Source organism: Frondihabitans sp. Leaf304, assembly GCF_001423105.1.
GTDB lineage: Bacteria > Actinomycetota > Actinomycetes > Actinomycetales > Microbacteriaceae > Frondihabitans.
This window is the reverse complement of the sequence record NZ_LMNV01000002.1, coordinates 1,740,424-1,795,295: the sequence shown is the minus strand read 5'-3', so window position 1 is coordinate 1,795,295 and position 54,872 is coordinate 1,740,424. Positions and strand designations below refer to the sequence as shown.

General features: G+C 67.4%; 61 protein-coding genes (1 of these 61 running past the window's edge). 38 read left to right on the top strand and 23 right to left on the bottom strand.

The window, feature by feature from the left end:
• The 4 genes from ASF54_RS08055 to ASF54_RS08040 form a co-directional block, all read left to right on the top strand.
• A protein-coding gene (locus ASF54_RS08055; RefSeq protein ID WP_200919580.1) for a MarR family winged helix-turn-helix transcriptional regulator crosses the window boundary here: on the top strand, nt 1–487 show its 3' portion. The gene continues 68 nt to the left of window position 1, outside the view; only the last 487 of its 555 coding nucleotides appear in the window; its start codon lies off the left edge, out of view; its stop codon occupies nt 485–487.
• 123 nt (nt 488–610) lie between these two features.
• A complete protein-coding gene (locus ASF54_RS08050) occupies nt 611–1,195 on the top strand; it encodes a TetR/AcrR family transcriptional regulator (protein WP_055960724.1) in 585 nt (194 codons plus the stop codon).
• A 292-nt stretch (nt 1,196–1,487) separates the two neighbouring features.
• Nucleotides 1,488–1,784 carry a DUF1801 domain-containing protein gene (locus ASF54_RS08045; protein ID WP_233572973.1) on the top strand — a complete coding sequence of 99 codons (297 nt, stop codon included), beginning with the start codon at nt 1,488–1,490 and terminating at the stop codon, nt 1,782–1,784.
• 54 nt (nt 1,785–1,838) lie between these two features.
• Nucleotides 1,839–2,222, top strand: coding sequence for a cupin domain-containing protein (locus ASF54_RS08040; RefSeq protein WP_055960720.1), 384 nt, complete (start codon nt 1,839–1,841; stop codon nt 2,220–2,222).
• Nucleotides 2,223–2,313: 91 nt separating this feature from the next.
• Here the strand turns inward: ASF54_RS08040 and ASF54_RS08035 are convergent, their stop codons facing one another.
• A complete protein-coding gene (locus tag ASF54_RS08035; protein ID WP_055960718.1) occupies nt 2,314–2,745 on the bottom strand; it encodes a hypothetical protein in 432 nt (143 codons plus the stop codon).
• Nucleotides 2,746–2,845: 100 nt separating this feature from the next.
• On the opposite strand from ASF54_RS08035, the gene ASF54_RS08030 reads away from it, so the two are divergent.
• Both ASF54_RS08030 and ASF54_RS08025 read left to right on the top strand, forming a co-directional pair.
• Nucleotides 2,846–3,094 carry a type II toxin-antitoxin system Phd/YefM family antitoxin gene (locus ASF54_RS08030; RefSeq protein ID WP_055962313.1) on the top strand — a complete coding sequence of 83 codons (249 nt, stop codon included), beginning with the start codon at nt 2,846–2,848 and terminating at the stop codon, nt 3,092–3,094.
• Nucleotides 3,091–3,354, top strand: a complete 264-nt coding sequence (locus tag ASF54_RS08025; protein ID WP_055960716.1) for a type II toxin-antitoxin system RelE family toxin — start codon at nt 3,091–3,093, stop codon at nt 3,352–3,354. Before ASF54_RS08030 ends, ASF54_RS08025 begins: the two co-directional genes overlap by 4 nt.
• 142 nt (nt 3,355–3,496) lie before the next feature.
• Here the strand turns inward: ASF54_RS08025 and ASF54_RS16775 are convergent, their stop codons facing one another.
• Nucleotides 3,497–3,835, bottom strand: a complete 339-nt coding sequence (locus ASF54_RS16775) for a cupin domain-containing protein (RefSeq protein WP_055960714.1) — start codon at nt 3,833–3,835, stop codon at nt 3,497–3,499.
• Nucleotides 3,836–3,895: 60 nt separating this feature from the next.
• Between ASF54_RS16775 and ASF54_RS16770 the strand changes: the two genes are divergently transcribed.
• From ASF54_RS16770 to sigK, 9 genes are all read left to right on the top strand, one after another.
• Entirely contained in the window at nt 3,896–4,177 is a 282-nt protein-coding gene (locus ASF54_RS16770; protein WP_055960713.1) for a hypothetical protein, read from the top strand.
• Between the two features lie 52 nt (nt 4,178–4,229).
• Complete coding sequence (locus ASF54_RS08010; RefSeq protein WP_055960711.1) at nt 4,230–4,838, top strand: DUF1349 domain-containing protein; 609 nt, start codon at nt 4,230–4,232, stop codon at nt 4,836–4,838.
• Between the two features lie 226 nt (nt 4,839–5,064).
• Complete coding sequence (locus ASF54_RS08005; RefSeq protein ID WP_055962311.1) at nt 5,065–6,642, top strand: ABC transporter substrate-binding protein; 1,578 nt, start codon at nt 5,065–5,067, stop codon at nt 6,640–6,642.
• Nucleotides 6,639–7,724: an ABC transporter permease gene (locus ASF54_RS08000; protein WP_084816038.1), complete on the top strand. Its 1,086-nt coding sequence runs from the start codon at nt 6,639–6,641 to the stop codon at nt 7,722–7,724. Before ASF54_RS08005 ends, ASF54_RS08000 begins: the two co-directional genes overlap by 4 nt.
• Nucleotides 7,721–8,614, top strand: a complete 894-nt coding sequence (locus ASF54_RS07995; protein ID WP_055960709.1) for an ABC transporter permease — start codon at nt 7,721–7,723, stop codon at nt 8,612–8,614. The genes ASF54_RS08000 and ASF54_RS07995 overlap by 4 nt, the downstream gene beginning before the upstream one ends.
• Nucleotides 8,611–10,371, top strand: a complete 1,761-nt coding sequence (locus ASF54_RS07990) for a dipeptide ABC transporter ATP-binding protein (protein ID WP_055960708.1) — start codon at nt 8,611–8,613, stop codon at nt 10,369–10,371. Before ASF54_RS07995 ends, ASF54_RS07990 begins: the two co-directional genes overlap by 4 nt.
• A complete protein-coding gene (locus tag ASF54_RS07985) occupies nt 10,368–12,437 on the top strand; it encodes a CocE/NonD family hydrolase (protein ID WP_055960706.1) in 2,070 nt (689 codons plus the stop codon). The genes ASF54_RS07990 and ASF54_RS07985 overlap by 4 nt, the downstream gene beginning before the upstream one ends.
• A gap of 2 nt (nt 12,438–12,439) precedes the next feature.
• A complete protein-coding gene (locus ASF54_RS07980) occupies nt 12,440–13,051 on the top strand; it encodes a TetR/AcrR family transcriptional regulator (protein ID WP_235480973.1) in 612 nt (203 codons plus the stop codon).
• A gap of 332 nt (nt 13,052–13,383) precedes the next feature.
• Entirely contained in the window at nt 13,384–13,965 is a 582-nt protein-coding gene (sigK, locus tag ASF54_RS07975; protein ID WP_200919578.1) for an ECF RNA polymerase sigma factor SigK, read from the top strand.
• Nucleotides 13,966–14,010: 45 nt separating this feature from the next.
• Here the strand turns inward: sigK and ASF54_RS07970 are convergent, their stop codons facing one another.
• The gene (locus tag ASF54_RS07970; RefSeq protein WP_055960702.1) at nt 14,011–14,484 is read right to left on the bottom strand and encodes a DUF1772 domain-containing protein; all 474 of its coding nucleotides are present in this window, start codon (nt 14,482–14,484) and stop codon (nt 14,011–14,013) included.
• Complete coding sequence (locus ASF54_RS16765; protein WP_200919577.1) at nt 14,481–14,723, bottom strand: ester cyclase; 243 nt, start codon at nt 14,721–14,723, stop codon at nt 14,481–14,483. The genes ASF54_RS07970 and ASF54_RS16765 overlap by 4 nt, the downstream gene beginning before the upstream one ends.
• On the opposite strand from ASF54_RS16765, the gene ASF54_RS16760 reads away from it, so the two are divergent.
• Nucleotides 14,710–15,348, top strand: coding sequence for a TetR/AcrR family transcriptional regulator (locus ASF54_RS16760; protein WP_055962306.1), 639 nt, complete (start codon nt 14,710–14,712; stop codon nt 15,346–15,348). The genes ASF54_RS16765 and ASF54_RS16760 overlap by 14 nt on opposite strands.
• A 56-nt stretch (nt 15,349–15,404) precedes the next feature.
• On the opposite strand, the gene ASF54_RS07960 is transcribed toward ASF54_RS16760, so the two are convergent.
• A complete protein-coding gene (locus tag ASF54_RS07960) occupies nt 15,405–15,896 on the bottom strand; it encodes a MarR family winged helix-turn-helix transcriptional regulator (RefSeq protein WP_055960700.1) in 492 nt (163 codons plus the stop codon).
• Nucleotides 15,897–15,987: 91 nt separating this feature from the next.
• On the opposite strand from ASF54_RS07960, the gene ASF54_RS07955 reads away from it, so the two are divergent.
• A complete protein-coding gene (locus tag ASF54_RS07955; protein ID WP_055960698.1) occupies nt 15,988–16,917 on the top strand; it encodes an NADP-dependent oxidoreductase in 930 nt (309 codons plus the stop codon).
• A 140-nt stretch (nt 16,918–17,057) separates the two neighbouring features.
• On the opposite strand, the gene ASF54_RS07950 is transcribed toward ASF54_RS07955, so the two are convergent.
• Nucleotides 17,058–17,681 carry a TetR/AcrR family transcriptional regulator gene (locus ASF54_RS07950; RefSeq protein ID WP_055960696.1) on the bottom strand — a complete coding sequence of 208 codons (624 nt, stop codon included), beginning with the start codon at nt 17,679–17,681 and terminating at the stop codon, nt 17,058–17,060.
• 94 nt (nt 17,682–17,775) lie between these two features.
• Between ASF54_RS07950 and ASF54_RS07945 the strand changes: the two genes are divergently transcribed.
• The gene (locus tag ASF54_RS07945) at nt 17,776–18,498 is read left to right on the top strand and encodes an SDR family NAD(P)-dependent oxidoreductase (RefSeq protein ID WP_055962304.1); all 723 of its coding nucleotides are present in this window, start codon (nt 17,776–17,778) and stop codon (nt 18,496–18,498) included.
• Nucleotides 18,499–18,585: 87 nt separating this feature from the next.
• On the opposite strand, the gene ASF54_RS07940 is transcribed toward ASF54_RS07945, so the two are convergent.
• A complete protein-coding gene (locus ASF54_RS07940; RefSeq protein ID WP_055960694.1) occupies nt 18,586–19,152 on the bottom strand; it encodes a helix-turn-helix domain-containing protein in 567 nt (188 codons plus the stop codon).
• A gap of 45 nt (nt 19,153–19,197) precedes the next feature.
• On the opposite strand from ASF54_RS07940, the gene ASF54_RS07935 reads away from it, so the two are divergent.
• Nucleotides 19,198–19,737: a GNAT family N-acetyltransferase gene (locus ASF54_RS07935; protein WP_055962301.1), complete on the top strand. Its 540-nt coding sequence runs from the start codon at nt 19,198–19,200 to the stop codon at nt 19,735–19,737.
• A gap of 69 nt (nt 19,738–19,806) precedes the next feature.
• Here the strand turns inward: ASF54_RS07935 and ASF54_RS07930 are convergent, their stop codons facing one another.
• Both ASF54_RS07930 and ASF54_RS07925 read right to left on the bottom strand, forming a co-directional pair.
• Nucleotides 19,807–20,469 (bottom strand): NUDIX domain-containing protein, encoded by a 663-nt coding sequence (locus ASF54_RS07930; RefSeq protein WP_055960692.1) that lies wholly within the window; start codon nt 20,467–20,469, stop codon nt 19,807–19,809.
• Nucleotides 20,470–20,548: 79 nt separating this feature from the next.
• A complete protein-coding gene (locus ASF54_RS07925; protein ID WP_055960689.1) occupies nt 20,549–21,526 on the bottom strand; it encodes a GAF domain-containing protein in 978 nt (325 codons plus the stop codon).
• A 257-nt stretch (nt 21,527–21,783) separates the two neighbouring features.
• Here ASF54_RS07925 and ASF54_RS16385 point away from each other — a divergent pair, with 257 nt between their 5' ends.
• Nucleotides 21,784–22,206, top strand: a complete 423-nt coding sequence (locus tag ASF54_RS16385; protein ID WP_055960688.1) for a hypothetical protein — start codon at nt 21,784–21,786, stop codon at nt 22,204–22,206.
• 255 nt (nt 22,207–22,461) lie between these two features.
• On the opposite strand, the gene ASF54_RS07915 is transcribed toward ASF54_RS16385, so the two are convergent.
• The 6 genes from ASF54_RS07915 to ASF54_RS07890 all read right to left on the bottom strand — a co-directional run bounded on the left by ASF54_RS07915 (nt 22,462) and on the right by ASF54_RS07890 (nt 29,801).
• Nucleotides 22,462–23,517 carry a LacI family DNA-binding transcriptional regulator gene (locus ASF54_RS07915; RefSeq protein WP_055960686.1) on the bottom strand — a complete coding sequence of 352 codons (1,056 nt, stop codon included), beginning with the start codon at nt 23,515–23,517 and terminating at the stop codon, nt 22,462–22,464.
• 65 nt (nt 23,518–23,582) lie between these two features.
• Nucleotides 23,583–25,409: a glycoside hydrolase family 2 protein gene (locus ASF54_RS07910; protein WP_235480972.1), complete on the bottom strand. Its 1,827-nt coding sequence runs from the start codon at nt 25,407–25,409 to the stop codon at nt 23,583–23,585.
• Nucleotides 25,399–26,724: a family 1 glycosylhydrolase gene (locus tag ASF54_RS07905; protein WP_055960682.1), complete on the bottom strand. Its 1,326-nt coding sequence runs from the start codon at nt 26,722–26,724 to the stop codon at nt 25,399–25,401. Before ASF54_RS07905 ends, ASF54_RS07910 begins: the two co-directional genes overlap by 11 nt.
• A gap of 5 nt (nt 26,725–26,729) precedes the next feature.
• Nucleotides 26,730–27,623, bottom strand: coding sequence for a carbohydrate ABC transporter permease (locus tag ASF54_RS07900; protein WP_055960679.1), 894 nt, complete (start codon nt 27,621–27,623; stop codon nt 26,730–26,732).
• Nucleotides 27,613–28,545 (bottom strand): carbohydrate ABC transporter permease, encoded by a 933-nt coding sequence (locus tag ASF54_RS07895; protein WP_084816036.1) that lies wholly within the window; start codon nt 28,543–28,545, stop codon nt 27,613–27,615. The genes ASF54_RS07900 and ASF54_RS07895 overlap by 11 nt, the downstream gene beginning before the upstream one ends.
• Nucleotides 28,545–29,801 carry an ABC transporter substrate-binding protein gene (locus ASF54_RS07890; protein WP_055960677.1) on the bottom strand — a complete coding sequence of 419 codons (1,257 nt, stop codon included), beginning with the start codon at nt 29,799–29,801 and terminating at the stop codon, nt 28,545–28,547. The genes ASF54_RS07895 and ASF54_RS07890 overlap by 1 nt, the downstream gene beginning before the upstream one ends.
• Nucleotides 29,802–30,046: 245 nt before the next feature.
• Between ASF54_RS07890 and ASF54_RS07885 the strand changes: the two genes are divergently transcribed.
• From ASF54_RS07885 to ASF54_RS07875, 3 genes are all read left to right on the top strand, one after another.
• The gene (locus ASF54_RS07885) at nt 30,047–31,234 is read left to right on the top strand and encodes an inorganic phosphate transporter (RefSeq protein ID WP_055960675.1); all 1,188 of its coding nucleotides are present in this window, start codon (nt 30,047–30,049) and stop codon (nt 31,232–31,234) included.
• A 4-nt stretch (nt 31,235–31,238) separates the two neighbouring features.
• Nucleotides 31,239–31,547, top strand: a complete 309-nt coding sequence (locus ASF54_RS07880; RefSeq protein WP_055960673.1) for a hypothetical protein — start codon at nt 31,239–31,241, stop codon at nt 31,545–31,547.
• A 135-nt stretch (nt 31,548–31,682) separates the two neighbouring features.
• A complete protein-coding gene (locus tag ASF54_RS07875; protein ID WP_055960671.1) occupies nt 31,683–32,009 on the top strand; it encodes a hypothetical protein in 327 nt (108 codons plus the stop codon).
• An 89-nt stretch (nt 32,010–32,098) separates the two neighbouring features.
• Here ASF54_RS07875 and ASF54_RS07870 read toward each other — a convergent pair whose 3' ends face one another.
• The 6 genes from ASF54_RS07870 to ASF54_RS07845 form a co-directional block, all read right to left on the bottom strand.
• The gene (locus tag ASF54_RS07870) at nt 32,099–32,554 is read right to left on the bottom strand and encodes a hypothetical protein (RefSeq protein WP_055960669.1); all 456 of its coding nucleotides are present in this window, start codon (nt 32,552–32,554) and stop codon (nt 32,099–32,101) included.
• Nucleotides 32,555–32,672: 118 nt separating this feature from the next.
• A complete protein-coding gene (locus tag ASF54_RS07865) occupies nt 32,673–33,020 on the bottom strand; it encodes a hypothetical protein (protein ID WP_157510069.1) in 348 nt (115 codons plus the stop codon).
• Nucleotides 33,021–33,300: 280 nt separating this feature from the next.
• On the bottom strand, nt 33,301–33,519 hold the full coding sequence (locus tag ASF54_RS07860; RefSeq protein ID WP_055960665.1) for a hypothetical protein: 219 nt from the start codon (nt 33,517–33,519) through the stop codon (nt 33,301–33,303).
• Entirely contained in the window at nt 33,516–33,728 is a 213-nt protein-coding gene (locus ASF54_RS07855; RefSeq protein ID WP_055960662.1) for a hypothetical protein, read from the bottom strand. The genes ASF54_RS07860 and ASF54_RS07855 overlap by 4 nt, the downstream gene beginning before the upstream one ends.
• 22 nt (nt 33,729–33,750) lie before the next feature.
• Entirely contained in the window at nt 33,751–34,320 is a 570-nt protein-coding gene (locus ASF54_RS07850; RefSeq protein ID WP_055960660.1) for a hypothetical protein, read from the bottom strand.
• 134 nt (nt 34,321–34,454) lie between these two features.
• Nucleotides 34,455–35,105 carry an NAD(P)-dependent oxidoreductase gene (locus tag ASF54_RS07845; RefSeq protein ID WP_055960658.1) on the bottom strand — a complete coding sequence of 217 codons (651 nt, stop codon included), beginning with the start codon at nt 35,103–35,105 and terminating at the stop codon, nt 34,455–34,457.
• 62 nt (nt 35,106–35,167) lie between these two features.
• On the opposite strand from ASF54_RS07845, the gene ASF54_RS07840 reads away from it, so the two are divergent.
• Nucleotides 35,168–35,767, top strand: coding sequence for a TetR/AcrR family transcriptional regulator (locus ASF54_RS07840; protein WP_055960656.1), 600 nt, complete (start codon nt 35,168–35,170; stop codon nt 35,765–35,767).
• 48 nt (nt 35,768–35,815) lie between these two features.
• Here the strand turns inward: ASF54_RS07840 and ASF54_RS07835 are convergent, their stop codons facing one another.
• On the bottom strand, nt 35,816–36,619 hold the full coding sequence (locus ASF54_RS07835; protein WP_162237110.1) for a phosphatase PAP2 family protein: 804 nt from the start codon (nt 36,617–36,619) through the stop codon (nt 35,816–35,818).
• A 244-nt stretch (nt 36,620–36,863) separates the two neighbouring features.
• Here ASF54_RS07835 and ASF54_RS07830 point away from each other — a divergent pair, with 244 nt between their 5' ends.
• From ASF54_RS07830 to ASF54_RS07785, 10 genes are all read left to right on the top strand, one after another.
• Nucleotides 36,864–37,340: a DUF805 domain-containing protein gene (locus ASF54_RS07830; protein WP_055960652.1), complete on the top strand. Its 477-nt coding sequence runs from the start codon at nt 36,864–36,866 to the stop codon at nt 37,338–37,340.
• Between the two features lie 140 nt (nt 37,341–37,480).
• Nucleotides 37,481–38,110, top strand: coding sequence for a helix-turn-helix domain-containing protein (locus ASF54_RS07825; protein WP_055960650.1), 630 nt, complete (start codon nt 37,481–37,483; stop codon nt 38,108–38,110).
• Nucleotides 38,111–38,230: 120 nt separating this feature from the next.
• Nucleotides 38,231–39,088, top strand: a complete 858-nt coding sequence (locus tag ASF54_RS07820) for an urea amidolyase associated protein UAAP1 (RefSeq protein ID WP_055960648.1) — start codon at nt 38,231–38,233, stop codon at nt 39,086–39,088.
• Nucleotides 39,085–39,714, top strand: a complete 630-nt coding sequence (locus ASF54_RS07815) for an urea amidolyase associated protein UAAP2 (RefSeq protein WP_055960646.1) — start codon at nt 39,085–39,087, stop codon at nt 39,712–39,714. Before ASF54_RS07820 ends, ASF54_RS07815 begins: the two co-directional genes overlap by 4 nt.
• A complete protein-coding gene (gene uca, locus ASF54_RS07810; protein WP_055962295.1) occupies nt 39,707–43,354 on the top strand; it encodes an urea carboxylase in 3,648 nt (1,215 codons plus the stop codon). The genes ASF54_RS07815 and uca overlap by 8 nt, the downstream gene beginning before the upstream one ends.
• Nucleotides 43,351–45,072 (top strand): allophanate hydrolase, encoded by a 1,722-nt coding sequence (gene atzF, locus ASF54_RS07805; RefSeq protein ID WP_055960643.1) that lies wholly within the window; start codon nt 43,351–43,353, stop codon nt 45,070–45,072. The genes uca and atzF overlap by 4 nt, the downstream gene beginning before the upstream one ends.
• A 112-nt stretch (nt 45,073–45,184) precedes the next feature.
• Nucleotides 45,185–46,852, top strand: a complete 1,668-nt coding sequence (locus ASF54_RS07800) for an amino acid permease (protein ID WP_084816035.1) — start codon at nt 45,185–45,187, stop codon at nt 46,850–46,852.
• A 174-nt stretch (nt 46,853–47,026) separates the two neighbouring features.
• Nucleotides 47,027–48,271, top strand: a complete 1,245-nt coding sequence (locus ASF54_RS07795) for a sensor histidine kinase (protein WP_055960642.1) — start codon at nt 47,027–47,029, stop codon at nt 48,269–48,271.
• A 250-nt stretch (nt 48,272–48,521) separates the two neighbouring features.
• Nucleotides 48,522–49,121, top strand: a complete 600-nt coding sequence (locus ASF54_RS07790) for a hypothetical protein (RefSeq protein ID WP_055960640.1) — start codon at nt 48,522–48,524, stop codon at nt 49,119–49,121.
• 25 nt (nt 49,122–49,146) lie between these two features.
• Complete coding sequence (locus ASF54_RS07785) at nt 49,147–50,301, top strand: signal peptidase I (protein ID WP_157510067.1); 1,155 nt, start codon at nt 49,147–49,149, stop codon at nt 50,299–50,301.
• A 24-nt stretch (nt 50,302–50,325) separates the two neighbouring features.
• Here ASF54_RS07785 and ald read toward each other — a convergent pair whose 3' ends face one another.
• Nucleotides 50,326–51,426 carry an alanine dehydrogenase gene (gene ald, locus ASF54_RS07780; protein WP_055960636.1) on the bottom strand — a complete coding sequence of 367 codons (1,101 nt, stop codon included), beginning with the start codon at nt 51,424–51,426 and terminating at the stop codon, nt 50,326–50,328.
• A gap of 137 nt (nt 51,427–51,563) precedes the next feature.
• Between ald and ASF54_RS07775 the strand changes: the two genes are divergently transcribed.
• The 4 genes from ASF54_RS07775 to hxlA all read left to right on the top strand — a co-directional run bounded on the left by ASF54_RS07775 (nt 51,564) and on the right by hxlA (nt 54,863).
• Entirely contained in the window at nt 51,564–52,061 is a 498-nt protein-coding gene (locus ASF54_RS07775; RefSeq protein ID WP_055960634.1) for an Lrp/AsnC family transcriptional regulator, read from the top strand.
• A gap of 21 nt (nt 52,062–52,082) precedes the next feature.
• Nucleotides 52,083–53,549, top strand: a complete 1,467-nt coding sequence (locus tag ASF54_RS07770; RefSeq protein WP_055960632.1) for an LCP family protein — start codon at nt 52,083–52,085, stop codon at nt 53,547–53,549.
• Between the two features lie 91 nt (nt 53,550–53,640).
• Nucleotides 53,641–54,210: a 6-phospho-3-hexuloisomerase gene (gene hxlB, locus ASF54_RS07765; protein ID WP_055960629.1), complete on the top strand. Its 570-nt coding sequence runs from the start codon at nt 53,641–53,643 to the stop codon at nt 54,208–54,210.
• 29 nt (nt 54,211–54,239) lie between these two features.
• Complete coding sequence (gene hxlA / locus ASF54_RS07760; RefSeq protein WP_055960627.1) at nt 54,240–54,863, top strand: 3-hexulose-6-phosphate synthase; 624 nt, start codon at nt 54,240–54,242, stop codon at nt 54,861–54,863.
• Nucleotides 54,864–54,872: the final 9 nt, after the last annotated feature.

Below are 54,872 nucleotides of genomic sequence, written 5' to 3'. Positions count from 1 at the left end.
GACGGGCCTGAGCGCGATTGCGCGGAGCCTCAGCGACGAGATCGGTCCTTTCCGCCGAACGCTTCTGAACAGCTCCCGGGCCCGCGCCGGCCTGCCCTTGATTCCTGACGCCCAGATCGAGGTGCTCCGCCGGCTCTTCCCCGACAAGTGGGTGAGCCCCACAGTGCTCGGGCGGCAATTGGGACTCGCGCGCCCGACAGTCAGCAACCTCGTCGTTGCCATGGAAAGGAGCGGTCTGGTCTCGCGACGCGCAGACGAAGCGGATGCCCGCAGCACCAAAGTCGGCCTGACGGATCTTGCCCGGGAGCAACTCCACGTCTACGACTCGGCGGCCGAAGGTCTTCTCACCAGCATTTTGCGCGACCTGACTCCGGCGGAACAGGGCACGCTCCGAGATGCCCTTCCCCTGCTCGGCCACATCCGCACGGCGCTGGAGCGGGGCGAAGACGCGACTGTAAACGCACCGTCCGGCCCGGGGAACGCTTAGGAGGGCCCTGCCCACCCTCCAACTGGGTGGGCGGTCGACCTTGTCGTCGCGTCGGGAGGGTTCTAGCGTTGGGTGCCGTCGGGCTCATGCGAGCGCGGCGGCGCAGGGGGAGGGTCGATCGACATGGGTACTTCTGCCGAGCCTTCTGGGGCGATCGACCTTGCGATCCGTTCCGCCGTTCTCGACGCGGCAATCGTGGTGGTCGAGCGTGAGGGGACTCCCGCGGTTACTACGAGAGAGATTGCCGCCGCTGCCGGTGTCGATGATGCGACTGTCGTCGACGCCTTCGCCTCGACCGACGAACTTCTCGTGGAGGCCGCTCTCGACGCGTGCTCCCGCGACCTCTCGACGTTCGAGATCGAGGCCTCCGACACGCCCCCTCTCAGTGCCTTCGCTCACCATTACGCGAAGCGGCGTCTGTTCTATCGGGCTCTGCGCATCGGCGCGATGGCCCAAAAGATCGATGCCCGCATGGGGCCGTTCATCGTCTCCCGGGTGGAGTCGAGGATCCGGTTCTTCTTCGGCACCCGACTCGGCGAGGCTCAGATCACCCGTGAAGCCCGCCGGATCACCACCGAGGCGACTCACATCACCAACTCCTGGATCGTCGACGAGACCTGGGACGGCAATCCCGACGACCTCTACCGTGCCCTCAACGCTCTCCTGATGGAGAACGTGACGAGCATTCGGCCGTCGTCCCTTTCGTAATCGTAGATTGGCCCATCGGTTGGGTTCGAAGAATTCGGCACGAGAGGTGCCGGGAGGGCAACCCGGACCTGGCGGGTGTCAATGTGCAGAGAATTCGCCTCTCCTCGAGGCATGCTGGACTGACGCCAAGGGAGGGTCTCTCGTGAACGGATCAGGGTCAGAAAGCTTTTCGGCCGAAGAGAAAGCCGCCATCACACAGCGGGCCGCCGAGAACAGGGCAGACGCTCGTCGGCTCAGCGCCGAAGCACGAGCCGCTGCTGACTCCACTGCGGTGGCGGAGAAGATAGCGGCGATGAGCGATCCTGACCGGTCCCTCGCCGAGAGGCTGGGTGTCATTGTCGGTGAAGTCGCCCCGGATCTGGTGCCCAAGCTGTACTACGGCCAACCCGGATGGGCAAAGGCCGGCAAGGTGGTCGTGTTCTTTCGAAGTGGGATCGACGACAAGGCCCGATACTCGACGCTGGGTTTCAGCGGGATGGCTGCGCTCGACGACGAGTCCGGTCTGTGGCCGACGTCGTACGCAGTGACAAAGATCACCGATGCGTCGGCGGTGCTGATCGCCGAGTGGGTAGCGCGCGCGGCCCGGTAGTCGTCGGCACAGGTCCGTCTCGCCGTCTGAGCGCCCATGGCCCACGATGGATCTATGACCACTCCCCATGAGACCGACGTCGCCCGCGAACTCCAGCAGGTCGACGCGCACTGGACCCCGCGCGTCGTGGGCAAGGTGAACGATCAATACGTCAAGGTCGCGAAACTCCTCGGCGAGTTGGTCTGGCATGCCCATGACGCCGAAGACGAGATGTTCCTCGTCGTGTCAGGCACCCTCCGCATTCAGTTTCCCGACGACCAGGAGGTCGTGCTCACCCCGGGCCAGTTCTACGTCGTGCCCCGAGGCGTGCAGCACAACCCCGTCGCCGACGAGGAGGTCGAGATCGTGCTCATCGAAACCGTCACCACCGCACACACGGGCGATGTCATCGTCGAGGGCACGGTGCCCATCGAGCGTCAGCTCGGTGAGGCCCTGTGACTTAGCCGCGTTTCTAGAGACACAAGGATCCCGGCACCCGAGCTCCGGCCCGCCGGGCGCTCATTTCCGACCTCGCTCGTCTCCGGCCGCTTTACTCGGCGTCGGCCAGGCAGGTCCCGAGTGCTGCGATCCCTGCGCACTCGTTCTCGCTCCACCCGCCCTGGCCGAAGCTGTCGTATGCCGAGGTCGACACGACAGTCAGGCCCGACTCCTCGGTCTTGGCGAAGTAGGGAACCGGGTCACCCTCCGTCGTCCGTTCGATCCACGCGAGACGAGCCTCGTGGCCCGCGCCTCGCGCATCGGAAAGGCACTTGAGGGCTTTGTCGGGAAGGCTGCGATCGGCCGTCAGATCAACGTCACCGCAGTCCGTGCCGGTCGGCGCGCTGACCCAGCCGGGGGCATCCGCGAGAGTGCGGGCCGCCGCGATGGGGTCGGCGGGGGTGTTGCTGCATGCCGAGAGGAGAGGCGGGAAAGCTAGCGCGAGCCCTGCAGCAGCGATCAGTCGCGTTTGTCGTTTCGGCACAGCACCATCGTCACCTATCGGCGCTCTCGCGCGAGTCACGATCCCGCATCAAGGATTTCGCTACTTGTACAATGCTGCCCTCATTTTGTACAGTGGGGACATGTCGACGATCAGCGTGAGTGATGCCCGGGGGAAGCTGCCCGAGGTGATAGAAACCGCCCACACGGAGGCGGTGTTTTTGGAACGGCATGGCAAACCGGCGGCGGTGATGATCAGCCCGGCGCAGTACGACCGGTTGATGGATGCCCTCGAAGACGTCGAGGATGTGCACGCGTTCGATGAGGCCATGGCTGATGAGGGGCCGAACATACCCTGGGATCAGGTCAAGGCCGACCTCGGTTGGCAATGAGCACGTACCGGATCGAATTGCGGCCGGCCGCCGTCAAAGCGCTTCGCAAGATCGACCCTCAAGACGCCCGTCGAGTTCAGGGCGCCATCGCGCTCCTGGGGCAAAACCCGAGACCCCCCGGGGCGAAAGCGTTGCAGGGTCGGGTGGGGCTGCGGGTGCGGGTGGGTAACTACCGGATCATCTACACAATCGAGGACGACGTCCTGTTAGTTGTCGTGGTTACCGTCGGTCACCGCCGTGACGTCTATGACACCCACTGACGCCGGTATAGACCAAACACAGATCGTTGCTTGCGCGGGGGACTAGCTACCTTGCGTGATCGATGCGGATGGCGGACTGAAAATCGACGCTAGGCAACTAATTCCCACCGTGGGCAACCCAGATTTGTAGGGCCTGTGGCACTTACTGGCAGAAGGTGATCTCGGGCGCTGCGCCTTCGCCGAGAAGGAAGTAGCCGAGGAAGACCACAGCCTCGTCGGCGGTGTCGAACTTGGAGATGACGACGTCGGCGGGTTCGTAGAAGACGTCGCCGGCCCGCAGGATCGTCTCGTCTCCCTGGCCGATCTGGAAAGTGGCGGAACCGCTTTCGATCACTCCGAACACGGGGCCATTGTGCGTGTGCGCACCGCCAACCGTGAAGGGCGAGATCGAGATTCGGCGCACTTCCACGTGAGACACGTCGGTGGCCGAGCCGAGGTGTTGATCCAAGAGGGTCGATCGGGAGATGGGAGAGTCGTTCATGGTCGCAGCTTGCCATGCCCCTGGCGCGTCACGGCAACTTGACGGAGCTACGGTGGTGGCATGACCCGACCTCAGCTCTCGAATCGATGGCTGGTCGCCCTCGGTATCGTCTTTGCCGCGACTGTCGTGGTCTGCGCGATCGCTACAGCTCGGGCCGCCCCGTTCGCGCCCGTGTTCGTGTCGTTCCTTCCTGAAGGAACCGACATCGTGGTGACGAAGGAGCAGTATGACTCGGCTGTCACAGCCCAGGTTGTCGGGCGGATCAGCGCCGTCGTAGCCTTCGTGGCGGCCGCGGCCCTGGTTATGACGGCAGTGCGCCGTCGCTCTCGCCCAGCAGCCTGAGGCAGAGCGCCTCAGCGTTGTGGCCACGGGCTGCTCGCCGTTAGCGTGCAGCATGACCCTTTCGATTCCCGGACTCCCTCCCCTCCACTGGACCGGCACAGAAGGCCGGGCTGAGGTCGACGAGGCTGCCGGCACGCTGACTCTCCATGCGGAGGCGGGGGTCGACTGGACGAACGACGCCGCGGGCGGACCTCAGCAGCATGCTGCGACGGCGCTGGCGTTTATAGCGCCCGACGGCGACTTCATCGTGTCTGCGCGCGTGGTGGTCGAAGGCGAGCGTTCGACCTTCGACGCGGGTGCCATTGCTCTTTGGCGCGACCGGGATCACTGGGCGAAGGTGTGCAACGAGTTCTCTCCCCAGGGCGAATCGATGGTGGTGAGCGTCGTCACCGACCGGTACTCAGACGACTGCAACAGTGCGGTCTTTGACGAATCGGGGGTGTTTCTGCGTGCCGCACGCATCGGATCCTCGGTGGCGTTCCACTCGTCGGACGATGGGGAGCGGTGGGACTTCGTCCGGGTGTTCCGGTTTGCCCCTGCGGCAGAGCCCCTGTCGATCGGTTTTCTCGCTCAAGCCCCGCTGGGCGACGGATGCTGGGCTAGTTTCAGCGACATCGTCTATGCGGAAACCACGCTGACCGACCTTCGCGACGGCCGGTGATCGCGACCCGGTGTAACGCTTTCGTAAACACTCAGGACGTGCCGATCTCAGCGCTCCAGCACGCCTGGATCGGTGCAGTGGCGGGGCACTGAGCGCACCGGAGGCGCCCTCTGTGGCACGCGCACGCCTCAACGTCGGCTGGTGACGGGTGCTCATGTCATCTATCGTTCACAAGAACGATTGACAGGAGGGGTTCTCCCCAATGCCACCCATCGTCCCTTCCCCGATGAACGACCACGAGCGCGGCCCGAGTCGCCGAACCCTGCTGACCGGTGCCGCAGGTCTTGCCGGTCTCGGTCTTCTCACTCTTACCGGCTGCACCAGCGGCGCCCGGTCCACCACCATCCCCGAGGGTGCCGCGACCGGTATCGCTGCCCGTGGCGGTCGCCTCCGCATCGCGCGCCCCGCCGCGTCTGCTGCCGAGACTCTCGACTCCGCGAGCAGCCTCTCCGCTTACGAGTACCTCGGCGCGCTCTACAACCGCCTCGTGAAGCAGAACCAGGCGGGTGAAACGGTCGCCGACCTCGCCGAGGAGTGGAACGCGACCCCCGACGGGACGACCTGGACGTTCCGGCTCCGCAAGGGCGTCCGCTTCCACAACGGCAAAACCTTCACGGCTGCCGACGCGATCGCCTCGATCGAGCACATCCTCGACCCGAAGACCGCGTCGCCGCAGGGTGGCGTGCTCGGCGACATGCTCGACAAGAACAGCATGTCGGCGCCCGATCCGTACACGCTCCGGTTCGACCTGACCAAGCCGAACGCGGAGTTCCCGTCGCTCCTCACGGCCTACCAGTGCTACATCGTGCCGGCTGGTGAGATCGCGACGATCGGTACGACCGGCATCGGCACGGGGCCGTTCAAGCTCTCGTCGTTCGCGCCAGCCGGCTCCGGCAGTGTTGAGGCGTTCGACGACCACTTCGCCGGCCGCCCGGCGCTCGACGGCATCGACTTCTCGTCGATCCAAGACACCACCGCCCGGGTGAACGCCCTCCTCGCCGGGCAGATCGACCTGATCTCGCAGACTAACCTCGACTTCGCCACGGCCCGGGTCGTCTCCGCGTCGAGCCGGGCGACAGTCGCCCGAGTCAAGAACGCCCAGTGGTACACGATCCCGATGCTCGCGACGAGCACCGAATTCAAGGATCCGATGGTCCGGCAGGCGATGAAATTCGCCTACGACCCGAAGGTGATCGTCGCGACGGCACTCCAGGGCACCGGCTCACCTGGGTGGGACAACCCGGTGCCGCCCACCCTCGCGGCGTTCGACGATGACCGGCGCGTCTACGACCCGGACAAAGCGCGGGCGCTGCTCAAGAAGGCCGGGCGCTCCGGCATGAAGACGTCGATCTACACGTCGAGCTACGAGTCGGTGTTCACGCCGATGGCCGTCGCGTACCGCGACCAGGTGAAGGCGGCGGGTATCGACCTGACCGTGCGGAACGCCTCGTCGGATTCGTACTACACCGAGATCTGGATGCAGAAGCCGCTCATGGTGAGCTACTGGTTCACAGGCCGGCCGATCGACCAGCTGCTCAACCAGATCTTCCGCACGGGCTCCAGCTACAACGAGTCGGCGTGGTCGAACACGACGTTCGACGGTCTGCTCGACGACGCCCGCGCCACCATGAACGACGATCGTCGACGGATGCTCTACCAAGACGCCCAGCGACTGATCATCGAAGACGGGGCCGACATGACCCCGATGTTCGGTGACCGACTGGTCGGGATATCTAGGGACGTCGTCAACTACCGGGAGTTCGGCTTCGAGTTCGACTACCTCCGGATCGGACTGCGCAAATGACCGTACTGACAACCGTCCTCCGTCGAATCGGCACCGCGATCCTCACGATCGTTCTCGCCTCGCTGTTCGTCTTCCTCGCGATCCAGTTGCTCCCCGGCGACGTCGCGCAGCAGCTCCTCGGCCAGAACGCCACGCCGGACGCGGTCAAGGCGCTCCGCGAGTCGCTCGGGCTCGACCAGAACGTCTGGCTCCGCTACGGCAACTGGCTGATCGGCGCCGCGCACGGCGACTTCGGCACGTCGCTCGTGAGCGGCGACCCCGTCGGGCCCTCCCTCTTCGTCGCGTTCCGCAACAGCATGCTCATCGCCGTTCCCGCGATGCTCATCGGCGTCACCGTGTCGTTGACCCTCGGAGTCGTCGCGGGGGTCCGTCGGGGACGAGCGAGCGACCACGTGATCTCGCTCATCAGCCTCGTGGTCATGAGCGTGCCGGAGTTCATGGTCGCCACCGTCCTCGTGCTGGTGTTCGCGATCGCAATCCCGGTGTTCCCCGCGGTGGTCCTGCGGGGGAGTGACGCGACCGTGCTGCAGCTCCTGCCGTCCGTGTGGCTCCCGATGATCGTTCTGACACTGGCGATGGCGGCGTACATCGTGCGCACCGCCCGGAGCTCGACCATCGACGTGATGGCGTCGGAGTTCATCACGACAGCCGAGCTCAAGGGGCTGTCGACGCGGCAGATCGTCTGGCGGCACGCGGTCCCGAGCGCGCTCCTGCCGACGCTCAACGTCGTCGCGCTGAACGTCGCCTGGCTGCTCGGCGGCGTGGTCGTCGTCGAGAACGTCTTCAACTACCCGGGCATGGGCAAGCTCATGCTCGAGTCGGTCTTCAACCGAGACCTCCCGACGATCCAGGCGATCGCGCTGCTGAGCGCCCTGATCTACGTCGTCTGCAACCTGGCAGCGGACCTCGTCGCGCTCGCCCTCGATCCTCGGCTTCGCACCAGGCAGCGGGGGCGCCGTGCGCGACCCCGCGGTACCGCACGACGCCCGGCCGCCCTCGCCGCAGCCAGTGCCGGCCCCGCTACCGCAGACACCGCCACCGCCACCGCGGGCACCTCCAGCGCAAGGAAGGATCGCGCATGACCGCCGCACTTCAGTCATCACCGCTGACCCGCTTCCGCGGTCGTCTGCGCGGATGGACGACCCCGCTTCGAGCCTCGACCGCGCTGTCGATCGGCCTCGGCCTTATCGCCCTGCACGTCGTCCTCGCGCTCCTCGCGCCGGTGATCGCCGGGCACGATCCCGTCGTGACCGACTCCACGAACGTGCTCTCGGGCACGACGTGGTCGCACTGGCTCGGCACCGACCAGTACGGCCGCGACATCCTGTCGCGCGTGCTGAACGGCGGACGGTACGCGTTGCTCGTCACGTTCCTCGCCACGACCATCGCGGTCGCCATCGGAACGGTGCTCGGTGCCGTCACCGCCTACGCGGACAACTGGTTCGACGAAGTCGTCATGCGCGTCGTCGACGCCCTGTTGAGCGTGCCGTCGATCCTCGCCCTCCTCGTCGTCGTGACCGTGTTCGACTCCGGACTCTGGGTCATCGTGCTCGCGGTGACGGTCGTCTACGCGCCCGCCGTGACCCGGGTGGTCCGTGGGGCGGCCCGCACCGTGATCACGCAGGACTACGTCACCGCCGCCAGGGCGCGCGGCGAGAAACCGCTGAGCATCGTGTTCCGCGAGATCCTCCCCAACGTCCTCGACGTCGTGCTCGTGGAGTACGCCATGCGGGCGTCGTGGATCGTGCTCCTCATCTCCACGCTCTCGTTCCTCGGCTTCGGGGCGAACCCGCCGACGCCGGACTGGGGTCTCATGGTGCAGGAGAACCGCACCGCGCTCACCGTGGTTCCGATGGGCACGCTGGCACCGATCGTCGCTCTGGCGACTCTCGTCATCGGCCTGAACCTCAGCGCCGACGGCCTCAGCAAGGCCCTCGGCATCGACCGCGCACAGCAGGGGGCCACATCATGACGACGACCGTCGACGACGTACCGACCACGACGGGCTTCGTCGTGCGGGTGAACGACCTCGCGATCTCGTACACAGCCGGACGCACCGACGTGCCAGTGGTGCGCGGGGTGAGCTTCGACATCCGTCCGGGCCGGGCCCTCGGCCTCGTAGGAGAGTCGGGCAGCGGCAAATCGACCGTCGCCCGGGCACTGCTCGCGCACCTCCGTCGCGGCTCGCGGATCGTCGCCGGCAGCGTGGAGGTCGCCGGAGACGACGTCTTCGCGCTCTCCCCCGTCGATACCAGGGCACTCCGGGGCGGCACGGCTGCTCTCGTCGCCCAGAACGCCGGGCAAGCGCTGACGCCGTCCATGCGCGTGGGCCGACAGCTCCGTGAAGCGCTCGAAAGCCACGGGCTGCCGAGCGGCGACGACCGGGTGCAGGAGCTCGTGCGACGAGTGCGGCTCCCGGATCCTGAATCCATCGTCCTGCGGTACCCGCACCAGCTCTCGGGCGGCCAGCAGCAGCGCATCGCGATCGCCATGGCCATCGCCGCGCGGCCGCAGGTGCTCGTCCTCGACGAGCCGACGACCGCGCTCGACGTCGTAACGCAGGCCGCGGTGCTCGAGCTCATCAGAGACCTCGCGGTGGAGCTCGAGATGGCGATCCTGCTGGTGAGCCACGACCTGGGCGTCGTGTCGAGCATGGCCGACGAGATCGCCGTGATGCGCGACGGTGTCGTCGTCGAGCACCGCCCCACGGCCGACCTCTTCGCCACGCCGGAGCACGCCTATACCCGGGAACTCTTGGCGGCCATCCCCGGGGCGGCCCTCGCGCCGGCTCCTGCCGACGGCTTCGCCGAGAGCGCAGGATCCGCGGAACCCGATCCGGCAGCCGTTGCGCCCGCTCCACCAGTCGTCCAGGCCGACGGCCTCGTCATCAGATACGCCCGGCATCTGCCCGCGGCGGTGCAGGATGTGTCGTTCACCATCGCGCCGCGCGAGACGCTCGCCGTCGTCGGCGAATCGGGCAGCGGCAAGTCGACTCTCGCGACCGCGCTGGCGGGTCTCATCCCGACAGAGTCCGGCACCTTCCGATTCGCCGGCGACGGGGTGTCCGGAGATCTGGCCGAACCGGTGTCTGGGCGGTCTCTCGACCTCCGCCGCGCCGTGCAGCTCGTGTTCCAGAATGCTGACACCTCCTTGAACCCGCGCCGGACGGTCGGAGCGGCCATCGCCAGGCCGCTGAAGCTCTTCACCGGCACGGCGTCTGCCGAGCGTGTGGGCGAGATCCTCACCGAGGTCGGGCTCTCTCCGTCGTTCGCCGCTCGGCTCCCCGCGCAGCTGTCGGGTGGGCAACGCCAGCGCGTCGGTATCGCCCGCGCGCTCGCCGCCGGGCCGCAGCTCGTGATCGCCGACGAGATCACGACCGCACTCGACGTCCGGGTGCAGGCCGAGATCCTGCAACTGCTCGCCGACCTGCAGCGCGACAAGGGCCTCAGCTGCCTGTTCATCAGCCACGACCTGGCCGTCGTGCGCGGCGTCGCCGATCGTGTGGCCGTGATGACCGGCGGTCGCATCGTCGAGATCGGGCCGACCGGTCGTGTCTTCGCCGGACCGAACCACCCCTACACTCGGCAGCTGCTCGACGCGACGCTCGAACCCGGCACGACCGAGCTGCCGGACGTGCAGGACGCCGTGGCGACCTGGCGCGACGCGGCCGGCGGAGGTTGGCGGGATCTCGGTGACGGGCACAGCATCAGGAACTGGGAGGACGCATGACCGACGCGACCTCGTCGCCGACGGTGACGGAGCGCGACGTCTGGATTCCGATGCCGGACGGAGTGCGCCTCCATGCCAGAATTTGGGCTCTCTCGTCGGGGGCGCCCGTCCCCGCGCTCCTCGAATACCTGCCGTACCGGCTCGACGACTGGACGGCCCCGCGCGACAGCGAACGGCACCCGTGGTACGCCGAGCACGGGTACGCGTCGATTCGCGTCGACATCCGCGGATCCGGCTCGTCGGACGGTCTCTTCGATGACGAGTACTCCGTGCAAGAACTCGACGACGGGGTCGCGGTCATCGAGTGGATCGCCGCCCAGGAGTGGTGCACCGGCGCAGTCGGGGTCTTCGGGATCTCGTGGGGCGGGTTCAACGGGCTGCAGCTCGCGGCCCGGGCCCCCTCGGCGCTCAAGGCGATCGTGACGGTGTGCTCGACCGACGACCGCTACGACAACGACGTGCACTACATGGGTGGCGCAGTGCTCGGTATCGACATGGCCGCCTGGGGCGGCACGATGTTCGCGTTCAACTCGCGGCCGCCGCGACCCGAGGTCGTCGGCGACGACTGGGTCGACCGGTGGCGCGAGCGGCTCGAGTCCAACCGGCCCATGACGCCGACGTGGCTCGCGCACCAGGAACGCGACGACTACTGGCGCCACGGGAGCGTCGCCGAGGACTACTCCGCGATCTCTGCCGCCGTGCTCACCGTCGGGGGATGGGCCGACCCCTACCGTGACGCCGTGCTGCGGCTCGTCGCCAACCTGTCCGCGCCCGTCAAGGGCATCATCGGGCCCTGGTCGCACCAGTACCCCGACCGCGGCTTCGCCCCCGGGCCGTCAATCGGTTTTCTGCAGGAGACACTCCGCTGGTGGGACCAGTGGCTCAAAGGTATCGATACCGGCGTCACGCGCGAGCCAGCGCTCCGAGCATGGATCAACAACTCCGAGCCGCCGTCGACGTACTACGCAGAGCGGACCGGGCGCTGGGTCGGTTCCCCCTCGTGGCCGGCACCGGCGTCGTGCGCGTCACCTCGAATCGTCGGGCTGTCGTCGTTTGCCGGCCCCGCGCCCGTGCGTCTTGACGCAGGAGCTCGCCCCACCTCGGGTGTCGTGGTGCGTTCGCCGCAGCAGACCGGTGCCGACGCCGGACGCTTCTTCCCGTTCGGCAACACGACCGATCTGCCACCGGATCAGCGGGCCGAGGACGGCCGTTCGGTGTGCTTCGACCTGCCCGTCGACGGCCGGCTCGACATCCTGGGAAACGTGCTCGTCGACCTCGCCGTATCGAGCGACGTGCCCGACGCCAACATCGTCGTGCGGCTCTGTGATGTGGCCCCCGACGGCAGCTCGACCCTCGTCACACGCGGGGCGCTGAACCTCAACAAGCGAAGCGGCCGAGCAGGGAACACCCTGATGGTTCCCGGGGTCGAGGAGGTCGTGCGAGTGTCGCTCGTCTCGACAGGGCACTCCTTCCCCGCGGCGCACCGGCTGCGCATCGCGGTGTCGAGCGCCTACTGGCCGTGGATCTGGCCGCACGCCGAGGAGGCGACACTGATCGTGTCGCCGGAGCGGAGCAGCGTGACGATCCCCGAGTGGACTCGTACCGACGACGACGGAGTGGAGTTCGAGCCCGCGACCCGCTCCACGCCGATGGCGATCCGGGCCGTGCCGCCGACTGAGGACGAAGCTGCTGCTCCGCCCCTGTCGCAGCGAAGCGTCACGCACGACGTCGAGACGGGAGAGTGGGTGCTCGATGTCGACCCGGGCTACGGCGGCTCCCGCCTCTATCCCGACGGTCTCGTCTTCACCGAGAGCAGCCGAGAGACCTACCGGATCACCGAGGGCGACCCGACATCCGCGGTGGCCGAGTCGCGGTGGGCGATCGGCCTCGAGAAGCCGTCGTGGCGGGCCCGCCTCGAGACGACCTCGCGAGTGACGGCAGATGCCGATGCCTATCGCGTCGTCAACACCGTGCGGGCCTGGGCGCGCGACGGTGGCCCCGAAGCGGCGGAGGTGCTCGTCGCAGATCGCTCGTTCGACGAGGTCGTTCCCCGGACGTCCGCGTGAGCGTGGCACGGCGGGAAAAGCCTGCCGTTCGCCGCGCGATGATCGTCGAGGCGGCCCGGGAGGTCATCCTCCAGAAGAGCCTCGGAGCGACCACGCTCCGTGACATCGCCGCCGAGGCGCAGGTCTCGGTCGGCACCGTCACGTATCACTTCGGAAGCGTCGCCGAGATTCTCAACGAGGTCGTCGTGCTCGAGACGGATCGGTTCTACGCGTCGATCATCAAGGCGGTCGACGCCGAGCCGGACCCCGTGCGCGGTGTGCGGATGCTGGTCGAGCCGCTCTTCGAAGACAGTGACGAGGCCGAGGCGCACTGGCGGCTCTGGTCGGACTACTGGACGGCGGTGGCTCGGAAGCCGGCCGTCGCTGAGGAGTACTCCGAGCGCATCCGTATCTGGGAGGCATGTCTCGTGCGGGCCGTCCGGCGCGGTATCGACCTCGGGGTGTTTGCGAACGAGGACGCCTCGGAGGTCGCCCTCAAGCTCGCCGCGTACAGCGACGGGGTCGCGACGCAGCTCGCGCAGAAGGCCCCCGGGCTGACCCGGGCGCGGGCGCTCGGCTGGATGTGGACCTTCCTGGACCACGAGCTCGCACCTGCTGCTGCCCTCTTCAGCTAGTTCCAGTCCTCTGGAAGCTCTCGCCGCACCCTGGCAGCAGCGTATTTGGGGTACATGCCTGTACCCCGCCGGGCCGAGATGTCGACTAAGAAGGTTCATGGGGGTCTTCATGACGCCCAGATACGACTATGAGGCATCATTTTGCCGGTCACATTTCGGTCTCGCAGGACGGAGATCCCTATAAAACCGGGGTAGTTCGTCGCCTCGCCCCCTCTTCTGGGGTCAACCAGGTCGGCACGCGTGTTTCTAGGCTGATCGTTATGGGGATCTTCCCCAGTGCGATGTCCTCTCGTGGCCCTAACCATCCTGCGGAGGACGAATGGCGGGGACCAATGACTTCCTTAGCAGCCTCGATCGATTCGCTTGGATCCAGCGATGATGATCTTCTTGTCCGGATAGCCGGTGGGGATCGCCGTGCTTTCGCGGATCTCTATGACCGGACGGCGCCTCGGATCCTCGGTCTCGTCACTCAGTGCCTTCGCGACCCGGCACAGTCGGAGGAGGTGACGCAGGAGGTCTATCTCGAGCTGTGGCAGAACGCCGCAAAGTTCGAGGCCTCGAAGGGCAACGCGCGGTCGTGGATGATGACGATCGCCCGCCGACGAGCGATCGATCGTGTGCGCGCATCCCAGTCGTCGCGGGACAGAGACATGCGCGTCGGCATCAGGGACCAGGAGGCGGCTTACGACGTCGTCTCGGAAACCGTCGACATTCGCTTCGCGAACGACGAGGTCCGCGCTGCGATGTGTCATCTTTCGGCCGTCCAGCGCGAGGCGATCGAACTCGCCTACTTCGACACTCTGACCCAGGCCCAGATCGCGGACCGGCTCGGCGTGAAGATCGCCACGATCAAGACGCGCCTCCGAAACGGGCTCATCGCCCTCCGCACGGAGCTGGCTGTCGCAGCAGCCTGATGACTCCTTATGGCTAACCGGGCGGAGGGCTTAGTCGTCGGGCGTTCACAGGACGATGAGGGTGAGGCCGAGTGCGAGCAGTGCCACGCCCTGTAGAGCGGCGCGGAGCACGATGATCCGATCCCAGCCCGCCTGCAGCGCGCGAGCGTTGGCGAGTGTCTCGCCTCGGTCTGCCGCCTCGGTCAACGTGCGGTTGATCGGCGCGCTGATGCGCGCGTAGAGCACGAGCCAAACGACGAGCAGCACGAGTGCCGTGCCTGCCAACGCCGCAGCTGCGGCATGTCCCGTGAGCGCTGCGAGCACAGCTGCAGCCAAGGATCCGACGAGGCCCACGACCCCGGGGACGGGCATCCGCTGGTCGCCAAAACGGTGCACATTGCCCATCACGGTGGTGAGTGCTGCGTCGTCGACGCGGGCGAGTGCGGGGCGCTGAACCAGGGCGCAGAACGCGTCCGTGCCCCAGACGAGCCCGACGCCGAGGACGGCCAGGAGTGCCGCAACCTGCGCGAGGGCGATCATGCTGTCGCCGCCTCAGAGCCGCCGAGCTGGGGGAGAACGCCGACCTGTTGAAAGACCTCCATGAGGTTGAGTTCGTCCCAGTGTTCGACGAGGAGGCCGTTCTCGACGCGCCAGATGTCGATGCTCCGCATCTCGACGGCGGCGCCGGTGGACGGAATGCCCAGCAGGTCGCCGGTGTGAGTACCTCGATAGATGAAGCGACCGACGACACGGTCGCCCGAGACGATGACGCCTTCCATCGAAGAGCGTCGAGCCCGCGACCGATCGGCGCGACGTCGCCTGATCACGACGACGGCCCGCTCGATCGCCGAAAGCGAAGGCTGGGAGGCCGTCACGACGAGGCGCCTGTCGACCGAGATCGAATACAGCCAGCCGGTCATCTACAAGCACTTCGCCTCGCTCGACGACATCGCCGATGCCGTCGCCCTCGAAGGCTTCGAGGAGCTCGCCGAGGCCCTTCATGAGGCGCGCGTCACCGCCGCCTCGGGCGATGCGCTGTCAGCCGTGGCCCATCGCTACGCCGCCTTTGCGACCGATGCGCCCGCCGTCTACGACGCGATGTTCAGCCGAACCACCCGCCTGCGCTTCGGAAGCGGTTCGGCCTCGTCGCTGTCGTCGCCGCCGGCGCCATCGTCTGCCTTCGCCGAGTTGAGGGCGGCGGTGGAACCTCACGCCGGCGATGCCGACGTCGAAATGCTGACCGAGGTGCTCTGGGCGAGCCTGCACGGCCTCGCGGAGCTACAGCGAGGCGCCCGATTACGGCCGGATCACCAGGAGGCCCGGATCCTTCTGTTGGTGAACAGGATCATTCCGAATCGGCTTCTCGCGGAGCCTGGGTCGGTGAGCGGCTCTCTAGAAAGCTGATTGACTCTGGGGTCAAGCGTGACTCTCGGGCGCTAGTTCATGTGCTGGTTCTGGTGCTATTTCGAGCTCCGCCGAGCCGCCGAGCGGGGCGGGTTCGTGCGGAGTCGCTCGCTGATGCGACCGAGGATGCGGGCGAGATCTCTCGCGTCGTCGTCGGTGATCGGAGCGAACAGTAGGTCGTGCACGGTGCCGATGTGCCCAGGGAACACCGCTGCGAGCACGCTTCGTCCCGCCGCGGTGATCGCGACGACGGTGCTGCGCTCGTCGTCTGGCGAGGGTGATCGCGTCACGAGCCCGCGCTGCTCGAGGAGCTGCGCCTGGTAGGTCAGCCCGCTTCGGCTGTACACGACCCCGTCGGCGAGATCGGTCATGCGCTGACGGCCGTCGGCGGTGTCGCCGAGCCTCGCCAGGAGCTGGAACTGCACATAGCTCAGCTCGCCGACGTCACGGAGCTGCTTCTCGACGGTCGGTCGCAGCAGTGCGCCCACCTCGGTGAATGCCAGATAGGCGCTGAGCTGAGTCGGGGTGAGGGTGGGCGAATCCGGCATGTGTCCATCGTAGCTGTTGCTTCGAGTTCGAAGCAGTGGTAGCTTTCCGGTATTCGCTTCGAATTCGAAGCAATTGACGAAAGGATCCATCATGAAGGCAGTGCAGTACCGCGAAACCGGCGGACCCGAGGTCCTCCGCTACAGCGACATCGAGCAGCCCGCTCCCGGCCCTGGCGAGGTCCGGTTGCGCGTCGCGGCATCCGCCTACAGCGCAGCCGACAACGGCATGCGCGCCGGGTTCCTGCCGATACCGATCGAACTCCCGCACGTGCCGGGCTACGACGTCTCCGGTACGGTCGATGCTCTCGGGGAGGGTGTCACGGGCGTGGCCATCGGTGACCCGGTGATCTCATTCCTGCCGATGGAACGCGACGGCGGCGCTGCAGAGTACGTCGTCGCCCCCGCCGACGCGGTCGTGCCGGCGCCCACGAGTATCCCTCTGGCCGATGCCGCCGCACTACCGTCGGTCGCACTGACGGCGTGGCAGGCGCTCTTCGACGAGGGGCGGCTCGAGGCGGGTCAGCGGGTGCTCATCGTCGGCGCCGGCGGTGTGGTCGGCAAATACGCCATCCAGCTCGCAAAGCGTGCCGGCGTGCACGTCATCGCGACCGCCAGCCCGCGCAGCGCCGCAGCCGTTCTGGCCGCGGGTGCCGATCAGGTGATCGACCACACCGAGACCGATGTTCTTCAGGCCCTCGAGGGGCAGGTCGACGTTCTGCTGAACCTCGCTCCCATCGAACCGGACGAATTTGCCGCCGCCGTGGCAATGGTCCGAGACGGCGGAGCGGTCGTGAGTACGACCGCGTTCATGCCGACACCCGGTGACGACTCCCGAGGGGTGCGGGCCGCGACAGTGTTCGTGCTCCCGAATCGACAGCGCCTCACTGAGCTCGTGGCCCTCGTCGATTCGGGGGCGCTCACGGTCGAGGTCACTCGCCGGATCCCGCTGACCGAGCTGCAGTCGCTGCACGCCGAGGGTGCGGCCGGGCGGGTGTCCGGCAAGGTCATCGTCCTGCCGTAGTGATGGTCTCGGTCCTTGCGAGCTTGTGGCGGATCTTGGCGGGGAGGGGACTCTCGAAAAACCTCATTGACTCTGGAGTCAATGACGACTTTCGAGAGGTGCCCTACCGTGCGCCTGATACGACTCGGCGGGGCTGCATCTCAGCCCCGCCCCACCTGCAGCGCGGGAAGCACGACATCGTCGATGACGGCGACGAAGAAGTCGCGCTGCGCCGGTCTGTCTGCGGCGGTCAGGTAGTGGGTACTCATCGCCGGGATCACGTCGGCGACGATCGGCACGCGCGCGGCCATCTCGGCGGAGAGCTCTCCCCGGTCGATCGCGCGGGTCAGCAGGCGGCGGTAGGTCTCGCCGTACGGCTCGGTCACCTCCGCCCGGACGGCCCCGGCGATGCGCTCCGAAGCTCGTGCAGCCGAGGTGAGGCCGGAAAACAAGGCGAGGCGCCGATCGGGCCCGCCGAGCCAGGGGGAGTCGACGACGGCGAGCAGATCGGAACGCAAGGATCCCAAGTCGGGTAACTGCTCGATCTCGGGAGGGAGTCCGATGGAGTGGATCGCCGCGAGAACGAGATCGTCTTTCGTCGCCCACCGGCGGTACAGCGTCGTCTTGGCCTTGCCCGTGCGTGCGGCGACGTCATCCAGGGTGACTCGGTCGTAGGCCCGCTCGGCCAGGAGGTCGAGGGTCACATCGAGAATCAGTGCGTCGCGCGAACGATCGAAGGGGCGGCCGACCTGTGTGGCGTCAGGGGGGCGGTTCGAATCGGTCACGAGCCAAGCCTAGGTGGTGGCCAGGGGGTTACGCTACTAACGAGTAGCGTAATTACGAAACACGGCCGCTTGGGTGGTCGAGAAGGAGGAGACGATGAAGATCGACAACTCGGTCGTCATCATCACGGGCGCGTCGTCCGGTATCGGGGCGGCGACGGCGCGAGCGGCGGCGGCGGCCGGCGCGAGGGTCGTCTTGGCGGCTCGGCGCGAGGATCGCATCAGCGCCCTCGCCGATGAGCTCGACGGCGCCATCGCCGTTCGATGCGACGTGACCGACCAGGAGCAGGTGGCGGCGATGGTGCAGACCACCCTGGATGCGTTCGGTCGCGTCGACGTTCTCGTCAACAACGCCGGTCAAGGGCTGCAGGCGACGACGGAGCAGATCTCGCTCGACGATTTCCGCGGGGTGCTCGAGCTGAATCTGGTGGCACCCCTCGCCCTGATGCAAGCGGTGCTTCCGGCGATGCGCCGACAGGGGGCCGGCCGCATCGTCAACGTCAGTTCGGGGACGACCTTCGCGGATGTTCCCGGCACGGGCGGCTATGTCGCATCGAAGATCGCTCTCGAGCGGCTCTCGGCGATCGCTCGGAATGAACTCGAGGGAACGGGTGTGACCGTCTCGACGATGATCCCGTTCGCCACGAATACCGAGTTCCTCAGCTCGATTCGAGCCGGCCGAGCCGATGCCGAGGCGATGACCTCCGGTGCGACGTTCGATGCGCCCGAGCAGGTCGCCGACGCGATCCTGGAGTTGATCGAGACGGGCGAGGCCCGCCGGGATCTCGTGTCGGTGGCGTACGGAGGCACCCGCCCATAGGTCAGGGGCAGAGGCCAAGGGGGTACCTCGGCTCACCCGGACTCTCCCTCCCTCCGCGCGGGAGCGGCGAGCGGGTAGCGATTAGACCTATGCGCGCGACGTCTTGGCGAGCGCGACGAGGTACCGGCAGTCGCTCGAGCCCGAGTTCGCGAAAGTGCAGTCGGCGGCCTCGCCGAGTTGCAGGCAGTCACCCGCCTCGAGTGTGTGGTGGTCGGCGCCCTCGGTGAAGTCGAGGGTGCCGGCGGTGACCCAGATCTGTTGGTCGATGAAGCGGAACGCGTCTGCGGGATAGTGCACCGATGCGCCCGGCGGAAGCGAGACGTCGACCAGCTCCAGTGCCGCGGCCGTGCCGGGTGACAGAGCTCGTCGCGAATAGCCCGTCTCGGGGTCTCTCCAGACCTGCTGATCGACCGCCCGGAGCAGGCGTGACCCCTCGCTTTCGGCGCGCACGATGAGCTCGGAGAGGGTAAGGCCGAGGCCTGCGGAGAGGCGGGCGAGCAGGGCCGCAGTCGGCTGGACGTCACTGCGTTCGATGCGGGCGATCATGGCCCGAGAGACCCCGGATCGCTCGGCGAGGCCGACCAGGGAGAGGTTCTGCTCCGCCCGGGCCACCCGGACGGTGCGGGCCAGGGCGTCGGTGAGATCGTCGACCATCGTGTCTCCTGTTCTTATGGTGCCGCTTTTGGCTACTATATGGCCATGACAGCCTCACGCCTGATTCGACCGGCCCTCGCGTCGGATGCCGACGCCTGCGCCGCCATCTACGCGCCGTATGTGCGGGCCACCGCGATCACCTTCGAGACCGAGCCCCCGTCCGCTGACGACATGGCGCGTCGAATCGCCGCGGCGCAGGAGCGGCACACGTGGCTGGTCCTCGAGGAAGACGGAGTCGTGATCGGCTACGCCTACGCGGGCCCCTTCATGTCTCGCGCTGCGTACCAGTGGAGTTGCGAGGTCAGCGTGTATCTCGACAGCGACCGGCGCAGCTCGGGGGGCGGCAGCGCCCTTTATGCGGCGCTGCTTCCCGCCCTGCAGGAGCGCGGGTTCCGGCGCGTCATCGCCGGCGTGACGCAGCCCAACCCGGCCAGTGCCCGACTCCACGATCGCTTCGGCTTCGAGCCGGTGGGCACTCATGCCAACATCGGCTGGAAGCTCGACAGCTGGCACGACGTGACCTGGTCGCAACTCGACCTGCCGCACGGTGATGACGTGAAGGCGGCGCCCCTCCCGCTGCGCTGACCGCCTTCCGGTCGCACCGGGTCGGATCCTGGTGTCGCGCCTTGCCGCCGACGTGCCCTGGCGCGTTCCCTAGCGGCGGATGACGTTCTGGAGCGCCGCCCACTGGAGCAGCATGATCGTCTTGCCATCGAGGATCCTGCCGTCCGCGATCATCTCGAGCGCGTAATCGAACGGGAGCTCGACGATCTCGATGTCTTCGCCCTCGGCCGCGACGCCGCCACCCGCGCTGGTCCGGTCGCCGGGGGAGTACGTCGCGGCGTAGAAGTGGACGCGTTCGGTCACCGATCCCGGGCTCATGTACGCATCGAAGACGTGGGTCAACTCTCCGACCTCGACGCCGAGCTCTTCGCTCGCTTCGCGCCGGATGGCGGTCTCGGGGTCGTCGTCGTCGAGCAGACCTGCGGCGGTCTCGAGGAGCATGCCGTCGGGGTGGTCGTTGACGTAGGCGGGAAACCGGAACTGCCTGGTCAGGAGGACGGTCTGCCTCGCGGGGTCGTAGAGCAGGATCGTCGCGCCGTTGCCCCGGTCGTAGGTCTCGCGCTGGTGGGTCGACCATTCGCCGTCCTGCCCGCGGATGTCGAAGGTCGTGCGGCGGAGCACGTGCCAGCCGTCAGAGGTGACCTCGACGTCACGGACCACGACATCCGGGTTCCGATCGAGATCACGACCGGTTTGATCCAGGCCGGTTCGGCCTCGGGAGTCGGGAAGGGAGACGCCTCGGGAATCGATCACGCCTCGACCGTATCGGACCCGGTCGCGAGACCGAATGCAGGCGCCAGACGACCGTGCAGGGTGTCGCGGAACCGGGCGGCTAGTGCCGGCGGTGCCGACCGGTCGCCGGAGCGGTGAGGGCGGTGTCGAGCTGTGTCGTGAGGATGCCGGCGAGATCCTCGAGCGTGCGGATGTCGTCGGGGGTCCACTGTCGGGGCCGGTGATCGATGGCGCAGAGGGCGCCGACCGCGTGGCCGTCGGCGGTGATGAGGGGGATGCCCGCGTAGGCGATCCAGTCGCTCTCCGAGACGGACGGGCTGGAGGCGACGAGGGGGTGCGTGCTGGTGTCGTCGATGATGAGGGGTTGCCGGGAGGTGATCGCGTACTGGCAGTAGGAGTACTCCAACGGCGCACTGCCGGCGGCCGACCAGGGGGGAGTGAGGCCGACGTGGCTGGCGTAGACCTGCCGGTCGTTCTCGATGAAGGTGACGAGAGAAACCGGGGTGCGCAACTGATCGGAAGTGAGTTTCGTGAACTCGTCGAAGTCGACGGCTCCCGAGCTGTCTCGGAGGGCACGAACGGCGGCAAGCCGATCGACGTCGTTCAGCAGCGAGACAGGAGCGTGGTCCAACCCGCCGGGAAGACCGAGCTGGGTGGCGACCGCTCGTCGCAGGGCGTCGTCGTCGAGGGGCCCGGAGAGCACGTGGGTGGCGCCCGCCTTCTCCGCCGCGAGCCGCTTCTCGGGGGTGTTCGCGATCACCACGACGGGGGTGTCGGCGGTGGTGGGAAGGGAGAACAGTCGTCCGACGAGGGCGAGCCCGAACTCGTGCGTCATCGAGTCGCCGAGGATCACCAGGTCGGGTTCCGCGCGGAGGATCGCAGTGGTGGCCTCGAAAGGGCCCTCCCCGATCAACAACTCGAACCCGTGGGGCAGGAGGGCCTGCATGGCTTCGCGCCGAGTGCTCGGATCGCTGTCGACCAGAAACACCTTGGCGGCGGGGGCCTCTGTGCTGAGCGCCTCTGTGCTGGGCGCCTCGGCGGTGGGAGCGGAGGCGACGGTGGCAGCAGTGGTGGGCATGGAAGCTCTCCTCGGACGGCTCGCGTGACAGTGCCGAGTCGCGCCCACGAGGATCCCCGTGGTTGCGAACGAGGCACCCTGAAGCTTTAGCCTCGCAATATCGTGGCTCGACGGTTACACCCAGTGCGGGGGCCGTCGTCGCCCCTGCATGCACGAAAGATTCCGCTCGCACTCAGCGGCAGGCACAAAGATGGCCGGTAGTACATGGTGTGCAGCCCTCCGCGGGCTGCATGGAAAGCCGGACGAAGGAGACCCCTATGGCGAAGACCACGAAGCTCGAGAAGTCTGCCGAGAAGGCCTACGACAAGGCGAAGGAGGCGGTCAAGGACGCCCGCGATCTCGCCAAGAAGGTGGCGAAGAAGAAGCGCCCGCCCGTCGACGACCTCAAGAAGGATTTGAAGAAGGCGAAGGCCGACCTCGCGACGACTCCGGCCAAGTCGGCGGCGCCGAAGTCGGCGGCATCCAAGTCGGCGGCATCCAAGTCGGCGGCGCCGAAGTCGGATGAGGCCAAGGCGGGCGCCCTCTACACGCCGCCGCTGCCGCACAGCGCCGAGTCGGACGACCTCCACGCCCAGACCATGATCAGCCTGCGCACGACCGCGAAGGCCAAGGGTCTGACGGGTATCTCGCGGCTCAACAAGGCCGGCCTGATCGAGCGGCTTGAGCGCTCCGGCAGCTGACCCTCGGGCTGTAGATCGGCGAAGTCGTGCGAATCGGCCAGCGTCACAGCGCCGCGGCGCGTGAGGTTGGCCGATTCGCGTGAGGTCGCGGGCCAGACAGCGCTTCAGCTGTACGACTGCAACGGCAACCAGGCTCAGGTGTTCGCCATCAACTGAGCGCGCATCGCCTGCACGTGTGCCCTTGGCCTCTCGGCTGCGGGCACACGCGTGTGACCGGCGAGCCCTGCCTGCCATGTGTGGCGGGGACGGCCCGACCTAGAGCTCTCTTGGCGTCTCGGTCGCCGAGCAGCCGCACGACTCCCGAGCGATGAACTGCACGTCGAAGTCTCGCCTGGTCCAGCCGGGCACGCCGTCGACGATCTGGAGAAGTCGCTCCGTGGCGTCCCGGGCCATCTCCTCCACCGGAACCCTCACCGTGCTGATTCCCGGGCTGACGACACGGGCCAGGCCGAAGTCGTCGAAACCCACAACCGACATCTCGGTCGGCACGCCGATACCGAGCCGAGTCAGTGCGGTGATGGCGCCGAATGCCATGTCGTCATTGGCGAAGACCATCCCGTCGTAGTCGGCGAGACGGGAGCCGAGTTCGTCGATGACGGTCGCCCCACCCTGCTCGGTGAGGTCGGACTCGACGATGAGGGAGCCTTCGTCGACTCCCGCCTCGCGGACGGCGTCCGCGAACCCGAGGCTGCGATCGAGTCCGGTCTGGTGGTCACGCGGGCCGGCGACATGGATCAGACGCTTCCGGCCGTGGACCTCGAGGAGGTGCCTGGTGGCGAGAGCTGACGCGGCACGGTCGTCGATTCCCACCGTCACCGGCTCGTCGAGGTACGGAAAATTACCGATGAGGACGACCGGAACGCCTCCCTGTGAGAGGCGCTGAACCGTGGAATCGGTGATCGCCGCGCTCGTGACGACGGCACCGTCGACCATGTTGCCCCGAAGCACGCGTTCGTAGGCGGCGAGCCCATGGGCCTCGTCGGCGTTGGTGGCGAGGAGGGTCTGAACGTCGCGTCGGTTGCAGGCTTCGGTGACACCCTGCAGGACGTGCGTGAAGTAGGAGTGGCCGAACACGTGTGTCGCCGTGAGAGGAACGATGAGCGCGATGGTGTTCGTCTTCTGGTTGCGCAGCGCCCTCGCGGCCGACGACCCGACGTATCCCAACTCAGTCGCAGCCTGCCGGATCGCGATCTTCTTCTCGGCGCTGATGCGCCCGTTGTCGAGCAACGCCATCGACACGGCGGCGGGAGTCACGCCGACCTTCTCGGCGACGTCTTTGAGGGTCACCCTTCGCCCGTTCGTGGAGGCCATGAGATCCCTTCTGCTTGATCGATTGACCAGTCGAGCCCCAACCTACTGGACCCGACTCGCTTTCCTCAGACGGGCATCGGCCCGCCCTGCACGATCGCACGAATGACGCCAGGATCCAGCTTGGGTACGCGATCCTCGGTCAGAAGGCCGTTCGCCTCCTGCATGGTGTCGGTGAGCTGGGTATAGCAGGATCCGACGACCGCGCGCCCAGCCCGGATCCCTTCGTAGACAGCCAGGAGACGAGCCTGGAAATCCTCGGCGGATGTGGCGGAAGAGTAGCCCCATGCGTCCTCGGCCCGAGCACCGGGCGAGTACGTGATGCCGCCGAATTCCGTGACCATCACCGGGGCGTCGTCTCGGATCGACCCGGTGACTGTCATTCGACGCCCGGCAGGACCGAGCCCGTTCATGAGGTTCGCGCGAAGATTGGGGTCGGCGTACCGGTCGGTCAGGACGGCTTGGTCGGAGTCGTAGTCGTGCACGGTGAGGATGTCGGAGTCGACGTGTTCCCACCCATCGTTGGAGATCACAGGCCTGGTGGGGTCGATAGCTCTGGTCAGTGCCGTCAGCGCCCCGGCGAACGCGACCTGACGCGGGTCGTGGGCGATGTGCTGAATGCCCCAGCTCTCGTTCATCGGAACCCACGTGACGATCGAGGGGTGCGAGCGATCACGATCGACGACGTCCAGCCACTCCCGCGTCGTGCGCGAGACTGCCGTCGGCGAGAACTCGTAGGCGGCAGGCGCTTCTGCCCAGAGCATGAGACCCAGGCGGTCCGCCCAATAGAGGAATCTCGGATCCTCCATCTTTTGATGCACGCGGGCGCTGTTGAATCCCAGTCGAAGGATCCACGCGACTTCGTCCCGGAGTACCTCGGGGCTCGGGGCGGCCAGATGAGAAGTGGGCCAGAAACCCTGGCTGAGAACGGAGCGGATGTAAACGGGGCGTTCGTTCAATAAGAAGGAACGGTTGGCTATCGAGGTCGTCCGCAGTCCGAAGTAGCTGACGACTCGGTCGCGGCCGACTGTGACATCGGCGGTGATGAGGGAGGGATTATCGGGTGACCAGAGCAATCGCTCGTAGTCCTGTCCGTTCGCCTGCTGGGGGAGGTCGAGGGTGACCGTGGCACGTTGCCCGACGAGCGAGGCACCGACGTCCGCGAGTACGACCTCGCCGTGGGTGAGCGTGATGCGAACAGTGTCGCCTGACAGGGGCGGTGCCGTGAGTCGCAGTTCGCAGACCACCCGTGCCCCGGGCACATCGGCCGTCCAGTGGAGCTTCTCGACAGCGACGGCGGGTGTGGCCTCGAGCCACACGCTCTGCCAGATGCCGGTTGTCCTGCGGTACCAGATGACGTGCGCGTCGCTCTGCCAGTCCTGTTTGCCGCGAGGTTGGCCGACGTCGGCGGCGTAATCCTCGGCGCGGACGGTCACGGTATAGCCGGCGTTCCCAGGCTGGATTGGCACCACGAGCGAAAAGGGGGTGTGACCCCCCTCGTGCTGGGCGACCTGCGCTCCGTCCAGCCACACTGTGGCACGGTAGTCGACCGCACCGAAGTGGAGCACGAGACGGGGCCTGTCGTTCTCGTCGTAGCCGGCGGTTACGACGTCGTCCCACGAGATCTCCCGCTGGTACCAGACGACGTCATGGATCCCGTCGACTCCTATTCCCGAGGCGTTCGACTCCGGCGGAAACGGGACGATGATCGTTTCGGGGAAGGCGTGTTCTGGCAACCACCATTGCTCGGTGAGCCCGCGATCGTCGTCGTCGATGGCGAAACGCCAGACGCCGTCGAGGTTCTGCCAGTCTCGGCGGATGAGCTGCGGGCGGGGGTAGTGCGCATCATGCGCCTGCGCGGCCAGGGCCTCGGCCGAGAGGGTGTCAACCGACACGAACATCTCCGTTCGCCGGCGTCCATTCGGCTTCCTCCTGGAAGCTGCTCGCCGCACTCGTGTTCTGGCGAGTCGACTGCGAGTCGGTGACGGAAACGATGCCCATTCGCCGGAAGAAGAGGCTCGTCTCATCCGTCGAATCGGCGAATCGCTCCTGGTCCGCCGGCAGGTCGCCGCTCGGGTCGAGGACGAACTCCTCCACGTTCCGGCCGCCCGAGGCATACGACCAGTCGACGAAGTCGAGAAGAGGCCACCAGGTGTAGCCGCGGATGTCGCACCCCGCCGCGTTCATAGTCCGGACGAGGGCTGCCGATTGCTGCAGCCATGACTGGCGTTCCTGCTCGCTGCCCTCGATGCTGGTCTCCGTGATGACGATCGGGAGACCGTACCTTCGCAGGGCGTCCTCCAAAACGTGTTGCAGCCCCGCCGCGCCTCTGTTTTCCGTCACCTGGCGGGGAGAGCCGGGTGAGCCTCGAAGAATGCGCGGGGTGAGATCGGGGTAGTAGTTCACCCCGAGGACGTCGATCGTGGGAACGTCTCGAGTGAGTCGTTCGAGAGTCGACTGAGAGGCGCCGTGGTCGACGAGGTACTGCCTGTACGGGTGATCCTCGGTGACTCGACCCAGGAGCAACTCCAGGGGGAGCCGAGCGATTGCTTCGTGGTGCGCAACGTCGGCCTCCAATGCGGGGTCTGATGCCGAATACAGGGCAGATGCCTCGACATGCACGATCACGGCGTCCGGATTGGCGCCTCGAATCGCGCTGATGCTCTGTCGGATGCCGTCGACGATGGAGACGGTGACCTCGGTCCATCCGTCCCAGCCGGTGAGCGCCGGCGGCCAGACACCCCGGAGGCCGCAGAACGAGGCGGTGGTGAGCGGTTCGTTCAGGGGAGTGATGTGGTCGACGACACCGCGGTAGCGCTCCGCGAATGCGCCGGCGAACTCGGCCACGGTCTCGGCGTAGCGATCGTCGGCGAACGACCGGGTCAGCCACGTGGGCGTCCCGTAGTGGACCAGGTCGGCTACCACGACGAGACCGAGGGTCTTGACGGCGTAGTCCAGGCGTTCGTCGAGTGACTCCCAGCGGAACTCCCCCGGGGCCGTATGCACGAGTGGCCAGCTGACCCCGTACCGGAACCCGGTTGCCCCGAGTGCCTTGATGCGGTCGAAGTCCTCTCGCCAGTGATCGTCGTGACCGGTGAGGCGGTGCTCGTCGAGTGCTCCCATGGCAGAGCCGACGGGTGGATAGACGCAGGTGTCTTCGATGCCGAGGAGCCAGCGGAGCTCTCCTGAGGCGAAAAAGGGGTCTGTCATGGGTCTTACTTCAATCCGGTGTTAGAGATGCCCGCGACGAAGAAGCGCTGCGCGAGGAAGAAGGCGATGGCAATGGGGATCAGCGAGATGACCGCGCCGGCGAGCAGGACCGCGTGATCGGTGACGTGCTGCCCGCCGAAGAGGGCGAGCCCTGCCGGCAGTGTCTGCAGGTCGGGCGAACTCGTGACGACGAGGGGCCACAGCAGGTCGTTCCACAGGGCGGTGAAGTTCAGCAGCGCCACGGTCGCGATGGCCGGCTTCGAGAGCGGCAGGATGATGCTTCGGTAGATTTTGAAGTGGCTCGCGCCGTCCAGGCGAGCTGCCTCGTCGAGTTCTCTCGGGATGGAGATGAAGAACTGGCGGAACAGGAAGATCCCGAAGGCGCTCGTGGCACGGGGGATGATGAGCCCGTGATAAGTGTTCAGCCACCCGAGGTGGAAGAGCTCGATGAAGACCGGGATGAGAGTCACCTGGAAGGGCACCATCAACGTGACGAGCACGAGCCAGAACGCGATGGTCTTGCCCCGGAAGTCGAGACGAGCCAGTGCGTAGGCGCACATCGAGTCGAAGAGCAGGGTGAGAATCGTGGTCACGCCGGCGAAGACAACCGTGTTCAGGAGTAGGCGCAGGAACGGCAGCTGGTCCCAGACCCCTTTGTAGCCGTGCAGGGTCCACTGGGTGGGGAGAAGGCTGGCGGGGTGTGCGAAGAGGTCGGCCTCGCTGCGGAACGAGGTGCCGATCATCCAGATGAACGGCACGACGGCGACGATCACGCCGGCGGCGACGGCAACCCATTTGACGATGTCGAGGCCATTGCCCCGGCCTCGGATCGGCTGCCGGCGTTGATCCGGGGCGGTCCGGGGCGGCGCGGGTGCGGGGGTCAGAGTCTCAGTCGACATCGTTGTACCTGAAGAATTTCAGTTGAAGAGCGGAGACGATCACGATGAGCAGGAACAGCACCCACGAGATCGCCGACGCGTAACCGGTTTGGAAGTTCACGAATCCGTCGCGGAAGAGGAGGGTCACGAGAGTGTCCGTGGTGAAGAGCGGCCCCCCGCCCGTCATCACGTAGACCAGGTCGAAGAGCTGGAGCGACTGGATGGTCAGGATGACGCTGACGAACAGGATCGTGGGGCGGAGGGCTGGCAGTGTGACGAAACGAACCAGCTGACCACGACTGGCACCGTCGAGCCGGGCCGCTTCGTACTGGTCTTCGGGAACCCCCTTGAGGCCTGCCACCAGGATGATCATGACGAAGCCGACGTTCTTCCAGATCGATACGAAGATGATCGTCGGCAGTGCGAGTGTGGTGGAGGCCAACCACGCCGGGGCTCCCCAGCCGAGGGCTTTGGAGAGGCCGTCGACGAGACCGATGTTGGGATCCAGAAGGAATCGCCACACCAGACCTGCTGCGGTCAGTGACACCACGTAGGGAAAGAAGAACGCCGACCGGATGATCCGGGTGACGAGGTTCTCGGAAGCGAGTGCCAGCGCGAGGAAGAAACCGATCACGAGCAGGAGGAGCACGGAGACGGCCGTGATCTCGACCGTGTGGAGCAGCGCTCCCCAGAACTGAGGATCCCGGGTCAGCTGCACGTAGTTGTCGAAGCCGATGAAGGGTTGATCGGTGGCACCGACGGTCCAGGTGTGCAGGCTGTACCAGAAGGAGCGAACAATGGGCCAGAGCACGAACACGCCGAGAATCGCGAGACTCGGGGCCATGAAGAGCCACGCGGGGCGTGACCTCCACCGGGGCGTCCGGGCCGGGGTCCGGGCGTGGGGCGTCGCCTTGACGCCCCACGTGGTGTCTCCGGTGGTCATCAGCTCGAGCAGCCCGTCAACTGGTTGATGGTCGCGGCGGCGCTCGTGGCGTCGGCGGAGACATCGCCGTCGCGGGTGACTTTCTGGATGAAGGGCACGTAGCCGTTCGCGTCGACCTGCGTGGCACTGGGGACCTGGGGCAGGTAGAGCCGCGCATCGGGTACCTGGCTCGCGAACACCGAGACGGTGGGGTCGGCCTTCAGGGTCGCATTATCGCTCAGGTCGGTTCGCAGCGGCGGAAACCCGGTGCTCTTCGAGAACTTCAGCTGGGTGCTTTTCGAGGTCCAGTAGGCCAGGAACTGCTGCGCCTCGGTCGGGTGCTTCGTCTTTGCCGAGATCGCAAGCGGTGCCGTGCTCCCGAGAGTGACGTTGGTGCCGTCGTCGCCGACGGGGATCTTGGCGATCCCCAGGTCGATCCCCGCCGACTTGTAGCCGGGGGCGGCCCAGGGGCCGTTGATCTCCATAGCCGCCTTGCCTGCGGAGAACAACGAGTCGGCCTCGGCGCCCGACTGGCCCACGGGCGAGATCTTGTCGTCTTTGACGAGGGTGACCCACGGCTGCAGGCTGTCGATGCTGGCCTGCGTCTGGAGGGCGCTGCAGTTCTTGCTGTCGGTGACCTCGCCGCCGGACAGCCACTGCAGAATCGGCCACATCTGAATGGTGTTGTTGTCGGCCAGGGAGAGCCCGTACGTGCCGCCGGTCGTGAGCTTCTTTGCATCGGCCTGGAACTCGGCGACGGTGGTGGGGGCCGAGGCGATGCCAGCTGCCTTGAACAGCTTCTTGTTGTAGTAGAGGCTCAGCGTGGCGTAGTTGGCCGGAACCGCATAGAGCTTGCCGTTGTAGGTGAACTCCTTCGTCAACGCCGAGGCGAACTTCGAGGTGTTGATCTTCGTGTCTCCCGAGCCCGTGGCGGTGAGTGGCAGAACCGAGTTCGTCTTGACGTATTGAGCGATCACATTGGGATCGGGCGCCGGCGCCGCGATGTCCGGGCCAGTCCCGGTGAGCCAGGCCGACGGCAGCTTCTGCTGGATGGTGTCCCACGGCTGAACCGTCATCGTGACCTTCACCTTGGACTGCGAGGCGTTGAAGTCCTTGACGATCTGCTTGTAGCCCGGGGCGTCGCCGCCGGTGAATCCCGTCCAGACGGTCAAATCGACGGGCCCGGACGATGACGACGAGGACGAACACCCTGTGAGTCCGGCACCAGCGGCCAGCAGGGCGATCGCTCCGATCGCTACAGACTTCTTCTTTTTCATGACTCTCCTTTGAGCATCCGGATTTCGGGTTTCCGGTCCGCGCTGAAATGCGCTTTATCGTTATAGCACGATGTCGCCAGAGACGCGAGCTTCGCCAAGGATCCCTGCGTTACGCGGTTCCCCCAGGTGCATCGAGGCCGGTTTCCACTCGCTCGCCGAGTTCACCCCGCGTTCACGAGTCGGGCTTACCTTCGCGGCAACCGCTTCGACGTCGTGCCGGAGCCTCCACGTCTGGAGTCATCGATATGAGCGTCCTCGTCATCGTCCTGATGGTCATCGTCATTGCCCTGATCTTCGATTTCACCAACGGTTTCCACGACACTGCCAATGCCATGGCGACGTCGGTCGCTACGGGGGCGCTCAAGCCCAAAGTCGCGGTGCTGCTGTCGGCCGTGCTCAACCTGGTGGGCGCATTCCTTTCGACTCAGGTCGCCAAGACGGTCTCGTCGGGCATCCTCACCGAAGACTCGAAGGGCCTGCCGCACATCACGCCCGTGCTGATCTTCGCCGGCCTCGTCGGTGCCGTGCTCTGGAACCTCGGCACCTGGTGGCTCGGCCTGCCATCGAGTTCGACCCATGCGTTGTTCGGAGGCCTCATCGGTGCGGCCATCATCGGATCCGGCGTCAGCGCTGTCGATTTCTCGGGTGTCCTGTCGAAGATCGTGCTTCCCGCGGTGCTCTCACCGTTCATCGCGGGTGCTGTCGCGCTCATTGCCACCTACATCGCCTACCGGGTGACGAAACTCTCCGAGGTGCATGGTGCGAAGCGCGGCTTCCGGCACGCGCAGACCGTGTCGGCTTCGCTGGTTTCGCTGGCTCACGGCACGAACGACGCCCAGAAGACGATGGGCGTCGTCACCCTGACGTTGATCGTGAGCGGCTACCAGGCCTCCAACACGGGCCCGCAGATCTGGGTGATCCTCATCTGCGGCCTGGCGATCGCCCTGGGCACCTACACCGGCGGCTGGCGCATCATGCGAACGGTCGGCAAGAACATCACCGACGTGGAATCGCCCCAGGGTTTCGCAGCCGAGACGAGCTCGGCTGCCACGCTGCTCATCTCGTCGAACCTCGGTTTTCCCCTGTCGACCACCCAGATCACGTCCGGTGCGGTCGTCGGAGCCGGGCTCGGCAAACGACTCGCCTCGGTCCACTGGAACACGGTCAGCAAGATCGCCCTCGGGTGGGTTGTGACCCTGCCGGCCGCGGCGCTCGCCGGGGGTGGTGCAGCCTGGCTCGCCGGGACCGGCGCGATCGGACTCGCGGCGGTCGTGGTCGTCGCGGTCGCGGGTGGCGGCACCTTCGTGCTGCTCGCGAGACGCCACCCGGTCAGCCACGAGAACGTGAACGACGACTCATCGACCGCCACCGGTCGACCGCTCGCCGATGTCTCCACCGGTTCCTCCACCTCGTCTGACTCCTCGAAGGGTTGAAGTCATGAGTACAACCTCCCTCCTCGCCGCAGCGTCATCGTCGTCGGCCGCCGGGTTCCTCGGTGTCGACTGGTCGTCCATCGCCGAGGTCTGTGTCGTCACCCTGGTCGCCACGGTTGCGATCGTGACCATCTTCTCGGTTGGGCTCCGGCTGCTCTCGATCGGATCGCCCGACGACGGTGGTGAGATCGCCGGCCATGGCGCGCTGACCTCCCGACCGGCGGCCGCGACCCTGGGCGGGTACGTCTGTGTCGGCATCGGCGGTGCGGCGGTGCTGTATGGCATCTACCTCGTGGTGCCGCTTTTCCACTGACGGGCGTCGGTGTTGCCGTGCGCGACCACGGTCTGCTCTTGCGCCTCAACACGGTGAAATCGCCCGCTTTTTCGGCGTCACCCTCTGCTCACGACCGCACGCGTTCAGTAGACGGGTCGATGGTTGGATCGAACCATGAGCAGTAGCGCCAACATTGCACTAGTCACCGTCGACGGTTCCGAGGTGTCTCGTGACTACGACCTCGATCCGGTGCCCGAATTCGAATTTGTGACTGACGAGAACAACTCATATCGAGTCATCATGGAGGAGACGGAAAGCGATCGTATGTGGACTGTCACTCGGGTCGATTCCGGTCACGAGAGTGAGGCTGGAACGGTGCGACACGAGAAGCCCTGGCTGATCTTCGGGTCGAGCGCACATCGCTACTTCAAGCCTGGAGCCACCTTCTCGTCGGGTTTCCAAAACGACCTCTGGAATGCGGTTCAGTCTCTCGCCGAGTGAGAGATGCAGGCATCCCGTAGTCGAAGTCGAATTAGAACGAGCCCGCATGCTTCCGGAGGAGATAGTCAAGCGGGCTCGTGGCTAAAGGATCAGTGGCTGGTAGCGGATTTCCACCAGGCGAGATCCGCATCGATCTCAGTCGACTGGTGCAACTCCGTGCCGTTGAAGGTGAAGACTTCGAGGTCGACATCCAGGGTGGTCGTTCCCTCCTGAATCTTCAGGCGAACGGTGGGGTTGAGCCGAGGCGGCGTGTAGTCGAACTCGCTACCGGTTTCGACGTCCACGATTCGCGTGATATCGATTGAGCCGGCATCGAATACGGGGTCGGAGCCAGCGTAAAACTGGACTGCGCCGTCGTTGACGACTGCGATGACGTAGGACTCGCCCAGCAGTTTGATCTCGCGGTCTCCTTCGTGCTTTTCGATGTCGCGGAGGACAACGCGAGCAGGAAGTGTGGCCCGGAGGTGCCGGCGTTCGAGATCGGGATGAAGTCGAGCGACCTCGGCATCGCGGACTTTGACTTCTTCGTCATGGGTAGCGGACATGCCGCAACGATACTGAGAAACCTATATTTTTGCAGTGTGCGCATCGACGTCTATTTCTGACAAGGCCACGATCGTGAGAGAAACGGAACAGCCGTTTGCGGTCTCATGAGACTGACCGTCATTCCGGGGTATCGCCCTGGCTGGCCTGTTCCGTCAACGTCTCGTTATAGAGCTCCGTTGCTCTCTGACCCCACTTCCTGGTGAAAAGGATCCGATATCCGCCAGCGAGCAGCCAGACGGCAGCGACAGTGAAATGTCCGAGAGACTCGGTGACGGATTCGAGCGCGCGAATTCCACCGAGAATAACGTAGACCAGGGCAAGGCTGAAGTAGAGCCAGCCAGCGCCGGCGCTCATGTCGGCCAGTGGCTTGAGAAAACGCAGACGTCGTGACAGGGATACCTGTCTGGGGAGAGGCCCGTCGCGCACCCATTGGTGGAGCATCCAATGCGCCGTGTAGCCGCCCACGCGAGACCACGACCACAGCAGGAGTGCTGAGACGACGCAGATGAGTGCTCCCGCCACAGCTGCAACGGCTGACGCAGAGGCGCCCGCGAATCCCGGGGGAAACAGGCTCAGCCACAGCACGAGGAAAACCCCTGCCAGGCCCAATATCTGCAGGCACGGCAGTGCGTAGAAGGCCAGACCGCGACGGGCCTTAAGCGGGGCCTCTCGTTGTGAATTGGACGTCGGAGTCTCCTTCGAGCAAAAAGCAGAGTGCAATCGATCTGACATTCTCACGATGCGGCTAGTGGTCGGGGAGCACTCCGGTGAGGGCAAGGACCACTATCGAGACCTCGCCGACGCAGAGAACGATGCCGATCAGTCGAATGTAGGCCGGGCTGAACTGGCGTCCGGTGACGCTTCGGCCCATCAGGCTGAGCGCCCAGTCGTCCCAGATGGCGACGATGGCGCCATAGACTGCGGCGATGGCACCGCCGATGCCGAAGATGACCTGTGGGTTCACTTCTTGGCCGCCCTATTTTGGCGAATCAGGATCCGCACGAACTGGGTCTCCATGAACACGCAGATCGCGAGAGCGATCAGGGCGACGAGGATCCCAGTGCCCAAGGGGTGCGTGTTCGTGACGGCCGCGATCGGGGTTGCGACGCACAGAAAACCGCACACGATGACGTTGAACCAGGCTCCGATACGGCCCCCGGGTGGGGTCGCCATCCGGTTCAGCGGATCCCATCCTCTAGCCACGGATCTCTCCGGAGTCCACGGCTGAGTTGTGTGTCACGGGCGTGGAGTCCACCTGGGCCAGGAGGACATCGATCTTCCTGACCAAGCGCTTCGCGGCGACAATCGAGAACACCGCGATAGCGACGAAGAAGGCGACGAAGATCCAGGGGGCGACCGCAGTCGGATCCTGGACCGCTAACCACACGCCCAGTGCGGTGAAGACGCCGAAGACAATCGGATTCATCCACTGGGCTCGTTCATTTTGCCTCCGGCGCCCCTCGAGTGCAGGCACCCACAGTGACGCGTCAGCGCCCTTCGGCACGGAACCCGTTTTGAGGGCCGTGGCGATCTGGGCGGTTGTCTCGACACCACCGTCTCGGCGCCGTTGCCGGGCTACGAGGGCAGTCATGGCCCCGCCGAAGAGGGCGGCGGTGACGAAGCGAATCAGCGCGGTGACGAGAGTCAGTCTTCCCGTTCCATCGAGAAGGGCGAAGCCGTAGGTCCCGATGAAGTAGACACCGGTGAACCAGGCGAACAGCACGCCGAGAGGAGCGGTCTGGATGTGAGCGCGGAATTCCTTCATCGCTTCGGCAGCTCGTTTACAGGGGCATGTCGGCGCATGGGGTCTCCTTGGAAGGGCCGAGGAAGATTCGGGCGTCTTCGGCCTGCTCATAAGGTAATCCCTCACGGCCCCGACGTCCGCCGCAAGGCGCGACGTCAGCCTCGCCCGTAAGCACTCCCGTCGCAGGTGTGAACGGCCGAGTCGTCGCCGAGCAAACGCAGGTTGTACGTCGCGCAGTCGACGAACGTGCCGATGCTGATACGTGACGAAGACCTCCGGAGTTCGCCCTTCGACGGGCCGTCCGATCCGATACCCGCGCGGTGCACCATCCACTCGATGTCGCGCGCCTCGTCGTCGAGGAACCGCATCACCGCCTCATTGTCTTCGTGCTGGCCGATGTAGCCGCGAGCGAGCGTGCTTCGCACCGCTCGGAGAACGGGCGAGAGCCGCTTGCCCGGGGCTGCGCTCAGCCCGCCCGCCTGATAGAGGAACCGACGAGTGCCGCTCCGTCGCATCGCGGGCACAAGGGCGCGGACGAGCGCGGTATTGACCTTGCGCTCGCGCTGCGCCGCCGCATCGCCCAGCATCGCGACCACCGCGTCGACACCGTGAAGCAGCGCGTCGAGATCGAGGTCGTCGTCGATCGATCCCTGCACGATCTCCACGTCGTCGTGCGCGATTGTCATCTTGCTGGGTGTCCGAGCGAGCACGCGGACGCGGTGGCCGGCGTCGAGAGCGAGCCGGGTGAAGTGCTGCCCGGTCTGCCCGGTGCCGCCGAATACCAAAAGTGTTCGCTGGGTTGTCATGACCCCAATATAGGCACTGTCTAGAAAATAGGCAATGACTAGTTTGGGTTTAGACTGACGTCATGACCGAGCGGCCCTTTCATCACGGAAACCTCCGTGCTGTCTTGCTCGATGAGGCAGTCGGCGTTTTGCGCGAGACCGGCGTGGAAGGCCTCTCTCTCCGAGATCTCGCCCGGCGCGCCGGTGTCAGCCACGGCGCCCCGCGGAGTCACTTCGTCGACCGCCAGGCGCTGCTCGACGCTCTGGCCGAGCTTGGCTTCGAGCGGCTCACGACCGCGGTTCGTCGAGCACTGGCCGAGGAGGGCGACATCTCGAAGCGCTTTGATCGCGTCGCGCGGGCCTATGTCGACTTCGCCATCGACGACGCCGCGCTCATGGAGCTGATGTTCCAGACCAAGACGACCGACCGATCCGACCGGGTGAGCGATTCGGCGGGCGCGCTGTTCGCCCTGCTCGACAGCGCGATGGGCCCTCAGCCCGAGGGTGATGACGACGGCTCCCGATTCGACTTCAAGATGCTCTTCGCCGCCACGATGCAGGGGATCGCCTCGCTCGTGGGATCCCGACGGCTGGAGCGTACCGCCGCAGATCGCCTGGTCGGTGCGGCGATGGAGACGATGCTCGGGTCTGGCCTCGGCGCCCGCGCCGTCACAGCCCGCTGACCTCGGGCGCTCGTCGAGCGGCGGCGTGTGTGCCCCCGGGCTGGTTGCTCAACGCGTGTGCGCCGGATCCTGACTCGTCAGAAAGAGCCGGTGGCTCGTGATGAGCACGGACAGCCAGCCGGCCCCGGTCGTCCAGCCGACGGCGACGTCAGTGAACCAGTGGGCACCGAGCAGCACTCGAGACAGGCCGACCGTGACGGCAGTCGCAGCGGCCGTGGCGATGACGACGGTCTGCGGTGCGTTCCGCTCCTCGTACAGGGCGAAGAGGTAGGCCCCGGCGCCGAGCACGGTGGTGGCGTTGAGGGTGTGACCCGAGGGGAACGAGGGTGACTTCTCGAACGGCGCGATGGCGTCTCGTCGATGAGGGCGGTTGCGGTCGATGATGTTCTTGCCCGCCAGAGTCATGGCCAAGGATCCGACGCCGGCCGCCGTCACGACCACCACCGGTGTCAGCTCGCGGCTGCGGGCCGCCAGGGCTCCCGCCATCGCGAGCCCGAGAACGGGCATGCCGACGGGCCCGAAGAGCCGGGCGATCCCGGCTGCGCTCGCATCGACGGCGGGGGAGCGGAGCTTCTGCGCCAGAGCCAGGGCGGGCCCGTCGAGGCTCTCGATACCGTTGCGGCTCGTGACTCCGTCGTAGATCCACGAGGCACCGACCGTTGCTGCGACGGCGATGCCGCCGCCCACCGCCAGGGTGGCCGCTAGTGCCGGTCGTGCACCGACACGGGAAGCAAGCCGGCCATGGCGGTCTGCCAGCCGTTGCCCGGCCTTCGTGCGCCACTCCCGCACATCGCGACTGCCGATCTTCCGGTCGAGGCGGTCGTCGGTGTCAGGCTGGCGCACGTGGGTCACCTGTTCAGTGTGCTCGGGTTCGTCGAGCATGTCCGGTGGCGGCTCGCGCGTTCCACGCGGTGGCCCAGCGGCACCGGCTCGCCAATGAAAGACGTAGGAGGCCGGCTCCACGGGAGGCTGGTGGAAAAAGCGACGATCTTTCGAGATCGAGTCGCCGCTTGGCCGCCCGCCTCTACCGGCGATCTGCCAGGTTGCTCTAAGCTCGGCGTCGATCACTAGCCGAAGCAGTCCAGGAGGACAGACGATGTCGTATTCCCAGCCCCCCGCCTACCAGGGCGAGTCGAAGTCGCTCCCGGGCGAACCGCCGCTCAACCAGCCGTACTACGGCGCACCCATCGGTGCGGCCGCCAAGCGGTTCTTCAAGAAGTACGCCACCTTCTCCGGTCGTGCGTCGCGAAGCGAGTTCTGGTGGTGGACCTTGATCGCTGGCATCGTCAGCATCGTGCTGAACATCATCTCTCAGGCTGCCGGTGGAAACACGATGAGCGCCTCAGGAGCGATGACGATGTCGGGCGGCGCAACTGTCGTGTCGGTCATCGCCGGAATCTGGGCCCTCGCCACGATCATCCCGTCGCTGGCGCTGGCATGGCGACGCCTCCACGACACCAACCGCAGCGGGGCCTGGTACCTGCTCATTCTGATTCCCTTTGTGGGCGCCATCATCCTCATCGTGTGGTTCGCGTCGGCGGGCAAGCCCGAAGGCCAGCGCTTCGACCGCTGATAGCGTCGGGCCTCCGCTTCGGTCGGAGTCCTGACAACGAGAGACGCCCCGGCCCGGACATTCGGCCCGGGGCGTCTGGGCGCTCAGACGTCCTCGCGCCGTCGACAAGCGCGCCCGCGCGAGTGAGCGAGAATGGCCGCATGTCGAACACGGTCGGAAGGCCCCGCCTCAAGCAGAGCCAGCGGCCCAGCATGGAGGCCGCCGACGAGATTCTCGATGCCGCCGCCGAGCTCTTCACCACACGCGGCTACTCGGCGACGTCGACCCGGCGGATCGCCGAGAGCGTCGGACTGCAGCAGGCGTCGATCTATCACTACTTCGCCACCAAGCAGTCGATCCTCCGCACGCTGCTGCTGAGCACGGTCGAGACCACCCTCGCAGCACTGCCCGGCTTGCTCGCCAGCGAGGGTCACGCCGCGGCCCGCCTCCATGCCCTCGCCCGGTTCGACTCGGCCCAGCTGCTGGCGTCGACCTGGAACCTGGGGGCGCTCTACCTGCTGCCCGAGGTGCGGGGCAGCGAATTCGACGACTTCACACGGGCCCGGCGCGATCTCCGTGACGCATACGCGACACTGGTCGACGAGGTCGCGACCGAAGAGGGCCTAGCCCTCTCGACCGTTCAACGCGAGCTCCCATTCCGTGTGGTCGAGACGGTCATCAGCATTCGCATGGATTCCGACGGCTTGCCCCCGACGCTCTCCGGCGAGATCGCGGACGCCGCTCTCCGCGCACTCGGAGTGGCGAGCGATCGCTGGGTCGCAGCCGTCTAAGCGCAGGATCCGGGCGCCCTCTGCAGAATTAACACACCTGCAACCTGGGTCTCACGCGCTCGAAATCTGCCGCGAAAAACGTCGGTTACGTTTCTATCGAGCAATAGAAAGAGACGTGAGATGACGACGATTCCAGCTGCCTCCAGCACCTCGACGACAGCGGGCGCGAAAGCGCATGCCCGCGCCCAGGAGGCCGAAGCGGCGGCTTCGGGCGCACCGGACGCGGTGGTTCCGGCCGAGTCGTGGGCCGGTCAGATCGCGGCCGACAAAAGCGACGTCGTCTGGGCCGAGACGGTCGCGGGTGGCAGCTACGCCCACCGCGTCCTCGCCGCGGGATCGAGCGTCCGCCTCACCGACATAGCCGGCGACGCCTGCGCCTCCGTGCTTCTCTACAACGCCGACGCTCCCTGGGAACGCCTCAACGTCGCCGACACGGCGAAGGTGCAGTGGCAGGTGTACACCGCGCCGGGGCAGCTGCTGCTCAGCGACCAGGGGCGCGTGCTCGCGTCGGTCGTCGACGACACCTCGGGCCACCACGACATCCTCTACGGCACGTCCGCCGAGGCGCGCAATGTCGAGCGCTACGGTGACGGCGCTCCCGAGGGCGCGAGCCCTGCGGGCCGCGAGCTCTTCGCCGTTGCCGCGGCGAAGAACGGTCTCGGTCGCCGCGACATCGCACCGTCGATGTCGTTCTTTCAGGGCGTGACGATCGACGCCGAAGGATCGCCCACGTTCACCGGATCGTCCGGCCCCGGAGGCTCGATCACGCTGCGCACCGAGATGCCCGTGATCATGCTCGTGGTCAACGCGGCGCACCCGCTCGATCCGCGCGAGGAGTACATCGCGTCGCCGCTCGAGATCGTGGCGTGGCGGGATCGGAGAACGGACCCGTCGGATCCTCGGTGGGTGGCGACGCCCGAGGGGCGACGCGCCTTCGAGAACACGGCCGACTACCTGAAGGGACGGGGCATCGCATGAGCGACTTCGGAGTGGAGATTTCTCGCGAGACCGTTGCGGCCCGCGCCCCGTGGTCGGCGACGCTGAAAGCCGGGCAGATCTTGACGATCGTCGACGTCGACGGCAATCAGGCCGTCGATTTCTTGGCCTACGACGCCGCCGATACGAGCCGGGCCTACAGCGCCCAGGCGACGCTGCAGGGGCAGTCGTCTGTCTACCTCACGGTCGGGAGCGTGCTCCGCGACAACGAGTACGACCCGCTGCTCACCCTCATCGCCGACGAGGTCGGGCGGCACGACACCCTCGGCGGAGCCTGCTCGAAAGAGTCGAACACGCTCCGCTACGGCCATCACACCTACGGCCAGCACGCCTGTGCCGAGAACTTCATGCGCGAGATCTCGCGGTACGGCATGGGCAAGCGCGACCACGTGTCGAACGTGAACTGGTACATGAACGTGCCGGTCGACCCCGACGGCGCCCTCGGCATCGTCGACGGAATCTCGGCACCCGGCCTGTCGCTGAGCCTGCGCGCCGAGAAAGACACCCTCGTGCTCGTCTCGAACTGCCCGCAGATCAACAACCCCTGCAACGGCTTCGACCCGAGCCGCGCCGAGATGATCATCTGGAGCGGCGGTGCCGATGTCTGAGTCGGTCGGGGCGCCTCCCGAGACCAGGGCGATTCGTACGCTGCTGGTCGCCAACCGCGGCGAGATCGCGGTGCGCATCATCCGCTCGGCGCGTGAGCTCGGCATCCGCACGGTGGCCGTCTTCTCGGAGGTCGACCGCGGGGCCGCGCACGTGCACGCCGCCGACGAGTCGGTGTTGCTGGGGCCGACGGCTCTGGCCGAGAGCTACCTCAACGTCGACGCGGTCGTTCGGGCCTGCCGCGAGACCGGGGCCGACGCGGTGCATCCGGGCTACGGCTTCCTCTCTGAAGACGCCGATTTCGCCGAGCGCCTCGAGGCCGAGGGCATCGCCTTCGTGGGGCCGACTCCCGATCAGCTCCGCATCTTCGGCGCGAAGCACACCGCACGTGATGCGGCGATGGCTGCTGGGGTGCCCATCTTCCCCGGCACGACCCTGCTCGCCGACGCCGACGATGCGGCACGCCAGGTCGCTCCGATCGGCTACCCGGTGATGTTGAAGGCGACCGGTGGTGGCGGCGGAATCGGCATGACCGTCTGCCGCGACGAGGCGAGCCTGCGTCTCGCCTACGACCGGGTCAGCCGGATGGCGGCGGCCAACTTCGCCTCGGCCGGCGTCTTCGCCGAGCGCTACGTCGAGCGGGCCCGCCACGTCGAAGTGCAGGTCTTCGGAGACGGGCGGGGCGGCGTCGTGTCACTCGGCGACCGTGACTGTTCACTGCAGCGCCGCAACCAGAAGGTCGTCGAAGAGGCACCCGCCCCGGCGCTGCCCGACGACGTGCGAGAGCGCCTCCACGACTCGGCCCGGCGTCTTGCCGCGTCGCTCGAGTACCGATCCGCGGGCACCGTCGAATTCGTCTACGACGCCGAGCGCAACGAGGCCTCCTTTCTCGAGGTGAACGCGCGCCTGCAGGTCGAGCACCCGGTCACGGAGGCGATCACCGGGGTCGATCTCGTCGCCTGGATGCTCCGGCTCGCGAGCGGCGACCGCGGGATCCTCGAGCCCTACCTCGACCGGGAAAGCGGCCTGGGCTCTGTTCCCGTCTCGGGTCACGCCATCGAGGCACGTGTCTACGCCGAGGATCCGGCCACCGACTTCCGCCCCAGCGCCGGAGTCATCACGGGCGTCACTCTGCCCGGCGGCGACGGCGTGCGGGTCGACGGCTGGGTCGAGCGCGGCACCGAGGTGTCGACCGCCTACGACCCTCTGCTCGCCAAGGTGATCGTCGAGGCGGCCACGCGCGACGAGGCGCTCGAACGCTTCGGCGAGGCGCTGGCCGAGTGCCGGATCGACGGCATCGAGGTCAACCTCGGCATGCTGCGCGCCGTGGCAAAGCTCGAGGCCTTCCACGAAGCCACGCACTCGACGCAGACGCTCGACGGTGTCGGTGACCCCGAGCCCCGGATCACCGTCGAGCGCCCGGGCCTGATGACGACCGTGCAGGACGCCCAGGGGCGGACGGGCCTCTGGCAGGTGGGAGTGCCGCCGAGCGGCGCGATGGACGACCGCTCGCTCCGCCTCGGCAACGTCGCGCTCGGCAACGACGTCGACGCGGCCGGCCTCGAGTGCACGGCGACCGGCCCGAGACTCGTCTTCACCCACGCCACGGTGGTCTGCGTCACGGGTGCCCCGGCGACCGTGCAGATCGAGGGCCGCGACGTTCCGATGTGGGAGCCGATCACCGTTCCGGCGGGCGGTGCCCTCGACGTCGGCGACGCGACGGCGGGCCTCCGCACGTATGTCGCCGTCGCGGGTGGGCTCGACGTGCCCGACTACCTCGGCAGTGCCTCGACCTTCACGCTCGGCCAGTTCGGCGGGCACGGCGGTCGCGCACTGCGGCTCGGCGACGTGCTGAGGGCGGTACCGCAGGATCCTTCCGCCCCGGCTCCGACGACGGCTGCGGTTCCCGACGCCCAGCGTCCCGTGATGACCTCGCACTGGCGGGTGGCCGTGACCGAGGGGCCACATGCCGCCCCCGACTTCTTCACCCGCGACGACATCGACGCCCTCTACGCCGCGACCTACGGGGTGCACTTCAACTCGGCCCGGACGGGCGTGCGCCTGATCGGGCCGAAACCGACCTGGGCGCGCCAGGACGGCGGCGAGGCCGGGCTGCACCCCTCCAACATCCACGACAACGCGTATTCAATCGGCGCCCTCGACTTCACCGGTGACACCCCGATCCTGCTCGGCCCCGACGGACCGAGCCTCGGCGGGTTCGTCTGCCCGGTGACGGTCGTGTCGGCCGAGCGCTGGAAGCTGGGCCAGCTGCGGCCCGGCGACACCCTGCAGTTCGTGCCGATCGCCGCGGCCGACGCGCCCTCGCGGAGGTCGCTCGACTTCACCTCGTTCGCTCCAGCGCGCGACGGCGACGACGGCGTGCTCGCGCGGATCGACGGCGACCCGAGCGTCACCTACCGGCGCTCGGGCGACGACAACGTGCTCGTCGAGTACGGCGAGATCGTGCTCGACCTCGCACTCCGGGCCCGGGTGCACGCCCTGCACATGCTGCTCGTCGAACGCGACCTCCGCGGTGTCGTCGATCTCACGCCGGGCATCCGCTCGCTGCAGATCCACGTCGACCCGGACGTGCTGCCGATCACGCGGCTCATCGGCATCCTCCGCGAGCTCGAGGGTGAGATCCCGCCGGCGGCACAGCTCGTCGTACCGAGCCGGCAGGTCCGCCTGCCGCTCAGCTGGGACGACCCGGCGACCCGCGAGGCGATCGCCCGCTACATGGCGGGTGTGCGGAGCGATGCCCCGTGGACGCCGTGGAACATCGAGTTCATCCGCCGCATCAACGGGCTGGAGTCGGTCGACGACGTCTACCGCACCGTCTTCGATGCGGAGTACCTCGTCTTGGGTCTCGGGGACGTCTACCTCGGTGCTCCCGTGGCGACCCCGTTGGATCCTCGTCACCGACTCGTGACCACCAAGTACAACCCGGCGCGCACCTGGACCGCCGAGAACTCCGTCGGCATCGGGGGCGCCTACCTCTGCATCTACGGCATGGAGGGCCCGGGCGGCTACCAGTTCGTCGGCCGGACAACGCAGGTGTGGAGTCGGTACCGCGAGAACGCGCCGTTCGAGAAGGGGTCGCCGTGGCTGCTCCGGTTCTTCGATCGCATCAGCTGGTACCCCGTCGAGCCCGAGGAGCTCCTCGACCTGCGCGCCGACCTCGCCGCCGGCCGGGGGAGTCTCGACATCACCGATGGCAGCTTCTCGCTCGCCGAGCACGAGAGCTTCCTGGCCTCGAACGCCGAGGGGATCGCGAGCTTCCGGGCTCAGCAGGCGATCGCTTTCGCGGCGGAGCGGCACGCGTGGGAGGAGGCGGGAGAGTTCGACCGCGCCGAGCAGGCAGCCGCGACCGTCGTGGCGGATGCCGACGAGGTCGTGGTGCCGCCCGGTGGCACTCGCGTGGATGCCCCCTTCGTCGCGAACGTCTGGAAGACCGAGGTCGCTGTCGGCGACACCGTCGCGAAGGGGCAGACGCTCGTCGCCCTGGAGGCCATGAAGATGGAGAGCTACATCGAGGCGCCTCACGGCGGAGTCGTGACGCAGGTGCTCGCCGTGCCCGGATCGCAGGTCAACCCGGGAGACGCGCTCGTCGTGCTCGCTCCCCGAGAAGGAGAAGCAGCATGACCGTCGACCGAGTGAGGGCGGCCTTCGCCGCCATCGAGAACGCCGACCGGCCCGAGGTGTGGATCACGCTCCGGCCCGAAGGGGATGTCGCGCGGGAGTTCGAGGCGGCCAGTGAAGCCGAGGTCGGGCCGCTCGCGGGGCTGCTTCTGGCAGTGAAGAACAACGTCGATGTCGAGGGCATCGAGACCACCGCGGCGTGCCCGGCATTCGGGCGCGGGCCTGCCGCCGCCGATGCGACCGCGGTCGCGCGGCTTCGCGCGGCCGGGGCCACCGTGATCGGCGCGACGAACCTCGACCAGTTCGCGACCGGCCTCGTCGGCCAGCGGAGCCCCTACGGCCGAGTGCGTGATGCGCGTCGACCCAGGCACATCTCGGGTGGCTCGAGCTCGGGGTCGTCGGTCGCTGTGGCCCTCGGGTTCGCCGACATCGCCATCGGCACCGACACGGCCGGGTCGGGCCGGATTCCCGCCGCCCTGCAGGGCCTCGTCGGCATCAAGCCGACCCTCGGCGTCGTCTCGACCGAGGGCGTGCTCCCCGCCTGCCGGTCGTGGGACGCCGTCACGATCTTCGCCCGCGACCTCGACACGGCGGCCGCGGCGATGAGTGCCATGGCCGGCGGCGACGAGGCCCGGGCCTTTCCCGACGATGCCCCCATCGCCGCACCCAGGGCTGCCCGCATCGCCGTGCCCGAGACGCTCGTCGGCATGTCTCCCGAGTGGGAGGCGGCTTTCGCCGCCGCTGCAGACCGCCTCCGCGACGACGGCTGCACGGTCGAGACGATCCCGTTCGAGTCGTTCTTCGAGGCCGCGCGCCTCCTCTACGACGGCGCCCTCGTGGCTGAGCGGCACGCGGCCGTCGGCGAGTTCGTCGACGCGCACCCCGACGAGGTCGAACCCACTGTCGGCGCCATCGTCAGCCGTGCCGGCACGGTGCGGGCGAGCGACATGGTCACCGACCTCGAACGTCTCGAGAAGCTCCGCCGCCGCAGCCTCGCGCTGCTCGACGGCTTCGACGCCCTCCTCATCCCCACCGCCCCGGGCCACCCGACCGTCGAGGCCGTCGCCGCCGACCCGATCGGCGTCAACTCGTGGATGGGCACCTACACGAACTTCTGCAACCTGTTCGACCTCGCGGCAGTCGCCGTGCCGTCCGGCACCGTCACCGACGCCACCGGAACCTCGCAGTTCGGCGTGACCGTCGTCGCGCGGACGTTCGCCGACGCCGTCGCGCTCGACCTCGCTCGCCGCGTTCAGCTCGAGACACCCTCGGCAGCGAGCCCAGGATCCGCTCCCGCGCTCCCCAGCACCCCGCTCCCGTGGCCGACACGTGCGGGAGCCCCCTCCGTCCCGCTCTTCGTGGTCGGCGCGCATCTTCCCGGGCAGCCGCTCGAGGCCCAGCTCACAGCCCGCGGCGCTCGGTGGCTCGGCGAGGCGCACACCGCCGAGGCCTACCGCCTCGTGGCGCTCGACACCGTGCCGCCGAAGCCCGGCCTCGTGCGGGTCGGCGAGGGCGGAGTGTCGATCGTGGGCGGGCTGTGGCAGGTGCCGACCGCAGCGCTGGGCACGTTTCTGGCAGAGCTCCCGGCGCCCATGAACCTCGGGCAGATCGAGCTGCGGGCCGGATCCTTCGTCACCGGTTTCGGGTGCGACGCGGCCAGCGCGGTCGGTGCTCGCGACATCACCGAGCACGGCGGCTGGCTCGCCTACCTCGGGGTTTAACGCACCCGTAACAGGGCCGAAATCGGGCACGCGACCTGCGACTCCAGACTGTTTTCACAAATACCTGTCACCCGACAGATACGCAGTCTCGTCCGATCGCGAAAGGCACGTCATGAGCCCGCTCGACCCACTGCCCCAACAGACCTCCGTCCGCCCGTCACCCGCTTCGACCGACTCGGTTTCCACCGGCGCGGTCCCGACCGGCGCGGCCTCGACCGGCGCGGTCTCGACCGACTCGGGCGAGCTCGCCACCTTCGGTTACCGCCAGGATCTCCATCGCAGCGTCGGCACATTCGCGTCGTTCGCCGCCGGCTTCTCGTTCGTGTCGATCTTGACGACGGTGTTCCAGCTGTTCGGCCTCGGCTTCTCGTTCGGCGGCGCGGCCTTCTTCTGGGCCTGGCCGGTCGTCTTCGCGGGGCAGCTGCTCGTGGCGCTCAACTTCGCCCAGCTCGCCGCCTGGTGGCCGATCTCGGGAGCGATCTTCCAGTGGTCGAGCAGGCTCGCGGGCTCGATCGTCGGCTGGTTCACCGGCTGGACCATGATCATCGGGCAGATCCTCACCGTGGCCGTCGCCGCGGTCGCGGTGCAGGCGGTGCTGCCGGCGATCTGGTCCGGATTCCAGATCGTCGGGGGCCCGGACGCCGACCCGGCACCCCTGTCGCCGACGGGTGCAGCCAACTCGGTCGTGCTCGGCTGCATCCTCCTCGTCGTCACCACCGTGGTCAACGTGGTGTCGGTGCGACTCATGGCGCGCGTCACCAGCGTCGGCGTCGTGATCGAGATCGTCGGCGTCATCGCGCTGATCGCGTGCCTCTTCTTCCTCCCCGAGCGCTCGGCCAGTGTGGTGTTCACCACGGAGGGTCGGGAGCCCGGCGGCGCCTACATCTGGGTCTGGCTGGCCTCCGCGCTCATGGCGGCGTACGTGATGGTCGGCTTCGACTCGGCCGGGGAGCTCTCGGAGGAGACGCACGCCCCGCGCCGCACGACACCGAAGACGATCATCCGGGCCCTCACGGTCTCGGGGCTCGGCGGTGCGCTCCTGATCATCGCGGCGCTGGTGGCTGCTCCGAGCCTCACCGACGGATCCCTCGTCTCCGGCGGTCTCGCCGGTGTCGTCGACGCGCGCCTCGGCCCGGTACTCGGCCGGCTGCTGCTCTGCGCCGTCGCAGTCGCAGTGTTCGCCTGCACGCTCGCCGTGCAGACCTCCGGTTCGCGGATGATGTACTCCATGGCCCGGGAGCGCGCGCTGCCCTTCTCCGCGGCGCTGTCTCGGGTCTCGGTGCGCACCGGCACGCCGATCATCACCTCGGTCGTCGTCGGCGTCGGGGCGGCTCTGGTGCTGCTCGCGAACGTCGGCCAGTCGGCGCTGTTCACCGCCCTCTCGAGCCTCTGCATCGCCATGCTCTACCTGGCGTACCTCGGCGTGACGGTGCCGCTGCTGGTGCGGCGCATTCAGGGCCGCACTCGCGTCGAAGAGTCGGGCGTCGACGAAGAGGGCAAGCCCCTCTTCTCGCTCGGGCGCTGGGCGATCCCCGTCAACGCGGTGGCGGTCGTCTACCAGGTGCTCATGGTGGTCAACCTCGCGTGGCCTCGGTCGGCGATCTACGACCTGACGGGGCACACCTGGTGGCTGCAGTGGTCGGCGCTGCTGTTCATCGGCGCGTCGCTGCTCCTCGGCGGGGCGTACTACCGCTTCAGCCACCGCCGGCACCGATCGCTCGGGGTCATCGCGGCCGAGCCTGCTGCCGTGTCCGCTTCCGCCGGGGTCGGCGTCGCGTGAGGTGACGCGGATCGGCCGATGTCACAGCGCCGCGGCGCGCGATGTCGGCCGATTCCCCGGGCCCGGGCGAATCCGAGCCCGGGACCCCCGTACTGAGGGTGGCCCACGGCCGCGTGCGGGGGTAGAAAGGTCAGACCCGTGCAAATGGCAGGGTGCCAGGAGTCGGGGGTGTGCATGCGAGTTCGCGCGAGCCGCCTGCTGCTGGCCGGGGTCCGCGGATCCTCGGATTCCGACCGTTCCACGCGGTACCTGATCAGCTCGGCCCTGGTCGAGAAAGTCGTCGGCCGGTGCCTGGCCGCGTACTGCCTCATCTTCGGCGGGCTGGCGATCCCGGACGCGTTCGTCGGACAACCCCTGATGAACCAGGTTTGGGCGTGGATCGCCGGCGTTGCCCTGTTCGGCAGTCTGGCCGCGACCGTCGTCACGGGAGTGCTCGAGTGGCATCCCCGGATCGCGGCGGCGTCGTTCAGCGTCGTCTATCTGGCGATCCTCGTCACCTGGCAGCTCGCGGCATCCGACCCGTCTGCGGTGGCATCGGGCGCGCCCTGGCCGAGCCCGCTCTCGACGATCGCGTTCGCCGCGGCATCTTTCGCTTTTCGGCAGGCCGGGGCGCTCGTCTACATGGGCAGCGTCTACGTGGTGTACATCATCGTCCGCCAGACACCGGCCGGCGGTGGCGCACCCCTGCTGCAGTCGCTCGCGGAGGCCGGGTACGGCGTGATCATCGGTCTGGTCGTGCTGTTGCTGATCACGATGTTCCGCCGGGCCGCCGCCTCGGTCGACTCGGCACACGGCGCAGCGACCGGACGTTACGCCAAGACGGTGCGCGACCACCGAACCGAGATGGAGCGGATCCAGGTCGACTCGATCCTGCACGACAGCGTGCTCACGACCTTTCTCACCGCAGCGCGTTCGCACACGCCGGAGGAGCGCGTCCTCGCCGTTGCCATGGCGAAGCACGCCCTCGCCGAGGTCGCGTCGGCGGGGCCGATGCCCGAGACTCTCGACGATCTCGTCCCGCTGAACGGTCTGCGCCGCCGGTTCACCGAGACCTGCGCCGAGCTCGGCATCAGGGCCACGTTCACGGCGGAGGGCCTACAGAACTACTCCGTGCCAGGGTCCGTTGTCGAGGCGCTCTTCTCCGCCGTGATGCAGGCTCTGACCAACAGCATCCAGCATGCCGGTCCGGGCGACGTGAAGCGCCACGTTCACATCCGCTGGGCCCACGCGGTGCTCACAGTCACCACGACCGACGACGGTGTCGGGTTCGACGTCGATCACATGACGCCGAACCGCCTCGGAGTGCGCGTCTCGATCATCGAGCGCGTCCACAACGTCGGTGGGCACGCCGAGATCGCCTCGCAACCCGGGCACGGCACGACGGTCACGATGACGTGGCCGCGAGCAGAGGGCGACTGAAGGGCTCCTGGTTCGGCCTCGCGCGCGACCCGGCCTCTATGACCCTCCCAGTGGGGCCAAATGCGGACTTGTTGAGATGCGCTCAGCGACGTACCTTCGTAGGAGCACATAGGGGCTTCGCACTTCACCACCGCGAACCCCGACGATGGAGTCTCTCGGCGTCTCACCAACGGCCGTTCCGCCCGTCGCAGCACCTGAAGAGTCGCGTCAGCCGACGCGTTCCGGATCAGCCCCACCTGGGAGTTCAGCCATGCCTTTCGTCACCCCGTTTCGCGCCAAGATCGCCGCCTGGATCACCATCCCCGCGGCTCTCGTCGGCTCCGGCCTCGTCGTCGGGACGGCCTCGTACTCGGCGTTCTCGGCCACCACCGTGAACCCTGCTAGCAACTGGAGCGCCGGATCGGTGGCGCTCACCGACGACGACTCGAACACGGCGCTCTTCAACGCCACGGCGCTCAAGCCCGGTTCGACCGGCACGAAGTGCATCGCGGTGACGTCGACCGGCACCCTGCCCTCGACCGTGACCCTGTACGGAACCTCGCCGTCGACCACCAACGCCCTCTCGACCTACATCAACCTGACCGTGACGCAGGGCACCGGCGGTGGCTTCGGCTCCTGCTCCGGTTTCACCGCGCAGGCAACGGGAAGCTCGGTCTACACGGGCACCCTCCTCAACTTCGGTTCGACGAGCACGAACTTCGCGACCGGCGTCGGCAGCTGGGCGCCGACCGGCACCGCTTCTGAGACCAAGGTCTTCCAGTTCACCTACACCGTTAACGCCGCGGCACCCAGTACGGTCATGGGCGGCACCGCTCAGCTCGGCCTGACCTGGGAGGCCCAGAACAGCTGATCCGACCTGGTCGGGAGCCCCACTCATGAGCCGATCGAGGATCCGGCCGAGCGTGCCAGCGCTCGGCCGGCAGTCGGCGGTGTCGGCCGAACTCCTCCGCGAGATCGTCGATCCGCACGGCCGGCACGCTTTGGCACGGACGGGCGGCGCGCAGAACAGCCGCGCGCAGAACACCCGTGACTGGGCCCGGGTGATCGTCGCGTCGATCGCCCGCGGCGTGCTCGCGACCGTTCTCGGTTTGGCGTTCTACGCAGCGGCTCCCGCTGTGATCGGCTGGCATCCCACGACCGAGATGACCGCCTCGATGATGCCGCGGATCCGCACCGGCGATGTGGTGGTGTCCGTTCCCGTCGCCGCCGAGGCGATTCAGGTGGGCAAGGTGATCCTCTTCGACGACCCCGACCACCCGGGCAAACTGCGTTTGCACCGGTTCGTCGAGTGGAGCGACGGCGGCATGCTCCGCACGGCGGGCGACGCGAATCCGCAGCCCGATTCGACTCCCGTCCACCCGTCGGCCGTGTGGGGTGTCGGCATGCTCCGGGTGCCCTGGGTCGGCCTCCCGATTCTCTGGATTCGCGAGGGGCAGTGGCTCTTCGTCGCGCTCGTCTCGGCGGGGCTCACCCTGCTGATCGGCCTGACCGGTCTCGACAGGCGTCTTCGCACACGGGTGCAGGATCCGGCGGCAGGCCCGCCCGACACACCCCCGCAGGCGCGCCCCGCCTGGCCCTTCCGCGCGGGAGCCGCCGCCGCGGCGACACTCTTCGTCGCAGGATCCCTCGTCTCGTTCGGCCCGACCCCGGCAGCGATGGCGGCGGGATTCACTGGCACGACTGTCAATCCGACCTCGCGATTCACCGCGGGCACGGTGCCTCTGGCGACGGGCCTCACCTGTACCGACAACGCCGACGGGCGTACCGTCACGATCGGCTGGACCTACAGCGGCACCGTCGTTCCGGACAGCTTCGACGTGCTGAACGGCAGCACGGTCGTGGCCTCGACGACGGGCTCCGCGACGTCGGCGGTAGTGACGACCAGCGCCATCCTGAGCCTGTTCCCCAGCTACACGCTGACGGTCCGCGCGAACATCACCGCGAACACAGCCTGGTCGTCGACGTCGACCAGCACCACGTCGGTCAAGCTCTCCGGGCTGCTGCTGTCGCCCGTGCGCTGCAACACCTGACGCAGGGTCGGTGGGTCTGCGCCGTCACGCGGAGGCGAAATCCAGGCCAAGCGCTGCGGCTACCCCGGCGTTGGTCACCCGGCCGGCCGTGACGTTGAGCCCCTTCGCCAGCGCCTCGTCGGCCTCGGTCGCGGCCTTCCAACCGCGGTCGGCCAGAGCCACCACGTAAGGCAGGGTCGCGTTCGTCAGCGCCCGGGTCGACGTCTCGGGCACGGCGCCCGGCATGTTGGCGACGCAGTAGTACACGGCGTCGTGCACGGAGAAGATCGGGTCGTCGTGGGTCGTCGGGTGCGATCCCTCGAAGCAGCCGCCCTGGTCGATCGCGATGTCGACGAGCACGGCGCCCGGTTTCATCGTGGCGACCATCTCGTCGGTGACGAGCTTGGGGGCCGCGGCCCCCGGGATCAGCACCGACCCGATCACGAGGTCGGCGTCGCGGAGCTGCTCGGCGATCGCGAACGGTGTGGAGTGCCGGGTCTGGATGCGCCCGCCGAACTGCACCTCGAGGGCGCGAAGGCGGGGGAGCGACACGTCGATCACGGTCACGTCGGCACCGAGCCCGAGGGCGTTCGCCGCCGCGTGCTCGCCGGCGACACCGCCGCCGATCACGACGACCTTGGCCTTCGGGGTGCCGGGCACACCACCCAGCAAGGATCCGCGCCCACCGTTCGACCGCATCAGCTGGTACGCGCCGACTGTGATCGACAACCGCCCGGCGACCTCGCTCATCGGCGACAGCAGCGGCAGCGAACGGTCGGGCAGCTGCACCGTCTCGTAGGCGATCGCGGTCGTGCCGGAGGCGACGAGGGCCTCGGTAAGAGCTCTGTCGGCGGCGAGGTGGAGGTAGGTGAACACCGTCTGGTCGGCGCGGAGGTAGCCGTACTCGGCGGCGATGGGCTCCTTCACCTTGAGGAGGAGATCGGCGCTCGCCCACACGGCGTCGGCGGTGGGGAGGATCGTGGCGCCGGCTTTGGAGTAGTCGGAGTCGGAGATACGCGAGCCGGATCCTGCGCCCTGCTGCACGACCACCTCGTGGCCGTGACGCACCAGCGTGTCGACCCCGGCGGCGCTGATGGCGACGCGGTTCTCGTTGTTCTTTATCTCGGTGGGGATGCCTACGCGCATGTCGTTCTCCGATCGAAGGGGCGGCTCCTGCGCCGCACCAACCAGGATGGACAGGGTTCGTTTCACACGTGTTTCAGACGAAGAACATTCGGTAGATTGAGGAGTAGCCGGAGTCTGAGCCCGGTAGAGGAGACGAAGTGAGCGATTCGCCGAACGATCTTTCGGGCCCTGCACCACTCGACGACATCGACAGGCGGCTCATCGCGCTGCTGACGAGCGACGGGCGCATCTCGAACGCGGCGCTTGCCGAAGGGGCGGGTATCGCACCCTCGACCGCGCACGTGCGTCTGCGGTCACTGCAGGATCGCGGTGTCGTGACCGGGTTCCTCACGAGCGTCGATCAGAAGGCCCTCGGGCTGGGGCTCCAGGCGATCGTCGGCGTGACCCTCCGGCCCGGCTCGCGCCAGGAGAGCATCGTGCGCTTTTCGGAGGAGGTGCGCGACCTGCCTCAGGTGCTGCAGGTGTTCTTTCTCGGAGGCGCCGACGACTTCCTGGTGCACATCGCCGTGGCCGACTCGTCGGCCGTGCGCGAGTTCGTGGTCGAGCACCTCTCGGCCCAGCCGAGCGTCGCCTCGACTCGCACGAGCATCATCTTCGACTACCACCGCAACGGGGTCGCGGCCTCGTTCCAGTAAGGCTCCGGTTAGCCTGTGGGGGTGACCGACGAGAATCCGACGCCGCCCGAGCCGAAGTACCGGCGCCCGCCCGCGCGCCACGCGCGGCGCGATCGGCGTCATCCGCTGCGCTGGATCGCCCTCGGCCTCGTCGGCGTTCTCGTGCTCGGCGGCGGCTATGTCGCCTACAGCTACGAGCGGTTCCAATCGGGTGTGACCAAGATCGACGCCCTCCCGGCCCCGGGCAAGAGCGGGGGGAGCGACGTCGACGGGCAGGACGAAAACATCTTGCTGGTCGGCGACGACCACCGCCCCGCCGGCGCCACGGCGGAGCAACTGGCCGAACTCGGCACGACGAGCGACGGCGGCAGCAGCAACACCGACACCATGATCGTGCTGCACGTCAGCGGCGACCGGAAGAGCGCGACGATGATCTCGTTGCCGCGCGACTCGTACGTCGACATTCCCGGGCACGGCAAGAACAAGCTGAACTCGGCGTTCTCGGCGGGCAGCGCCACGGGCGGGCCGTCCGGCGGCGCCAAACTGCTCATCTCGACCGTGCAGAATCTCACCGGCCTCACGATCGACCACTACATGCGCGTCTCGCTGCTCGGTTTTTACGAGGTCGTGAAAGCTCTCGGCCCGGTCGAGGTGTGCCTTAACAACGCCGTCCAGGACGACTTCTCGAAGATCGACCTGCCGGCTGGCAAATCCACACTCAGCCCCAAAGAAGCCGTGGCGTTCGTCCGCCAGCGGCATGGTCTTCCGCGCGGTGACTTCGACCGTGAGGTGCGCCAGCAGTACTTCCTGTCGGTCGAGGCCAAGCGGATCCTCTCCGCAGGCACCCTGCTCAACCCGGTCAAATCGGGCCGCATCATCGACGCCGTCAGCAAGTCGATCGAGACCGACGAGGGGTTCGACCTCGTGTCGTTCGCGACGAGCGTCCGCGACCTGCGTCCGGCGAACATCCGCTCGGCGACCATCCCCGTGCTCGGCACGCCCACCATCGACGTCAACGGCACGCCGCTCTCGATCGTCGAGGTCGACACCGCCGGCATGCCGGGCTTCATCACCAACGTCGTCGGACAGCCGGAGGCCTACACGAAGGCGACAGCGGCGAAACCCGCGGCCGTCAGCGCGCTCGTCGTCAACGCGAGCGGGGTCGAGGGCGCGGCGGTCACCGCATCGACCCGCCTGACCGCGCTCGGGTTCACGGTCGGTGCGCCGGAGTCGGGCACGCTCACCCAGCAGACGACGGTCCAATATGCGAAAGGGGCGGAGCGCGCCGCGAAGGCACTCGTCGCGAAAGTGCCCGGGGCCGAGGCCGTGCTGACCCCGGGGATCGTCGGGGTGCGCCTGGTGCTCGGCTCCGACGGCCGCACCGTGCCCGACCCGGCGGCGACCGCGACGCCGAAGCCATCGACCTCCACTGCCCCGGCGGCACCGGCGACGCCGAAGCCCACGGTCACCAAGCAGTCGACCGCGTACGCCGGCACCTGCATCAACTGACCCTGCCTGCGGGCGGGCCCTACCCGTTCGGGTAGGCAGAACCGGTCGGTCGGGTGGCACCGCCCCCGGATCCTTCGGCGCACCATGGGGTATGACCGAAACGCCGACGTCTGTCGCGACATCTCTCCGCTCCATCGAGTCCGAGCTGCGGGCCACGGTCGACACGATCGCCCAGCACGACCTCGACTCGTTCGCCGACGCCCTGTCGAAGGCTGACCGGGTCTTCGTCTATGGCGCCGGTCGCTCGGGCCTCGCCCTGCAGATGACCGCGATGAGGCTCATGCACCTCGGCCTCACGGTGCACGTCGTCGGCGAGACCACCACACCCGCGGCGGGCTCGGGCGACGTGCTGCTGACCGCGAGCGGCTCCGGCACGACGGCCAGCATCGTCCGCGCCGCCGAGACCGCGAAGAGCGCAGGATCCACGGTGGTCGCCATCACGACTGCCACCGACTCGCCGCTCGGGCAACTGTCGGCAGAGGTGCTCGTCGTTCCGGCCGCAGCGAAGCTCGACCGCTCCGGCACCGCCTCGGCGCAGTACGCCGGTTCGCTGTTCGAGCAGACCGTCGTGCTGCTCGGCGACGCCCTCTTCGACGCGCTCTGGAAGCGGTCCGGCCTCACCGCCGACGACATCTGGCCGCGTCACGCCAATCTCGAATGACCTCCGCTCACCCAACGAAAGGCACCACCATGAAGCTCCAGTTCGCCATGGACACCCTCACCACCGAAGCCGCCCTCGAGCTGGCCGCCGCGGCCGCGCCGCACGTCGACATCCTCGAGCTCGGCACCCCGCTCATCAAGAGCGCCGGAGTCTCGGCGATCACCGCCATCAAAGAGGCTCACCCCGACAAGATCGTCTTCGCCGACCTCAAGACGATGGACGCCGGCGAGCTCGAAGCCGACGTCGCGTTCAAGGCCGGCGCCGACCTCGTGACCGTGCTCGGCGTCGCCGGTGACAGCACCATCGCTGGTGCCGTCGCCGCTGCGAAGAAGCACGGCAAGGGCATCGTCGCCGACCTCATCGGTGTGAAAGACAAGGCCGCCCGCGCCAAGGAGGTCACGGAGCTCGGCGTGCAGTTCGTCGAGATGCACGCTGGTCTCGACGAGCAGGCCGAAGAGGGTTTCACCTTCTCGACGCTGCTCGACGACGGCAAGGCGTCCGGTGTGGCGTTCTCCGTCGCCGGTGGTATCAACGCCTCGACGATCAAGGCCGTGCAGGAGTCGGGCGCCGAGGTCGCCGTCGCCGGTGGCGCGATCTACGGTGCGCCCGACGTCGGCGCTGCTGCCGCTGAGCTGCGCGCTGCCATCGTCTGACCTGTCTGA

Coding starts and splice junctions, on each gene's coding strand:
- ASF54_RS07960 (WP_055960700.1), bottom strand. CDS start 15,896: ATGCCGGATTCGCCCACCCTCACCCCGACTCAGCTCAGCGCCTATCTG.
- ASF54_RS08000 (WP_084816038.1), top strand. CDS start 6,639: ATGACCGTACTGACAACCGTCCTCCGTCGAATCGGCACCGCGATCCTC.
- ASF54_RS16760 (WP_055962306.1), top strand. CDS start 14,710: ATGACGCCTTCCATCGAAGAGCGTCGAGCCCGCGACCGATCGGCGCGA.
- ASF54_RS16765 (WP_200919577.1), bottom strand. CDS start 14,723: ATGGAAGGCGTCATCGTCTCGGGCGACCGTGTCGTCGGTCGCTTCATC.
- ASF54_RS07945 (WP_055962304.1), top strand. CDS start 17,776: ATGAAGATCGACAACTCGGTCGTCATCATCACGGGCGCGTCGTCCGGT.
- ASF54_RS07880 (WP_055960673.1), top strand. CDS start 31,239: ATGAGTACAACCTCCCTCCTCGCCGCAGCGTCATCGTCGTCGGCCGCC.
- ASF54_RS07875 (WP_055960671.1), top strand. CDS start 31,683: ATGAGCAGTAGCGCCAACATTGCACTAGTCACCGTCGACGGTTCCGAG.
- ASF54_RS07785 (WP_157510067.1), top strand. CDS start 49,147: ATGAGCCGATCGAGGATCCGGCCGAGCGTGCCAGCGCTCGGCCGGCAG.
- ASF54_RS07845 (WP_055960658.1), bottom strand. CDS start 35,105: ATGACAACCCAGCGAACACTTTTGGTATTCGGCGGCACCGGGCAGACC.
- sigK (WP_200919578.1), top strand. CDS start 13,384: ATGACTTCCTTAGCAGCCTCGATCGATTCGCTTGGATCCAGCGATGAT.
- ASF54_RS07970 (WP_055960702.1), bottom strand. CDS start 14,484: ATGATCGCCCTCGCGCAGGTTGCGGCACTCCTGGCCGTCCTCGGCGTC.
- ASF54_RS07790 (WP_055960640.1), top strand. CDS start 48,522: ATGCCTTTCGTCACCCCGTTTCGCGCCAAGATCGCCGCCTGGATCACC.
- ASF54_RS07820 (WP_055960648.1), top strand. CDS start 38,231: ATGACGACGATTCCAGCTGCCTCCAGCACCTCGACGACAGCGGGCGCG.
- ASF54_RS08050 (WP_055960724.1), top strand. CDS start 611: ATGGGTACTTCTGCCGAGCCTTCTGGGGCGATCGACCTTGCGATCCGT.
- hxlA (WP_055960627.1), top strand. CDS start 54,240: ATGAAGCTCCAGTTCGCCATGGACACCCTCACCACCGAAGCCGCCCTC.
- ASF54_RS08005 (WP_055962311.1), top strand. CDS start 5,065: ATGAACGACCACGAGCGCGGCCCGAGTCGCCGAACCCTGCTGACCGGT.
- ASF54_RS07905 (WP_055960682.1), bottom strand. CDS start 26,724: ATGACAGACCCCTTTTTCGCCTCAGGAGAGCTCCGCTGGCTCCTCGGC.
- ASF54_RS16385 (WP_055960688.1), top strand. CDS start 21,784: ATGGCGAAGACCACGAAGCTCGAGAAGTCTGCCGAGAAGGCCTACGAC.
- ASF54_RS08025 (WP_055960716.1), top strand. CDS start 3,091: ATGAGCACGTACCGGATCGAATTGCGGCCGGCCGCCGTCAAAGCGCTT.
- ASF54_RS07885 (WP_055960675.1), top strand. CDS start 30,047: ATGAGCGTCCTCGTCATCGTCCTGATGGTCATCGTCATTGCCCTGATC.
- ASF54_RS07870 (WP_055960669.1), bottom strand. CDS start 32,554: ATGTCCGCTACCCATGACGAAGAAGTCAAAGTCCGCGATGCCGAGGTC.
- ASF54_RS07890 (WP_055960677.1), bottom strand. CDS start 29,801: ATGAAAAAGAAGAAGTCTGTAGCGATCGGAGCGATCGCCCTGCTGGCC.
- ASF54_RS07855 (WP_055960662.1), bottom strand. CDS start 33,728: ATGGCGACCCCACCCGGGGGCCGTATCGGAGCCTGGTTCAACGTCATC.
- ASF54_RS07900 (WP_055960679.1), bottom strand. CDS start 27,623: ATGTCGACTGAGACTCTGACCCCCGCACCCGCGCCGCCCCGGACCGCC.
- ASF54_RS07830 (WP_055960652.1), top strand. CDS start 36,864: ATGTCGTATTCCCAGCCCCCCGCCTACCAGGGCGAGTCGAAGTCGCTC.
- atzF (WP_055960643.1), top strand. CDS start 43,351: ATGACCGTCGACCGAGTGAGGGCGGCCTTCGCCGCCATCGAGAACGCC.
- ASF54_RS07985 (WP_055960706.1), top strand. CDS start 10,368: ATGACCGACGCGACCTCGTCGCCGACGGTGACGGAGCGCGACGTCTGG.
- ASF54_RS08045 (WP_233572973.1), top strand. CDS start 1,488: ATGAGCGATCCTGACCGGTCCCTCGCCGAGAGGCTGGGTGTCATTGTC.
- ASF54_RS07995 (WP_055960709.1), top strand. CDS start 7,721: ATGACCGCCGCACTTCAGTCATCACCGCTGACCCGCTTCCGCGGTCGT.
- ASF54_RS07955 (WP_055960698.1), top strand. CDS start 15,988: ATGAAGGCAGTGCAGTACCGCGAAACCGGCGGACCCGAGGTCCTCCGC.
- hxlB (WP_055960629.1), top strand. CDS start 53,641: ATGACCGAAACGCCGACGTCTGTCGCGACATCTCTCCGCTCCATCGAG.
- ASF54_RS07800 (WP_084816035.1), top strand. CDS start 45,185: ATGAGCCCGCTCGACCCACTGCCCCAACAGACCTCCGTCCGCCCGTCA.
- ASF54_RS07850 (WP_055960660.1), bottom strand. CDS start 34,320: ATGAAGGAATTCCGCGCTCACATCCAGACCGCTCCTCTCGGCGTGCTG.
- ASF54_RS07925 (WP_055960689.1), bottom strand. CDS start 21,526: ATGCCCACCACTGCTGCCACCGTCGCCTCCGCTCCCACCGCCGAGGCG.
- ASF54_RS08010 (WP_055960711.1), top strand. CDS start 4,230: ATGACCCTTTCGATTCCCGGACTCCCTCCCCTCCACTGGACCGGCACA.
- ald (WP_055960636.1), bottom strand. CDS start 51,426: ATGCGCGTAGGCATCCCCACCGAGATAAAGAACAACGAGAACCGCGTC.
- ASF54_RS07895 (WP_084816036.1), bottom strand. CDS start 28,545: ATGACCACCGGAGACACCACGTGGGGCGTCAAGGCGACGCCCCACGCC.
- ASF54_RS07825 (WP_055960650.1), top strand. CDS start 37,481: ATGTCGAACACGGTCGGAAGGCCCCGCCTCAAGCAGAGCCAGCGGCCC.
- ASF54_RS08040 (WP_055960720.1), top strand. CDS start 1,839: ATGACCACTCCCCATGAGACCGACGTCGCCCGCGAACTCCAGCAGGTC.
- uca (WP_055962295.1), top strand. CDS start 39,707: ATGTCTGAGTCGGTCGGGGCGCCTCCCGAGACCAGGGCGATTCGTACG.
- ASF54_RS07935 (WP_055962301.1), top strand. CDS start 19,198: ATGACAGCCTCACGCCTGATTCGACCGGCCCTCGCGTCGGATGCCGAC.
- ASF54_RS16775 (WP_055960714.1), bottom strand. CDS start 3,835: ATGAACGACTCTCCCATCTCCCGATCGACCCTCTTGGATCAACACCTC.
- ASF54_RS16770 (WP_055960713.1), top strand. CDS start 3,896: ATGACCCGACCTCAGCTCTCGAATCGATGGCTGGTCGCCCTCGGTATC.
- ASF54_RS08030 (WP_055962313.1), top strand. CDS start 2,846: ATGTCGACGATCAGCGTGAGTGATGCCCGGGGGAAGCTGCCCGAGGTG.
- ASF54_RS07990 (WP_055960708.1), top strand. CDS start 8,611: ATGACGACGACCGTCGACGACGTACCGACCACGACGGGCTTCGTCGTG.
- ASF54_RS07915 (WP_055960686.1), bottom strand. CDS start 23,517: ATGGCCTCCACGAACGGGCGAAGGGTGACCCTCAAAGACGTCGCCGAG.
- ASF54_RS07815 (WP_055960646.1), top strand. CDS start 39,085: ATGAGCGACTTCGGAGTGGAGATTTCTCGCGAGACCGTTGCGGCCCGC.
- ASF54_RS07940 (WP_055960694.1), bottom strand. CDS start 19,152: ATGGTCGACGATCTCACCGACGCCCTGGCCCGCACCGTCCGGGTGGCC.
- ASF54_RS07840 (WP_055960656.1), top strand. CDS start 35,168: ATGACCGAGCGGCCCTTTCATCACGGAAACCTCCGTGCTGTCTTGCTC.
- ASF54_RS07795 (WP_055960642.1), top strand. CDS start 47,027: ATGCGAGTTCGCGCGAGCCGCCTGCTGCTGGCCGGGGTCCGCGGATCC.